The sequence below is a fragment of the Burkholderia sp. S-53 genome, from assembly GCF_025560745.1.
In the GTDB taxonomy this organism is placed as follows: Bacteria; Pseudomonadota; Gammaproteobacteria; order Burkholderiales; family Burkholderiaceae; genus Burkholderia; species Burkholderia pyrrocinia.
The window spans coordinates 2,964,449-3,021,904 of sequence record NZ_CP090484.1 but is presented as its reverse complement, the minus strand read 5'-3'; the positions used below and the strand labels follow the sequence as shown (position 1 = coordinate 3,021,904).

The 57,456-nt window shown below is 65.2% G+C and carries 54 protein-coding genes and 1 pseudogene (2 of these 55 only partly in view); 11 read left to right on the top strand and 44 right to left on the bottom strand.

Translation table 11 applies throughout. The annotated features are described in order from the left end of the window. The 6 genes from LXM88_RS35630 to LXM88_RS35605 form a co-directional block, all read right to left on the bottom strand. Positions 1-371, bottom strand: the start of a protein-coding gene (locus LXM88_RS35630) for a DNA-methyltransferase (protein ID WP_262544164.1). It extends 481 nt beyond the left edge of the window; 371 of the gene's 852 nt are visible here — the first part of the coding sequence; it begins with the start codon at positions 369-371; its stop codon lies off the left edge, out of view. A gap of 9 nt (positions 372-380) precedes the next feature. Beyond that, positions 381-1,574, bottom strand: coding sequence for a tryptophan synthase subunit beta (gene trpB, locus LXM88_RS35625; RefSeq protein ID WP_047901337.1), 1,194 nt, complete (start codon positions 1,572-1,574; stop codon positions 381-383). A gap of 55 nt (positions 1,575-1,629) precedes the next feature. Next, a complete protein-coding gene (locus tag LXM88_RS35620) occupies positions 1,630-2,331 on the bottom strand; it encodes a phosphoribosylanthranilate isomerase (protein WP_262547087.1) in 702 nt (233 codons plus the stop codon). After that, positions 2,328-3,140 carry a tRNA pseudouridine(38-40) synthase TruA gene (truA, locus tag LXM88_RS35615; protein WP_262544163.1) on the bottom strand — a complete coding sequence of 271 codons (813 nt, stop codon included), beginning with the start codon at positions 3,138-3,140 and terminating at the stop codon, positions 2,328-2,330. Before truA ends, LXM88_RS35620 begins: the two co-directional genes overlap by 4 nt. Next, entirely contained in the window at positions 3,140-5,302 is a 2,163-nt protein-coding gene (locus LXM88_RS35610; RefSeq protein WP_262544162.1) for a FimV/HubP family polar landmark protein, read from the bottom strand. Before LXM88_RS35610 ends, truA begins: the two co-directional genes overlap by 1 nt. 139 nt (positions 5,303-5,441) lie before the next feature. Then, positions 5,442-5,738, bottom strand: coding sequence for a hypothetical protein (locus tag LXM88_RS35605; RefSeq protein ID WP_262544161.1), 297 nt, complete (start codon positions 5,736-5,738; stop codon positions 5,442-5,444). A gap of 485 nt (positions 5,739-6,223) precedes the next feature. Between LXM88_RS35605 and flgE the strand changes: the two genes are divergently transcribed. Then, a complete protein-coding gene (gene flgE, locus LXM88_RS35600; protein ID WP_262544160.1) occupies positions 6,224-7,468 on the top strand; it encodes a flagellar hook protein FlgE in 1,245 nt (414 codons plus the stop codon). 102 nt (positions 7,469-7,570) lie between these two features. On the opposite strand, the gene asd is transcribed toward flgE, so the two are convergent. The 8 genes from asd to LXM88_RS35560 all read right to left on the bottom strand — a co-directional run bounded on the left by asd (position 7,571) and on the right by LXM88_RS35560 (position 14,258). Next, entirely contained in the window at positions 7,571-8,692 is a 1,122-nt protein-coding gene (asd, locus tag LXM88_RS35595; protein ID WP_262544159.1) for an aspartate-semialdehyde dehydrogenase, read from the bottom strand. A gap of 81 nt (positions 8,693-8,773) precedes the next feature. Next, positions 8,774-8,893 carry a hypothetical protein gene (locus tag LXM88_RS35590; RefSeq protein WP_047901343.1) on the bottom strand — a complete coding sequence of 40 codons (120 nt, stop codon included), beginning with the start codon at positions 8,891-8,893 and terminating at the stop codon, positions 8,774-8,776. A gap of 96 nt (positions 8,894-8,989) precedes the next feature. Then, positions 8,990-10,057, bottom strand: coding sequence for a 3-isopropylmalate dehydrogenase (gene leuB / locus LXM88_RS35585; RefSeq protein WP_262544158.1), 1,068 nt, complete (start codon positions 10,055-10,057; stop codon positions 8,990-8,992). A gap of 76 nt (positions 10,058-10,133) precedes the next feature. Continuing rightward, the gene (gene leuD, locus LXM88_RS35580) at positions 10,134-10,784 is read right to left on the bottom strand and encodes a 3-isopropylmalate dehydratase small subunit (RefSeq protein ID WP_034179996.1); all 651 of its coding nucleotides are present in this window, start codon (positions 10,782-10,784) and stop codon (positions 10,134-10,136) included. Between the two features lie 68 nt (positions 10,785-10,852). After that, positions 10,853-10,999, bottom strand: coding sequence for an entericidin A/B family lipoprotein (locus LXM88_RS35575; RefSeq protein ID WP_021158717.1), 147 nt, complete (start codon positions 10,997-10,999; stop codon positions 10,853-10,855). 3 nt (positions 11,000-11,002) lie between these two features. After that, positions 11,003-12,412: a 3-isopropylmalate dehydratase large subunit gene (gene leuC, locus LXM88_RS35570; protein ID WP_262544155.1), complete on the bottom strand. Its 1,410-nt coding sequence runs from the start codon at positions 12,410-12,412 to the stop codon at positions 11,003-11,005. A 233-nt stretch (positions 12,413-12,645) separates the two neighbouring features. After that, positions 12,646-13,404 carry a Tat pathway signal protein gene (locus tag LXM88_RS35565; protein WP_262547085.1) on the bottom strand — a complete coding sequence of 253 codons (759 nt, stop codon included), beginning with the start codon at positions 13,402-13,404 and terminating at the stop codon, positions 12,646-12,648. A gap of 32 nt (positions 13,405-13,436) precedes the next feature. Continuing rightward, positions 13,437-14,258 (bottom strand): hypothetical protein, encoded by an 822-nt coding sequence (locus tag LXM88_RS35560; protein WP_262544154.1) that lies wholly within the window; start codon positions 14,256-14,258, stop codon positions 13,437-13,439. A gap of 396 nt (positions 14,259-14,654) precedes the next feature. On the opposite strand from LXM88_RS35560, the gene LXM88_RS35555 reads away from it, so the two are divergent. Beyond that, on the top strand, positions 14,655-14,978 hold the full coding sequence (locus LXM88_RS35555) for a cupin domain-containing protein (protein ID WP_262544153.1): 324 nt from the start codon (positions 14,655-14,657) through the stop codon (positions 14,976-14,978). Between the two features lie 122 nt (positions 14,979-15,100). Beyond that, positions 15,101-15,826, top strand: coding sequence for a glutathione S-transferase (locus tag LXM88_RS35550; RefSeq protein ID WP_262544152.1), 726 nt, complete (start codon positions 15,101-15,103; stop codon positions 15,824-15,826). A 48-nt stretch (positions 15,827-15,874) separates the two neighbouring features. Here LXM88_RS35550 and LXM88_RS35545 read toward each other — a convergent pair. The 6 genes and pseudogenes from LXM88_RS35545 to LXM88_RS35520 form a co-directional block, all read right to left on the bottom strand. After that, a pseudogene (locus LXM88_RS35545) lies at positions 15,875-16,108 on the bottom strand (DUF4440 domain-containing protein); the annotation flags it as partial. Positions 16,109-16,117: 9 nt separating this feature from the next. Next, on the bottom strand, positions 16,118-17,671 hold the full coding sequence (locus LXM88_RS35540) for an amino acid permease (protein WP_262544151.1): 1,554 nt from the start codon (positions 17,669-17,671) through the stop codon (positions 16,118-16,120). A gap of 99 nt (positions 17,672-17,770) precedes the next feature. Continuing rightward, on the bottom strand, positions 17,771-18,235 hold the full coding sequence (locus LXM88_RS35535; RefSeq protein ID WP_006487769.1) for an Lrp/AsnC family transcriptional regulator: 465 nt from the start codon (positions 18,233-18,235) through the stop codon (positions 17,771-17,773). Between the two features lie 98 nt (positions 18,236-18,333). Continuing rightward, complete coding sequence (locus LXM88_RS35530; protein ID WP_262544149.1) at positions 18,334-19,092, bottom strand: dimethylarginine dimethylaminohydrolase family protein; 759 nt, start codon at positions 19,090-19,092, stop codon at positions 18,334-18,336. A 209-nt stretch (positions 19,093-19,301) separates the two neighbouring features. Then, the gene (locus LXM88_RS35525) at positions 19,302-20,552 is read right to left on the bottom strand and encodes a DUF1479 domain-containing protein (protein ID WP_262544148.1); all 1,251 of its coding nucleotides are present in this window, start codon (positions 20,550-20,552) and stop codon (positions 19,302-19,304) included. A 110-nt stretch (positions 20,553-20,662) separates the two neighbouring features. Then, on the bottom strand, positions 20,663-21,052 hold the full coding sequence (locus LXM88_RS35520) for a VOC family protein (protein ID WP_262544147.1): 390 nt from the start codon (positions 21,050-21,052) through the stop codon (positions 20,663-20,665). 71 nt (positions 21,053-21,123) lie between these two features. Between LXM88_RS35520 and LXM88_RS35515 the strand changes: the two genes are divergently transcribed. Continuing rightward, a complete protein-coding gene (locus LXM88_RS35515) occupies positions 21,124-22,089 on the top strand; it encodes an AraC family transcriptional regulator (protein WP_262544146.1) in 966 nt (321 codons plus the stop codon). A 90-nt stretch (positions 22,090-22,179) separates the two neighbouring features. On the opposite strand, the gene gltA is transcribed toward LXM88_RS35515, so the two are convergent. From gltA to LXM88_RS35480, 7 genes are all read right to left on the bottom strand, one after another. After that, positions 22,180-23,481 carry a citrate synthase gene (gltA, locus tag LXM88_RS35510; protein ID WP_034185794.1) on the bottom strand — a complete coding sequence of 434 codons (1,302 nt, stop codon included), beginning with the start codon at positions 23,479-23,481 and terminating at the stop codon, positions 22,180-22,182. 53 nt (positions 23,482-23,534) lie between these two features. Beyond that, a complete protein-coding gene (locus LXM88_RS35505; protein WP_011355742.1) occupies positions 23,535-23,807 on the bottom strand; it encodes an FAD assembly factor SdhE in 273 nt (90 codons plus the stop codon). Between the two features lie 7 nt (positions 23,808-23,814). Continuing rightward, positions 23,815-24,516, bottom strand: coding sequence for a succinate dehydrogenase iron-sulfur subunit (locus LXM88_RS35500; RefSeq protein WP_059237255.1), 702 nt, complete (start codon positions 24,514-24,516; stop codon positions 23,815-23,817). A gap of 21 nt (positions 24,517-24,537) precedes the next feature. After that, positions 24,538-26,313 (bottom strand): succinate dehydrogenase flavoprotein subunit, encoded by a 1,776-nt coding sequence (sdhA, locus tag LXM88_RS35495; RefSeq protein WP_262544145.1) that lies wholly within the window; start codon positions 26,311-26,313, stop codon positions 24,538-24,540. Between the two features lie 3 nt (positions 26,314-26,316). Next, positions 26,317-26,685 carry a succinate dehydrogenase, hydrophobic membrane anchor protein gene (gene sdhD / locus LXM88_RS35490; RefSeq protein WP_034180015.1) on the bottom strand — a complete coding sequence of 123 codons (369 nt, stop codon included), beginning with the start codon at positions 26,683-26,685 and terminating at the stop codon, positions 26,317-26,319. A 4-nt stretch (positions 26,686-26,689) separates the two neighbouring features. Continuing rightward, complete coding sequence (gene sdhC, locus LXM88_RS35485; RefSeq protein WP_047901353.1) at positions 26,690-27,106, bottom strand: succinate dehydrogenase, cytochrome b556 subunit; 417 nt, start codon at positions 27,104-27,106, stop codon at positions 26,690-26,692. A gap of 170 nt (positions 27,107-27,276) precedes the next feature. Next, positions 27,277-28,101: a GntR family transcriptional regulator gene (locus tag LXM88_RS35480; RefSeq protein ID WP_047901354.1), complete on the bottom strand. Its 825-nt coding sequence runs from the start codon at positions 28,099-28,101 to the stop codon at positions 27,277-27,279. 288 nt (positions 28,102-28,389) lie between these two features. On the opposite strand from LXM88_RS35480, the gene LXM88_RS35475 reads away from it, so the two are divergent. The 5 genes from LXM88_RS35475 to acnA all read left to right on the top strand — a co-directional run bounded on the left by LXM88_RS35475 (position 28,390) and on the right by acnA (position 35,553). Then, positions 28,390-29,376: a malate dehydrogenase gene (locus tag LXM88_RS35475; RefSeq protein ID WP_034180017.1), complete on the top strand. Its 987-nt coding sequence runs from the start codon at positions 28,390-28,392 to the stop codon at positions 29,374-29,376. Between the two features lie 179 nt (positions 29,377-29,555). After that, a complete protein-coding gene (locus LXM88_RS35470; protein ID WP_262544144.1) occupies positions 29,556-30,563 on the top strand; it encodes an HpcH/HpaI aldolase/citrate lyase family protein in 1,008 nt (335 codons plus the stop codon). 230 nt (positions 30,564-30,793) lie between these two features. Beyond that, complete coding sequence (locus LXM88_RS35465; RefSeq protein WP_262544143.1) at positions 30,794-31,309, top strand: hypothetical protein; 516 nt, start codon at positions 30,794-30,796, stop codon at positions 31,307-31,309. A 22-nt stretch (positions 31,310-31,331) separates the two neighbouring features. Next, positions 31,332-32,783, top strand: a complete 1,452-nt coding sequence (locus LXM88_RS35460) for a bifunctional 2-methylcitrate dehydratase/aconitate hydratase (protein ID WP_262544142.1) — start codon at positions 31,332-31,334, stop codon at positions 32,781-32,783. A gap of 52 nt (positions 32,784-32,835) precedes the next feature. After that, on the top strand, positions 32,836-35,553 hold the full coding sequence (acnA, locus tag LXM88_RS35455) for an aconitate hydratase AcnA (RefSeq protein WP_262544141.1): 2,718 nt from the start codon (positions 32,836-32,838) through the stop codon (positions 35,551-35,553). A 121-nt stretch (positions 35,554-35,674) separates the two neighbouring features. Here acnA and LXM88_RS35450 read toward each other — a convergent pair whose 3' ends face one another. From LXM88_RS35450 to LXM88_RS35405, 10 genes are all read right to left on the bottom strand, one after another. Beyond that, complete coding sequence (locus LXM88_RS35450; RefSeq protein ID WP_262544140.1) at positions 35,675-36,106, bottom strand: DUF1801 domain-containing protein; 432 nt, start codon at positions 36,104-36,106, stop codon at positions 35,675-35,677. After that, positions 36,103-36,534, bottom strand: coding sequence for an SRPBCC family protein (locus LXM88_RS35445; RefSeq protein ID WP_262544139.1), 432 nt, complete (start codon positions 36,532-36,534; stop codon positions 36,103-36,105). Before LXM88_RS35445 ends, LXM88_RS35450 begins: the two co-directional genes overlap by 4 nt. Then, positions 36,531-36,854, bottom strand: a complete 324-nt coding sequence (locus LXM88_RS35440; RefSeq protein ID WP_034180131.1) for an ArsR/SmtB family transcription factor — start codon at positions 36,852-36,854, stop codon at positions 36,531-36,533. The genes LXM88_RS35445 and LXM88_RS35440 overlap by 4 nt, the downstream gene beginning before the upstream one ends. Before the next feature lie 203 nt (positions 36,855-37,057). Next, positions 37,058-37,996, bottom strand: a complete 939-nt coding sequence (locus LXM88_RS35435) for a hypothetical protein (RefSeq protein WP_262544138.1) — start codon at positions 37,994-37,996, stop codon at positions 37,058-37,060. A gap of 525 nt (positions 37,997-38,521) precedes the next feature. After that, a complete protein-coding gene (locus LXM88_RS35430; protein WP_262544137.1) occupies positions 38,522-38,779 on the bottom strand; it encodes a PAAR domain-containing protein in 258 nt (85 codons plus the stop codon). Between the two features lie 38 nt (positions 38,780-38,817). After that, the gene (locus LXM88_RS35425; protein ID WP_262544136.1) at positions 38,818-39,552 is read right to left on the bottom strand and encodes a T6SS immunity protein Tli3 family protein; all 735 of its coding nucleotides are present in this window, start codon (positions 39,550-39,552) and stop codon (positions 38,818-38,820) included. A gap of 8 nt (positions 39,553-39,560) precedes the next feature. Further along, positions 39,561-40,313: a T6SS immunity protein Tli3 family protein gene (locus tag LXM88_RS35420; protein WP_262544135.1), complete on the bottom strand. Its 753-nt coding sequence runs from the start codon at positions 40,311-40,313 to the stop codon at positions 39,561-39,563. 8 nt (positions 40,314-40,321) lie between these two features. Further along, on the bottom strand, positions 40,322-40,957 hold the full coding sequence (locus LXM88_RS35415; RefSeq protein ID WP_262544134.1) for a T6SS immunity protein Tli3 family protein: 636 nt from the start codon (positions 40,955-40,957) through the stop codon (positions 40,322-40,324). Positions 40,958-41,034: 77 nt separating this feature from the next. After that, on the bottom strand, positions 41,035-42,960 hold the full coding sequence (locus LXM88_RS35410; protein WP_262544133.1) for a T6SS effector phospholipase Tle3 domain-containing protein: 1,926 nt from the start codon (positions 42,958-42,960) through the stop codon (positions 41,035-41,037). 3 nt (positions 42,961-42,963) lie between these two features. Next, positions 42,964-45,477, bottom strand: a complete 2,514-nt coding sequence (locus LXM88_RS35405; RefSeq protein ID WP_262544132.1) for a type VI secretion system Vgr family protein — start codon at positions 45,475-45,477, stop codon at positions 42,964-42,966. Between the two features lie 1,040 nt (positions 45,478-46,517). On the opposite strand from LXM88_RS35405, the gene LXM88_RS35400 reads away from it, so the two are divergent. Continuing rightward, positions 46,518-48,251: a S53 family peptidase gene (locus LXM88_RS35400; RefSeq protein WP_262544131.1), complete on the top strand. Its 1,734-nt coding sequence runs from the start codon at positions 46,518-46,520 to the stop codon at positions 48,249-48,251. 85 nt (positions 48,252-48,336) lie between these two features. Here the strand turns inward: LXM88_RS35400 and LXM88_RS35395 are convergent, their stop codons facing one another. From LXM88_RS35395 to LXM88_RS35375, 5 genes are all read right to left on the bottom strand, one after another. Further along, positions 48,337-49,755, bottom strand: a complete 1,419-nt coding sequence (locus LXM88_RS35395) for an MFS transporter (protein WP_262544130.1) — start codon at positions 49,753-49,755, stop codon at positions 48,337-48,339. A 375-nt stretch (positions 49,756-50,130) separates the two neighbouring features. Continuing rightward, positions 50,131-50,967 (bottom strand): ABC transporter permease, encoded by an 837-nt coding sequence (locus LXM88_RS35390; protein WP_262544129.1) that lies wholly within the window; start codon positions 50,965-50,967, stop codon positions 50,131-50,133. Between the two features lie 37 nt (positions 50,968-51,004). Beyond that, positions 51,005-52,261, bottom strand: a complete 1,257-nt coding sequence (locus LXM88_RS35385; RefSeq protein ID WP_262547084.1) for an ABC transporter permease — start codon at positions 52,259-52,261, stop codon at positions 51,005-51,007. A gap of 99 nt (positions 52,262-52,360) precedes the next feature. Continuing rightward, the gene (locus LXM88_RS35380; RefSeq protein ID WP_034180027.1) at positions 52,361-53,407 is read right to left on the bottom strand and encodes an ABC transporter substrate-binding protein; all 1,047 of its coding nucleotides are present in this window, start codon (positions 53,405-53,407) and stop codon (positions 52,361-52,363) included. Positions 53,408-53,483: 76 nt separating this feature from the next. Continuing rightward, on the bottom strand, positions 53,484-54,590 hold the full coding sequence (locus LXM88_RS35375) for an ABC transporter ATP-binding protein (RefSeq protein ID WP_111020483.1): 1,107 nt from the start codon (positions 54,588-54,590) through the stop codon (positions 53,484-53,486). A gap of 188 nt (positions 54,591-54,778) precedes the next feature. On the opposite strand from LXM88_RS35375, the gene pdxR reads away from it, so the two are divergent. Further along, on the top strand, positions 54,779-56,302 hold the full coding sequence (gene pdxR / locus LXM88_RS35370) for a MocR-like pyridoxine biosynthesis transcription factor PdxR (RefSeq protein WP_262544128.1): 1,524 nt from the start codon (positions 54,779-54,781) through the stop codon (positions 56,300-56,302). A gap of 27 nt (positions 56,303-56,329) precedes the next feature. On the opposite strand, the gene LXM88_RS35365 is transcribed toward pdxR, so the two are convergent. Together LXM88_RS35365 and LXM88_RS35360 are read right to left on the bottom strand one after the other, a co-directional pair. Further along, the gene (locus LXM88_RS35365; RefSeq protein ID WP_262544127.1) at positions 56,330-57,361 is read right to left on the bottom strand and encodes a lipase secretion chaperone; all 1,032 of its coding nucleotides are present in this window, start codon (positions 57,359-57,361) and stop codon (positions 56,330-56,332) included. 3 nt (positions 57,362-57,364) lie between these two features. Continuing rightward, positions 57,365-57,456, bottom strand: the 3' portion of a protein-coding gene (locus LXM88_RS35360; protein ID WP_262544126.1) for an esterase/lipase family protein. The gene runs 1,003 nt beyond the window's last position; 92 of the gene's 1,095 nt are visible here — the last part of the coding sequence; the start codon falls outside the window, past its right edge — the gene reads right to left on this strand; its stop codon occupies positions 57,365-57,367.

The window sequence follows — 57,456 nt, the reverse complement described above, 5'->3', positions numbered from 1 at the left end:
TTGACCATCGTGAGCTGCGTCTTCAGGAAACTGAAGATTTCCGGCGCGTACTGCCATGTGCAGAAGATGTACATCGACCCGCTCGGCTTGAGCTTCGGAATCGCGAGCTCGAGCCACTCGCGCGTCCACGCGAGAAAGTCGTCGCCCGAACGCTTGTCCGAGTCGTTGCCGTAGTCCTTGCCGAGCCCGTACGGCGGATCGGCGACGATCAGGTCGATCGACGCATCCGGCAGGTGCGCGGCATCGGTCAGGAAATCGCGGTTATGCAGTTCGATACCGGACGGCAGCGCGCGCGGCAGGACGGCGGCAGGCTGAACCGCCTCCGCCTCGCTCGCGGCACCGCCGCCCGGCTCTTCGATCAGGTCACGCATCGGTCGGGGTCAGAGCTCGATGCCCGATCGCTCGGCGACCGTGTGCATGTCCTTGTCGCCGCGGCCCGACAGGTTGACGAGCAGGATCTTGTCCTTCGGCAACGTCGGCGCGAGCTTCACGCCATACGCGATCGCGTGGCTCGACTCGAGCGCGGGAATGATCCCCTCGATCCGGCAGCAGTCGTGGAACGCCTTCAGCGCTTCCTCGTCGGTGATCGGGACATACTGCGCGCGGCCGCTGTCCTTCAGCCATGCGTGCTCGGGGCCGACGCCCGGATAGTCGAGGCCCGCCGACACCGAATGCGTCTCGATGATCTGGCCGTTGTCGTCCTGCAGCAGGTACGTGCGGTTGCCGTGCAGCACGCCCGGGCTGCCGGCGATCAGCGACGCCGCGTGATGGCCCGTGTCGAGGCCGTCGCCGGCCGCTTCGACGCCGATCAGCTGCACGGATTGGTCATCGATGTACGGATAGAAGATGCCCATCGCGTTCGAGCCGCCGCCGACGCAGGCGATCACTGCATCGGGCTGCCGGCCTGCGAGCTCGGGCATCTGCACCTTGCACTCGTCGCCGATCACGCGCTGGAAGTCGCGCACCATCATCGGGTACGGGTGCGGGCCCGCGACCGTGCCGATGATGTAGAACGTGCTTTCGATGTTGGTGACCCAGTCGCGCATCGCTTCGTTCAGCGCATCCTTCAGCGTGCGCGAGCCCGACTCGACCGGCACGACCGTCGCACCGAGCAGCTTCATCCGGTAGACGTTGGCGGCCTGACGGCGCACGTCCTCGGAACCCATGTAGACGACGCACTCCATTCCGAAGCGCGCGCAGATCGTCGCGGTCGCGACGCCGTGCTGGCCGGCGCCCGTCTCGGCGATCACGCGCTTCTTGCCCATGCGCTTCGCGAGCAGCGCCTGGCCGATCACGTTGTTGATCTTGTGCGCACCCGTGTGGTTCAGGTCCTCGCGCTTCAGGTAGATCTGCGCGCCGCCGAGCGTCTCGCTCCAGCGCTGCGCGTGATAAATCGGCGACGGACGGCCGACGAAATGCTTCAGCTCGCGCTCGAATTCGGCGACGAAGTCGGGATCGTTCTGGAATTTTTCATACGCCGCGCGCAGTTCGTCCAGCGCGTGAATCAGCGTCTCGGCGACGAACACGCCGCCGTACGGGCCGAAGTGGCCGCGAGCATCAGGAAGGTTGTACATGGTGTCTCTCTCGATCGGTCGATGCGCCCCGCTTTCGGGGCCGCACCGGCTTGCATCACCCGGCGTCCGCTTCGCGCACCGCGCGTACGAACGCCGCCATCCGGGCGTGATCCTTCACGCCCTTCGCGCCCTCCACTTCGATGCCACTCGAGACATCGACAGCAAACGGGCGCAACTGGCGGATCGCATCACCGACGTTTTGCGCGCTCAAGCCACCACTCAAAACGGCCCGATGCGCGAGCTCTGCGGGAATAAGAGACCAATCGAAGACCTTGCCGCTACCGCCGTAATCCGGCACCAGGGTGTCGAACAGGAGGCCGCGCGCTTTCGAATAATGAAGTGCCGATTCTACCAAATCGGACGGCTGCGTCGAGGGGCCGACGCGCACCGCGCGCAACCACGGCAGGCGTGCCGCGCGGCCGAGCGCGTCGCATTGCTCCGGCGTCTCGTCGCCATGAAGCTGCAGCAGCGTGAGCGGCACGTTGCGCATGACGGCTTCGAGCTCGGCTTCGGTCGGATTCACGAACAGCCCGACCACCGACACGAACGGCGGCGCCAGCCGCGCGAGCTCGGCCGCCTGCGCGATCGTCACCGCGCGCGGGCTCTTCGGGTAGAACACGAGGCCGATCGCATCGGCGCCGAGCGCCGCCGCGTGCAGCACGTCCTCGGGCTTCGACAGCCCGCACAGCTTGATGCGCGTGCGCGGCGGCAAGCCGGCCGCGGCGGAAGTCGAAGAAGACACGGCGTGATCCGTCATGTTTGTGGGTCCAGATCGGCCCAGACGCTGCTCCACGGCACGCTGCCGAGCTGCGCGGGCGGGACGGCGAATTCCGCCGGGTAGCCGACATGGGCGAGGTACAGCCCGTCGGCCATGAACGTGGGCGCCGCGAGATTGCGGTCGCGCCCGGCCAGCACGTCGGCGACCCAGTCGGCCGGATAGCGGCCACGCCCGACCGCGACGAGGCAGCCCATCAGGTTGCGCACCATGTGATGCAGGAACGCGTTGGCGCGGAAGCGGAAATGGATGAAATGTCCCGCGCGCCGCACGTCGATCTGGTACAGGTGTTTGACCGGCGTCTTCGACTGGCATTCCGACGACCGGAACGACGAGAAGTCGTGCTCGCCGATCAGGTGTGCGGCGGCGGCGCGCATCGCGTCGTCGTCGAGCGGCGTATGGATCCAGCCCGTGCGCGCGGCCAGCATCGGCGAGCGCACGGGGTGTACGTACAGCGCGTAGTAATAGGTGCGCTCGAACGCCGAGAAACGCGCGTGGAACGTCTCCGGCATCTGCTTCGCCCATTGCACCGACACGGTCGACGGCAGGAACGCGTTGGTGCCGCGCACCCACGAGAACTCCTCGCGATCGAGGTCCGTATCGAAGTGCACGACCTGCCCGAGCCCGTGCACGCCGGTGTCGGTCCGACCGGCCACCGTCGTGTGCAACGGCACCCGCGCGAACTCGGCCAGCGCATGCTCGAGGGCGTTCTGCACGGTCTTGCCGTGCGGCTGCGCCTGCCAGCCGCAGAACGCCGCACCGTCGTACTGAACGCCCAGCGCGATCCGCATCACGCCTCGTCCGCCAGTTTCGCGAGCAACGCGCGCGCATCGTCGCGCGTCGCGGTGTCGTTCGCGTCGACGACTTCCTGCAGCAGCGTCCGTGCGCCGGACAGGTCGCCCAGTTCGACATACTCGGCCGCAAGGTCGAGCTTGTTGCGTGCGATGCGCGCGAGCTCGTCCGGTGTCAGCGCAGGCAGCGCGGCGCCCGGCGTGGACGGCAGGTCGAGATCGAAATCGAGCTTCAGCGCGCCGAACTGCGCGCCGCCGAGCGGCGGCAGCGACGAGAGCGCAGTCGGGCTGCCTGCCTGGCCGGCCGGCGGCGGCGCATCCGGATCCCAGTCGAACTCGTCGCCCTGGTCGGCAGGATGTTCCGGGGCCGGATCGGTCGAGCCAATCGGCTGGTGCGGCGCGGATTGACCGTTAGTTGCGATTTTATCGGCGTCGGACTGCCCTGCCCGTGCAGCCGGCTCATCCGCCGCCAGAGACGGCTCATCCTGCGTACGCGGCGGCAGCGGCATGTCGAGGCTGCTGAGCGCGCTGATCGCGTTCTGCATCAGCGCCGCGTGCTGCGATTCGGTCGCCGAAGGCGCGGCGGGCGGCTCGGCCGGCTGGTCGGCGGCGGCCTGTTCTACCGGTTCCGCATCGTGCGGAGTCGAAGTCGACATCAACGTCGAAGCCGAACTCGGAGTCGCGTCGCTCGCCGGCGGTACTGCGGCGTGGGCAGGCGGCACGTCAGGCTGGTCGTCATGCGACTTCATCGCTTCGGGCACCGGCGATGCATCCGCTTCGTCATGCAGCTTCGTCGCTTCGGGCACCGGCGATGCATCCGCTTCGTGCGGCTCGACCGTCTCCGCCGCTGCGGCAGTCGCCGCAGCCAGGCTCATGTCGGCGGCGGCGTCGCGGGCGACCGGCATCTCGGGCCGGATCGGCAGTTCGCGTTCGACGGACGGCGCTGCTTCTGCAACGGCCGCAGTCGCACTGCCCGTCGCAGCGGCTGCAGCCGCTGTACCCGCATCGTCCGTTTGCCGGCCCTTCCGGCGCCTGCGCCACGCAAACCCTGCCGCGAGGACGATCACGGCCGCGCCCGCCGCTGCGGCCGGGCGCCAGTCCATCTGATTCGCGGGGCGCGCAGGCGCCATCACGGGTGCGACCGGCTGTGCTGGCGCCGATGCCGGTTGCGCAGCGCTGGCGGCCACGCCGGACGCCGCTTCGGCGGTCGGCGACGCGGCAGACGGCGCACCCGCATCGTTCGCGGCCGGACGCGGTGCGGCAGGCGCCGGAGCCGGCGCAGGCGCGACGTCGTTCGCCGTAGCCGGCTTGCCGATGCCGTGCTTCTGCAACTCCATCAGCACGCGGTTCTTCAATGCCAGCAGTTGCTGCAGGCTCGACGGCCGCGGCTGCGATGCACCCATGGCGGGTGCCGCACCGGCCGGCTCGTTCGCGCCCGAGACCTGACTGCCCGGCGCCGGCTGGACGGCGGCCTCGCTCGCGGACGACGGCACCGACTGGATCGCACCGCTCCACACATGCGGGCCGCTGGCGCCGGCAGCAGGCGCCGCCGGCTGCATGTTTTCGACAGCCGACGCGCCGTGCGCGGCCGAAGCGCCTGCCGACGCCGACGCCGTCACCGCCGCAGTCGGGACGCTCGCACCGCTCACCGGCGCCGCATGCACGGCCGGCGCCACCGGTGCGGATTGCACGGCCGACCCCGAATGCGGCGCGGACGCACCGGCCTGCGCGCCAGCAGTTCCACCCGATGCAGCGGCGGGCGCAGAGGCGGCCGTCGCGCCGGATGCGCCAGACGCACCGGCCGGCGCGAGCGCCGCGCCCGTTGCGTCGAGCGCGGGCACGGTCAGCGTCGCGCCGACTTTCAGGCGGCTCGCATCGCGCTTCATGAACGCCTGCGGATTGGCGTCGAACAGCGCGCGGCCGGCGCGCGCGAGCACGCCGGGATCGTGCGATTGCGTGGCCGCTTTCGCGATGTCGTTCAGCGACTGGCCCGGCTGGACCGTCACGGTAAGCGGTGCCGCGGCGCCGGCAGCGGATGCCGGCAGTTCGCCGGTGCCGGTCGCCCAGGCCGACGCGGCTGCGCCGAGCGCCAGGATCGCCAGCGCGCCACGCACGGCGCGCGACAGACGGGACTGACGCGGAAACAAGGAAATTCGGGACATCGTTGGCTCTATCGCCGCGCGCGGGCGCGGCTCGGATTCGCAGTTGGAGGCGTCAATAAAGTTGCCGCAGAAATGCAAAAGCGTCGCGCGGAACGCGACGCTTTCGGCGGGTCTGTGCGTCGTAACCGCGTAGTTTACTTCACGTGATCGCATTCGGGCCGAATTCGTCGCCGGGCCGGTGCAACCGGCTGCGCTCGCGCGGCGGCACGCGCGGCGATCGCGTCGAGCTGCACACGGGGCCGCACACTTCGGCCGGCGTGCCGGATGGATCGAAAGGACAAGCGTCAATGGATGAAAATCGTTGCGACAACATCGCATCCGGAACGAATGACAACGCTTGACGCTGCGTCGCTTCCTCTCCTCGCACCCAGGAATTGCAGGATCGGCCGCGCCAGTGGTTCGAAGCTTGCGCATGTCCGCCCGGCGGTTCGCCCATCCAGAGGTCCGGCGCCGAACCACGACCGGGGAATCGGGTGCATCCGCTCAACAATTCGCGGCACCTGCCGTTAATGGATTAACAGCCGCCATTACAAATAAATCCCGCCGGCCTGCCGATCCTATTTAAATCAATTTCAATTGCGCGATAAGAAGGCAATTCCCATCTCTTATCGTCGAATTGAACACCAACCCCACCAAATCCCCGCCCCATAAGGCTTCAGAGCCTGACATCACGATCCATTGCTCATACAAAAACAGTCATTTCGATCACAATTCAATTACATTACACAAAATTACACAGATCTAATAATTGCGGTCGCTACGATCGTCTTCAAACAAGGAATCGGCGCAATTCGACCATCGCGTTCACACATGCCGGAAAGGCAGGAGCGCGGTCGGCCGGGCTGACGCCGTGAAGTGCCAGAGGGTCAACGCGCAGTTGCAGGACTGCAATCACTCACCAGCTCGTTACGGGGATCGAACATGGGCTATCAGCAGGGTTTGAGCGGGTTGGCCGGCGCGTCGAGCAATCTCGACGTGATCGGCAACAACATCGCGAACGCAAACACGACCGGCTTCAAGCAGGGCCGCGCGAACTTCGCGGACATGTATGCGAATTCGGTCGCGACGTCGGTCAACACGCAGATCGGCATCGGCACGCGGCTCGCGTCGGTGCAGCAGAATTTCGGCCAGGGGACGATCAATACGACGAACTCGTCGCTGGACGTCGCGATCAACGGCAACGGCTTCTTCCAGATGTCGAACAACGGCGTGACGACCTACTCGCGCGACGGCACGTTCCACCGCGACAAGAACGGCGCCATCGTCGACTCGCAAGGCCGCAACCTGATGGGCTATGCGGCAGACGCGGGCGGCGTGATCAACACCGCGCAGACCGTGCCGCTGCAGGCGCCGACCAACAACATCGCGCCGCGGGCAACGACCAAGATCACCGGCCAGTTCAACCTGAACTCGCAGGACAAGGTGCCGGTCAAGACGCCGTTCAACGCGGCCGACAACACGACGTACAACTACAATTCGTCGATCCAGGTCTACGACACGCTCGGCGGCTCGCAGCAGGTCACGATGTACTTCGCGAAGAGTGCTGCCGGCACCTGGCAGGCCTACGCGGGCGTGCAGGGCCAGACGCCGACGAATCTCGGCACCGTCACGTTCGATACGTCGGGCCGGATCAGCTCGACGACGTCCGCCGCCACCGGCCAGCCGACGGCGAGCCTCGGTCAGTTCGCGTTCTCGATCCCCAACACGACGGGCGGCGCCAACCCGCAGAACCTGACGCTCGACCTGAGCGGCACGACGCAATACGGCGGGAAGGACGGCGTGAACAACCTCGCACAGGACGGCTTCGCGAGCGGTACGCTGACGACGTTCTCGATCGGCACCGACGGCAAGCTGACCGGCAACTACTCGAACGGCCAGAGCGCACTGCTCGGCCTGATCGCGCTCGCGAACTTCAACAACCCGAACGGGCTCGTGAACCTCGGCGGCAACCAGTACGCGGAAACCTCTGCGTCGGGCGTGCCGCAGATCTCCGCGCCGGGCAGCACGAACCACGGCACGCTGCAGGGCAGCGCGCTGGAAAACTCGAACGTCAACCTGACGACCGAGCTCGTGAACCTGATCACCGCGCAGCGCAATTACCAGGCCAACGCGCAGACGATCAAGACCCAGCAGGCGGTCGACCAGACGCTGCTGAACCTGCGCTGATCCGCGCATGAAAAACGCGCCGCGCCAGCCGTGACATCGTCAAGGCCGACGCGGCGCGTCATCGTGTGCAGCCCGGCCCGCGAAGCGGACCGGCAAGCGGGCTTACTTGTCGAGCAGGATGCGCAGCATGCGGCGCAGCGGCTCGGCCGCGCCCCACAGCAGCTGGTCGCCGACCGTGAATGCCGACAGGTATTCGCCGCCCATCGCGAGCTTGCGCACGCGGCCGACCGGCACCGTCAGCGTGCCCGTGACGTTCGCCGGCGACAGGTCGCGCATCGACGCTTCACGCTCGTTCGGCACGACCTTCACCCAATCGTTCGCCGATGCGAGGATGCCGTTGATCTCGTCGAGCGGCACGTCCTTGTTCAGCTTGATCGTCAGTGCCTGCGAGTGGCAGCGCATCGCGCCGATCCGCACGCACAGGCCGTCGACCGGGATCGAACCCGGCTCGCCCATCGCCGGCTTGCCGAGGATCTTGTTGGTTTCCGCGCCGCCCTTCCACTCTTCCTTCGACATCCCGTTGCCGAGATCCTTGTCGATCCACGGAATCAGCGAACCGGCGAGCGGCACGCCGAAGTTGCTGGTCGGCATCGCGTCGCTGTTCATCGCGGCCAGCACGCGGCGGTCGATGTCGAGGATGGCCGACGCCGGATCGGCGAGCTGTTCCTTCACCGCGCCGTTCAGCGTGCCCATCTGCGACAGCAGTTCACGCATGTTCTGCGCGCCCGCGCCCGATGCGGCCTGATAGGTCATCGCCGTCATCCAGTCGACGAGTTTCTCGCGGAACAGGCCGCCGAGCGCCATCAGCATCAGGCTGACCGTGCAGTTGCCGCCGATGAAGTTCTTCGTGCCCTTGACGAGCGCGTCCTTGATCACGTCGAGGTTGACCGGATCGAGGATGATGACCGCGTCGTCCTTCATCCGCAGCGACGACGCCGCGTCGATCCAGTAGCCGTTCCAGCCGGCCGCGCGCAGCTTCGGGAACACGTCGTTCGTGTAGTCGCCGCCCTGGCACGTGATGATCACGTCGCACTTCTTCAGCTCGTCGACGTTGGTCGCGTCCTTGAGCGTAGTCTCGTTTTTCGCGAACGACGGCGCTTTGCCGCCCGTGTTGCTGGTGCTGAAAAACACCGGTTCGATCAGGTCGAAATCACCCTCTTCCTGCATGCGCTGCATCAGGACGCTGCCGACCATGCCGCGCCAACCTACGAGACCTACGTTCATGACTAACCCTTTGATGGAGCTTCCCCGCCATTTCCGTCCCCGCTGTGACCGCGCGGGGAAAAAGGCGGGCACGACGGACGATCAGCGTTTAATGATCGTTTTCGTGGTAATGGTTTTCGTGATGACGATGGCGCGCGCACCCGCACGGGCAATGTTGCCGTGGAGTTTCAAGACCGGGGAGATCAGGGAAATCAGCGCCATCGTTCGAGTCTACACAAACCTATTCGGCCGCACAACGGCCAACCCGGCGCGAACGCGCCGTTTTTACCGGCCGCGTTCGCACCCCTTACTTCCTGCTTACAGCGCTGCGACCACCGCGTCGCCCATCGCCGCCGTGCCGACCTGCTGGCAGCCCGGCGTCGCGATGTCGCCCGTGCGGTAACCCTGTTCGAGCACAGTTTTCACCGCGCGCTCGATGCGATCGGCCTGCTCCGCGCGATTCAGCGAGTAGCGCAGCAGCATCGCGGCCGACAGGATCGTCGCGAGCGGATTCGCGATGCCCTTGCCCGCGATGTCCGGCGCCGAACCGTGCGACGGTTCGTACAGGCCCTTGTTGTTCTTGTCGAGCGACGCCGACGGCAGCATGCCGATCGAGCCCGTCAGCATCGACGCTTCATCCGACAGGATGTCGCCGAACATGTTGCCCGTGACGATCACGTCGAACTGCTTCGGCGCCTTCGCGAGCTGCATCGCCGCGTTATCGACGTACATGTGCGACAGCTCGACATCCGCGTATTCCTTCGACACGTCGATCATGATGTCGCGCCAGAACTGCGACGTTTCGAGCACGTTCGACTTGTCGACCGACAGCAGCTTCTTCGCGCGCTTGCGTGCCGCCTGGAACGCGACGTGCGCGATGCGGCGCACTTCCGGTTCCGAGTAGCGCATCGTGTCGAAGCCTTCGCGCTCGCCGGCGAACGGGCCGTCCGGCGCCGCACGCACGCCGCGCGGCTGGCCGAAGTAGATGTCGCCGTTCAGTTCGCGCACGATCAGGATGTCGAGGCCCGCGACGAGCTCGGGCTTCAGCGGCGACGCATCGACGAGCTGCGGATAGCAGATCGCCGGGCGGAAGTTCGCGAACAGCTCCAGATGCTTGCGCAGCCCGAGGATCGCCTGCTCGGGGCGCAGCGCGCGCTCGAGCGAGTCGTATTTCCAGTCGCCGACCGCGCCGAACAGGATCGCGTCGGCTTCCTTCGCGAGCTTCAGCGTCGCGTCGGGCAGCGGATGGCCGCTTGCCTCGTAGCCCGCGCCGCCGACCGGCGCCTGTTCGAGTTCGAACGTCTCGTCGAGTGCGTTCAGCACCTTCACCGCTTCGGTGACGATTTCCGGACCGATGCCGTCGCCGGGCAACACTGCAATCTTCATGCGTTATTCCTGACTGGATAGGTAATGGAGGCAGGCCGGCGAGCGCGCGACAAGCGCGCCCGCCCGAAAGGCGATATCAGCCGACCAGCTTGGTGTTGAGCCACGGCTGCTTCACGAGCCGCTCGGCTTCGAACTGGCGGATCTTGTCCGCGTGGCGCAGCGTGAGGCCGATGTCGTCGAAGCCGTTCAGCAGGCAGTACTTGCGGAACGCGGCGATCTCGAACGGATACTCGCGGCCGTCGCCCGTGCGCACGACCTGCGCGTCGAGGTCGATCGTCAGCTGGTAGCCGTTGAACGCGTACGTGTCGTTGAACACGTGATCGACCTGCTGCTCGGTCAGCACGATCGGCAGCAAGCCATTCTTGTAGCAGTTGTTGAAGAAGATGTCCGCGAAGCTCGGCGCGATGATCGCGCGGAAGCCGTACTGCTGCAGCGCCCACGGCGCGTGCTCGCGCGAGCTGCCGCAGCCGAAGTTCTTGCGCGCGACCAGCACCGACGCGCCCTGGTAGCGCGGCTGGTTCAGCACGAAGTCCGGATTCAGCGGACGCTTCGAGTTGTCCTGACCCGGCTCGCCGTGGTCGAGGTAACGCCACTCGTCGAACGCGTTCGGGCCGAAACCCGTGCGCTTGATCGACTTCAGGAACTGCTTCGGGATGATCGCGTCGGTGTCGACGTTCTCGCGATCGAGCGGCGCCACGACGCCGGTATGTACTGTGAATTTTTCCATGATCCGTCTATCCGGTTGGAGGGCCGGCGTTCAGCCGGCGCACATCGACAAATGCTCGGCGGGAATCGTCACTCCGCGGCGCGCTTCAGCGCGTTGCCGGCGGCGTTGACGTCCTGCCCGAAGCCCTGGACGGTATTGCAGCCCGCGAGGCCGAAGCCCAGCCCCGCGAGCGCCAGCGCGGCAACCAGCCGCGCGATGACCTTCGATGCCGTCACGCGTTACCCCAGCTTGCGAATGTCGACGAAATGGCCTTCGATCGCCGCAGCCGCCGCCATCGCGGGGCTCACGAGGTGCGTACGACCGCCCGCGCCCTGCCGGCCTTCGAAGTTGCGGTTCGACGTCGATGCGCAGCGCTCGCCCGGATCGAGCCGGTCGGCGTTCATCGCGAGGCACATCGAGCAGCCCGGCTCGCGCCATTCGAAGCCCGCATCCGTGAACACCTTGTCGAGCCCTTCGCGTTCCGCCTGCGCCTTCACGAGACCCGAGCCCGGCACGACCATCGCGAGCCGCACGTTCGACGCGATGCGACGGTTCAGCTTCTTCACGACATACGCGGCTGCGCGGATGTCCTCGATCCGCGCGTTCGTGCACGAGCCGATGAAGATCTTGTCGACCTTGATCGATTCGATCGGCGTGTTCGGCTCGAGCGCCATGTAGGCCAGCGCGCGCTCCATCGCGTCGCGCTTGACCGGATCCTTCTCGCGCTCGGGATCGGGCACGCGACCGTCGATCGACGTGACCATTTCCGGCGACGTGCCCCACGTGACCTGCGGGACGATCTCGGCTGCGTTCAGTTCGACGACGCGGTCGAACTGCGCGCCTTCGTCGGACGTGAACTGGCGCCAGTATTCGACGGCCTGGTCCCATTCCGCGCCGGTCGGCACGAACGGACGGCCCTTCAGGTAATCGATCGTCGTGTCGTCCACCGCGACCATGCCCGCGCGCGCGCCGGCCTCGATCGCCATGTTGCAGACCGTCATGCGGCCTTCCATCGTCAGCGCGCGGATCGTCGAGCCGCCGAATTCGATCGCGTAGCCCGTGCCGCCTGCCGTGCCGATCTTGCCGATGATCGCGAGCACGATGTCCTTCGCGGTACAGCCGCGCGGCAGTGCGCCCTCGACCTTCACGAGCATGTTCTTGCTCTTTTTCTGCAGCAGCGTTTGCGTCGCGAGCACGTGCTCGACTTCCGACGTGCCGATGCCGTGCGCGAGCGCGCCGAACGCGCCGTGCGTCGACGTATGCGAATCGCCGCACACGATCGTCATGCCCGGCAGCGTCGCGCCCTGCTCCGGCCCGATGATGTGGACGATGCCCTGGCGCACGTCGTTCATCTTGAACTGCGTGATGCCGAACGCGTCGCAGTTCGCGTCGAGCGTGTCGACCTGCAGCTTCGAGACGGGATCGGCGATGCCGTGGCTGCGGTCCGTCGTCGGCACGTTGTGGTCCGACACGGCCAGGTTCGCGCTGATGCGCCAAACCGGACGGTGCGCGATCTTCAGCCCTTCGAACGCCTGCGGGCTCGTGACTTCATGCAGCAGTTGACGGTCGATGTACAGCAAGGTCGTGCCGTCATCCTCGGTGTGGACGACGTGGGTATTCCACAGTTTGTCGTAGAGAGTCTGTGCCATGGGTATGCGGGGTCGTTGTGACTACAAGCCTTGCGGATGCGGTCGATTATGCCACGCAGAACACGTCACGGCGCAGGCCGGACGCGAAAAAACCCATTAAAAACAGTGGTTTGGCTGGTAGTCCCAATACCTGTATCGGCATTACCCGGCAAATCGGGCGCGCCGGGTCCGGATGACCGCGATCGCGGATCGCGTCGCCCGGACCGCGCGCGGCGGGCCGGAACCCGGCGGCGTCAGCCGTTCGGATATTCGCGGTTGATCAGGTCGAGCCGCAGCATCGCAAGCTGCATGCCGGCGTTGCTCATCAGGTAGAGATCGCGGCGGCGCATCGCCGGCGGCTGCGCGGACGTGTCGTAGGCGACCGGCAGCGCCAGTCCGGCCGGCACCGCGGCCTGCATCCCCGCCGCATTCGACACGCGCACGGCGATCGACGCCTGATCCGCGTGCGTGACGATCGCGACCTTGCCGAGCGCCGCGGCCGAGCCGGCCTGCTTGACGATCGCAGCGACGACGCCGTCAGGCGCCGGTATCGGGCTGCCGGCGTTCATCGCCGGCGTCGCGATCGACGTCACGCCGGTCGTCAGCCCGTATTTCGACGCGAGCACGCTCGCGACTTCCTGCTGCGCGTAGACCGGCACGGCGACCTTCTGTCGGAGCGCGAACACGGCGTCGGCAATTGCCTCGTTCACCGGGCCCGGCACCGGCGCGGCACCGGGCGCCGCGGCGCGACTGCCAAAGCTGAACGCGGCGATCGCATTGATGCCGGCCGCGTCGACGGTAGGCGGTGTCCACGAGAAAAACGTGTCGAACAGGTAACCCGTCTCGTCGGCGGCGGTCGCGCGATCGTTCAGTTCGTTCGTCAGCTTGCCGAGCATCTGGCGCTGCAGTTCGGCATCGGAGGCCGGCGCATCGCTTGCGAACACGGGGGTGACGGCCGCACACGATGCGGCCAGTACGGAGGTGGAAGCCAGGAAATGGCGGCGGGTCTTCATGGTCATGAGGATCGAGTTGAAAGCGGAAGGCGTCAGCCCTTCGGGAACGCCTGCATCGTCGCGGTCACCGCGTGCGAAAGCATCTGCGCATACATGTCGTGCACGAGGTAGAGGCTGCGGTTGCGCGTCCACGGCTGGCCCGATTGCGGGTCGTACACGGTCGGGAGCGGCACTTCGGCAACCGCGGCCGCCTTCATGCCCGCCTGCTGCGAGGTCTGGATGCAGCGCTTCGCGTGATCGCGATGGCCGACCACCGCGACGGTGCCCATCGCGGCCGCGCCGCCCGCGCGCGACACGGCCACGGCCGCGACGCCGGCCGTGCTCAGGTACACGATCGAGCCGTTGCTCGCGATCACCGGTTCGATCGACGACAGCACGTCGGCACCCATTCCGTATTTCGACACGAGAAAGCGCGCGATTTCCCACTGCGCGTAGACCTTGACGGGCTTCAACTGACGGACGCGGTAGACCGCGTCCGCGAGCGCTTCGTTGACCGGCCCCGGATCGGGCAGCGCGGACTGGTTGCCGCCCGTGCTCGACGTGTTGCCGCTCGCCGCGTTCGGGCGGTTGCCGAAGCTGTATGCGACGATCGCGCCGATCTGCGCGGCGGGGACCGTCGGCAGATCCCACGTGAAGCCGACATCGGTCAGCGCCGGCACGATCGCATTGACCGTCGCCGCATCGCCGAGCTGCGCGTTCAGCTTCGCGGACATCTGCGCGGCAAGTGCGCTGTCGGCGATGGGCGCCGACGTGACGTCGTCGCCACCGCATGCGCTCAGCAGCGGCGCCGCCGCAACGGCGGGTGCGGCGGCAAGAAATTTTCTGCGTGAAGAAGCCGACGGGGTCTGATTCATAAGAATTGCGAAACAATGCGAATAACGCCGGCGGCAGGTCGAGGCGTTGCAAATCGCGGGGTCATGGGGAATGGCAATCGGGCGAGTCGCGCGGTTCAGCGACGGTTCGCAGAGTCGACGCGTGGATCGGATCGCTGCATTGTGTGGATCGACGATGCAGGATCGTAGTGGGCGTTTATTAAATTGCGGTGAACCTGTCGATCGAATGCAGGCGATCGTCATGCCGTTTCACCGATGGGCGAATGCGTTTCATCCGTGGCGAGCGAACGCTACGTCGTTTCACCGGTGGCGAGCATGCGATTCGCGTGCATCGTCGCGCGCTGCACGGCCACCTCCGGATTTCGCGTTACGATGGCGCAACGCACGTCCCCATGATCTGATCCGGAGCACACCACGATGAAGCTCGGTCTGAACGAATCGCTTGCTCGCCTCGACGAAGAAGGCACGCTGTTCACGACGCTGTTTCGCCACGGCACGCTCGACGTCGAGCTGTATCGGCCGCGCATCGAGGACAAGCAGAAGCCGCATACGCGCGACGAGGTTTACGTGATCGCCACCGGCACGTCGCGCTTCATCGTCGACGAGCGCGAATGCGACGTCGCGGCCGGCGACGCGCTGTTCGTCCCTGCGCACGCGGTGCATCGCTTCGTCGATTTCTCCGTCGACTTCTCGACATGGGTGTTCTTCTACGGCCCTGAAGGCGGCGAACGCGGCGCGTGACGCGCGATGCGCACGGCACTTTTCTTGCGACTGCCTGGACTGCCTGTTTGCGACCGACGGCGCACGGCCGCTCGGTCATCACGACAGCTCGAGCATCCGGTTCAACTGAACAGGAGAACAGCATGCGATACGAACTCTATTACTGGCCCGAGATCCAGGGCCGCGGCGAATACGTGCGGCTCGCACTCGAGGCGGCCGAGGCCGACTACGTCGACGTCGCGCGCGAATCGGGACGTGGAATGGGCGTGTCGGCAATGATGCGCATGATGGACAGTACGAAAGCGGAAAACGTGCCGTTCGCGCCGCCATTCCTGAAAGCCGGCGATGTCGTCGTCGGGCAGACCGCGAACATCCTGCTGTTTCTCGGCGCTCGGCTCGGGCTCGCGCCCGACGACGAAGCCGGCCGGCTGTGGGTGCACCAGATCCAGTTGACCGTCGCCGATTTCGTCACCGAGATCCACGACACGCATCATCCGATCGCAAGCGGCCTGTACTACGAGGACCAGAAAGCGGAAGCGGCCGAGCGCGCGGCCGATTTCCTCGAGAATCGGCTGCCGAAATTCCTCGGCTATTTCGACCGCGTGCTCGAACAGAATCCGCACAAGGGCGGCCATATTGCCGGCAGCGCGCTCAGCTACGCGGATCTGTCGATGTTCCAGCTGATCGAAGGGCTGCGCTATGCGTTCCCGAAGGCGATGAAGCGCGCGGAGCGGAAAGTCGCGGGGCTCGTCGGCCTGCACGACCGCGTCGCGCAGCATCCGCCCATCGCGCGCTATCTCGAGTCAGAACGCCGCATTCCATTCAACGACTTGGGGATCTTCCGGCACTATCCGGAACTCGACAAGTAACGGCTGCCGACACCCGAGCGTCGTCGTGCGCGGCGGCACCCGTCCCGCTCACGTAGCGACCGGTGTCTCGTGAAGGTGTCGCCACACGATCAGGCCATCCGCTTCGCGCCGGAACACGGCCGTCGAGCGCCGCACCTTGAGGCGCCCTTCTCCGTCGGCCTGCATCTCGCGACAGCCGATCGCCGCACCGTCCCGCCCCACGGCCAATCCGCGCAACTCGTCGATGCCGATCACCCGCCCCGGACGCGCGCCGTGACCGCGCGCGAACAGCGCGTCGATCCCGCGCGCTCACTACGCACCGCGCGATCGCTCGCGCGAGTCCGCCGCCGCATCGATGGCCTCGACCGAGCGCGTCAGCCACGGCCCGATATCCATCTCCTCATAGCGCACGAGCCGGCTCTTGCGCGCACGGCGATACGCCCACCAGATCGCGACGAACAGCGGAATCCACACATAGATCGACAGCACTTCCATCCAGTCGATTCGGGCCGCGAAGAATGCCTGGTAGTCCTGCCCGAGCGAGATCACGATGCAGATCGCGATCGCGAACAGCGGCCCGAACGGGAACCACTTCGCGCGATACGGCAGTTGATCGAGCCGGTAGCCCTGCTTCAGGAAACCCTTGCGGAACCGGTAATGGCAGACCGCGATGCCGAGCCACGCGATGAAGCCCGTGATGCCGACCGTATTCAACAGCCACAGATAGATGCTCTGGTTGTTGGTCAGCGACGTGAGGAAACACAGCCCGCCGACGGCCATCGTCGCGTACAGTGCGTTGCGCGGCACGCCACCCGGCGACAGTTTCGCGAACATCGTCGGCGCGCGCCCTTCCGACGCGAGGTTGTACAGCATCCGCGTCGCCGCGTAGGTGCCGGAATTGCCGGCCGACAGCACGGCCGTCAGGATCACGAGGTTCATCGCGCCGGCGGCGAGCGGGAAGCCCGCATGGCTGAACACCAGCGTGAACGGGCTGACGCCGATGTCGGTCACGTCGCTCTTCAGCAGGTTCGGATCCGTGTACGGCACAAGCAGGCCGATCACGGAGATCGCGAGCACATAGAACAGCATGATCCGCCAGAAGATCTGCTTCACCGCGCGCGGGATCGTCTTGCGCGGATTCTCCGATTCGCCGGCTGTGATCCCGACCAGTTCCGTGCCGAGAAACGAGAATCCCGCGATCAGCGCGACGCTCATCATCGCGTGCACGCCGCCGACGAACGGCGCGTCGCCGGTCGTGAAGTTGCGCCAGCCGACGGTATGCCCGCTGCCGGTATGCCCGCTGCCAAGCACGCCGGCCGCGATCAGCAGCCCGGCCGCGATGAACGCGATCACGGTGACGACCTTGATCAGCGAGAACCAGTATTCCGATTCGCCGAAACCGCGCACCGACAGCGTATTCAGCAGGAAGATCAGCACGAGGAAGCCCGCGCCCCACCACACGCCCGGCACGGCTGGAAACCAGTAGCGCATCACGATCTGCGCGGCGACCAGCTCGATCGCGATCGTCACGGCCCAGCTGTACCAGTAGGTCCAGCCGAGCGCGACGCCGAAGCCTTCGTCGACGTACTTCTCGCCGTAGATCGCGAACGAACCCGACACCGGCATCAGCGCGGCCATCTCGCCGAGCCCCGTGACGACGAAGTAGACCATGATCCCGATCGCGATATACGCGGCAATCGCACCGCCCGGCCCCGCCTGCGCGACCGACGCGCCCGACGCGACGAACAGCCCCGTGCCGATCGAGCCGCCGATCGCGATCATCGCGATGTGGCGGCCCTGCAGACGGCGCTTCAGCGTCGTCCCGGACGGCGCGGCCGTCTCCGCTGCCGCTTGCAAAGCATCCATAGTTTTCACCTTGATTGGATTTCGGTTCGATCGATTTGATTCGGAATACAAATCGATTGATTCGGTCATTCGCATGGAAGCCGGACCTTCCCGGCCGCGTCAAACGACGCTGCGCTTGATCGCCTGCAGTTCAGCCGTCGTCACGATCTTCTCGATCCGGAACCGCGGGCTTTCCAGCCAGACGTTCGCGATCCGCCGGTACTCGTCGAGATCCTCGCACGCGAGCCGCACGAGAAAATCGAACGTGCCGCTGACGAGCCAGCAATCGAGCACGGCCGGATTCGCCCGCATTTCCTCCTCGAACGGCGCCTGCGAACGCCCGTGATCGGCCAGCACGATCTGCGCGATCACGACGATCGGCTTGGTCGCGCGCGGCGCCTTGATCACCGCGCGGTAGCCTTCGATCACGCCGAGCGCCTCGAGCCGCTCCACGCGCGCCTGGCAGGGCCGCGGCGTGAGGTTCACGAGCTCGGACAGCTTCCGGTAGGAAATCCGCCCGTCGGTGCGCAGGATGTCGAGGATCCGGAGATCGATCTTGTCGAGCTGCATCTTCTTGTCGGTCATCCGCGTTCGCTCCGGTCGGGTCGTGGCTGGTGCGCGGAACGTCTCCTGTTCCGCGCGGGGGCCACATTATCCGGCCGAAGCGGCCGCGCGCCAATCGGCTAGAACCGCAGCGACAGGCAGGTCAGGCCGCCGTCCATCTTGCGGAACTCGCTCGTGTCGATCACGTGCAGCGGCAGCCCGAGCGACGCGATCGCATCGTGCACGCGCGGATAGCCGGCCGGCGTGATCAGCGTGCCGTTCACGCGCAGCGTGTTGCCCGCGTACTCGTCGGCGGCCGAGATCGCGATCCGGCGATAGTCGGCGAACGCCGGATGCGCGGCCAGCGCTTCGGTCACGAGCAGCGTGTCGTCGCCGAGCGCGTTGACGACCGACTTCAGGTGCAGGCCGGCGCCCACCGGCACCGCGACGACCGAATAACCGTAGCGCGCCACGAGCGCTTCGAACGCGGCGATGCCTTCGGCGTCGGTGCGGCCCGTCAGGCCGATGTAGAAGCGCTTGCCGACCAGCATCACGTCACCGCCGTCGAGACGGCCTTCCTTCATCGGCAGCAGGTCGCGATGCGCGGCGAGCGCCGCTTCGATATGCGCCGTCTCGCCGCGCCGAGCGGGCGCGCCGGGGCGCGTGATCACCGCGAACTCCGGCGTCACGACGGCGACATCCTCGACGAAATGCGAATCGGGGAACGCATCCAGCGGCGGCAGTTCGGTCAGCGCGACGCCGAGCGTGCGCAGCGCATCGCAATACGCGTGGAACTGCGTGAGCGTCTTGTCGTAGTCGGGCGCGCCGAGTTCGGCGGTGGTCAGGCCCGCGCCACAGGACTGCGCGGGACGGCGAACGATCGCTTGCGTGAATTGCATCGACTCCTCCTTGGTCAGCGCCACACCCATGCGGCGCACGGGGCAGCGGCGTTGTGTCCGGACCATTATCGGAAGCCAAATTGCGCAATTCGCGTCGATTTCGGTTGCGCCGACAGCCGATTGCGTCGAATTGCGCGCGGTACGCAGCGGATTCGGCAGACGGCCGTTCGCCGCATCGCGAACGGCCGCGTTCGTATGCGGCGCGCCCGTTACGCTCCGGGCCCGAACCCCATCTGCGAGCGGCCGAGCGCCGTGAGATCGCCCTCCCTGCCGCGTCCGTCGAATTCGACCTCGAAATGATCGGCCGGGAAATCGGGCGGGCTCTCGCCGCGCACGAACGCGGGCAACTGGCGCCGCAGGTACGCGTCGTTCTTCGCGCAGCCGGGCGCGGCCGCGATGTACATCACGTTGCTGTCGCCGCTGCCGCGATGCGCATCCTCGACCGCATGCACGACGTCGCCGTGCCAGAACACCGCGTCGCCCGGCTCCATGTGCGGGATCGGCACCAGCGCGTCGAGCAGCAGCGCGTGCCATTCGGGCCGGATCGACAGCGCACGGCCGGGACGCGCGCCGCACAGGTCGTCGTCGGCGACATCGTCCTGCAACGCGCGCAGCACGCCATAGGCCATCGCGTTCGCGACCGGGATCAGCTGCAGCGTGCCGTCGCCGGGCCCCTGCGGCGTCAGCGCGGTCCAGCCCTGGAACGTGCGGAACATCGAACACACGGCCGGCGACGGAATCTCCTCAAGATCGGGCCGGAACGCGGCATCGAACGGGTCGTAATCGCGCCAGCGGCCGGCCAGCACATGGCGATAGACCTGACGGAAGTTCGCGCCGAGCCAGCGTTCGACGGAACCGCCGTCGACATGCGGCGACAGCCCGAGCGACGTCGAGCCCGGCGGCCGGCGGCGAATCCGGTCCGCATACGCGGGTACCTGGTCGGGATCGAAATGCGTGCGCGCGCCGTCCGCATGCCGCCACAGGCGGTTCAGGAACACGCGCGCCTGCGTGAGTGCCGGCGACTGGCGCGCGGCCACCTGCGGCTTCGACCAGTAGACGCCGTAGATCTGCGGTTTGCCCGATGCGAGGTTGCCGAAATAACGATCCTCGGCGCGCGCATTCAGCCGGTCGGCGAAGCGGTTGGACTCCAGATACGCACCGATCTCGTCGTTCCAGTCGCTCGCCTGCCGCGCGTCGAACACGCCGCGGATCACGACCGCGCCATGCGTGCGAATCGCAGCGATCGCGTGCGGGTCAACGGTGCCGCCCGCGATATCCGCGAACGGCACCACCGGAATCACGTCATGGCCATGCGCATACGCGCGGCGGATCGCGTCGACCTGCCGCGCGATGTCGCCCTCCAGCTCGCGGAACGTCGCCGCATAACCGGGCAAGTCGGCGCGCAGCGCCTGTTTCGCCGCGCGGATCGCGGCGGGCAGATCGTCGATCGTCAGGTGCATCGTGGTCTCCTCGCTGAAGCGTGTCGTGACGTGCTGTCAGCGTACGGCCGGCACGCGACCGCCATCACCGCTATCCGGCCAATTATCGATACAATCCTGACAACCGTGCATTACTCGGGACGATGACAGACCACGCAAAGCTTGTTGCCGTCCGGGTCGCGGAAATAGGCGCCGTAGTAGTCGCGGTGGTAATCGGGCCGCAGGCCCGGCGGCCCTTCGCAGGTGCCGCCATGCCGCAGCGCAAGCGCGTGGCAGCGGTCGACGAGCGCGCGTGTGGGCGCGTTGAACGCAATCGTGTGGCCGTTGCCCGGTTCGGGTGCGCGGCCGTCGAGCGGCTGGCCGAAGAAGAACAGCGGCCGGTCGGCATCGGCCGGCATCCAGCCCGACCAGCCGTCCGGCTCGCGGAACTTCAGGCGCAACCCGAGTTCCGCGAACAGCGGCGCATAGAAATCGTAGGCGCGCGTCGTGTCGCTGACGCCCACGCAAACATGAGAAAACATGGCATCGCTCCATGGTGACGATCGCTCACGATCATGCCACGGCGCGCAGCCCGCCCCACCCGGAGGCCGCGATGAAACCGCAATACGAGCACGTGACGTTCGCTCCCGGCTGTTCGGTCCGCGTGTATCACCGCCAACTCGCGCGCATCCCGTTCGAATGGCATCGTCATCCCGAATACGAGCTGACACTCACGCTCAACAGCCGCGGCCAGCGCTTCATCGGCGATCACGTCGCCCGCTACGCGGACGACGACCTGGTGCTCGTGCCGCCCAACCTGCCGCACACCTGGTCGTCGAACGCCCGCATCGATCGCGATGCGCCCGAGGTCGCGCTCGTCGTCTGGTTCGACGGCGACTGGATGCGGCGGCTCGCCGACTGCTGCCCCGAATACGCACCGCTGCGCTCGCTGCTGCGCCGCGCGGCGCCGGGCCTGCGCTTCGACACCGACATGGCCCGTGCGATGCGTGCACGGCTGCCGCGCTTGCTCGACCCTGCTCCGCGCGTACGACTCGCGGCCGCACTCGATACGCTCGCCGATCTCGCGGAAGCCGGCGGCGAGCCGCTCGCCACCGCGCACGCGTACGGCCGGCCCGACGGAACGACACCGCACACCGACGCGGCCGCACCCGAAGCCGAGCGCCTCGATCGTGTGCTCGATGCGATCGACCGGCACTTCCACGAACCGCTGCGCATCGACGCACTTGCCGCTGCCGCGCACATGTCCGAACGCACGCTGCAGCGCCTGTTCGTCCGGCATCTCGGCGAAAGCGTCGGCCGCTACGTGCAGCGGCTGCGGCTCGCGCACGCGTGCCGCCATCTGGTCGGCACCGACTGGCCGATCGCGACGGTGGCCGCGCGCTGCGGCATTCCGAATGCCGCGAACTTCAACCGCCAGTTCCTCGCCGCGCGCGGAATGACGCCAGGTGCGTACCGGCAGTTCTTCCTGCGGCACGGCCACGCTCCCGACGAAGACGCGCCGGCGCTCGACACCCGGCCGCCGTCGCTGGAGCGCCGCACCGATCCAGCGCGCAAATGAAAACACCCCGACGGGATGACCCGTCGGGGTGTCTGGCGTTGCGATTGCCCGACGCGAGCGGCCTTGCCGGCCGATCGCGCCGCACACGACTTAACGTGCGTCGATCGGCTTCGCTTCGCGCGGCGTATCGCCGATGAAGAGCTGGCGCGGACGGCCGATCTTCTGCTCCGGATCGGCAATCATTTCGTTCCACTGTGCGATCCAGCCGACCGTACGTGCCATCGCGAAGATACACGTGAACATCGACGTCGGGATGCCCAGCGCGCGCTGGACGATGCCCGAGTAGAAGTCGACGTTCGGGTACAGCTTGCGCGACACGAAGTATTCGTCTTCCAGCGCGATCTTCTCGAGCTGCATCGCGAGCTTGAACAGCGGGTCGTCGTGCAGGCCCAGTTCGTTCAGCACTTCGTAGCACGTCTCGCGCATCAGCTTCGCACGCGGGTCGTAGTTCTTGTACACGCGGTGGCCGAAGCCCATCAGCTTCACGCCCGAATTCTTGTCCTTCACCTGCTTGATGAATTCGGGGATGTTGTCCGGCGAACCGATCTGCTCGAGCATGTTCAGCGCGGCTTCGTTCGCACCACCGTGCGCCGGGCCCCACAGACATGCGATACCGGCCGCGATACATGCGAACGGGTTCGCGCCCGACGAACCGGCCAGGCGGACCGTCGACGTCGATGCGTTCTGCTCGTGGTCGGCGTGCAGGATCAGGATGCGGTCGAGTGCGCGGACGAGCACGTCGTTGACCTTGTACTCTTCGCACGGGTTCGAGAACATCATGTGCATGAAGTTCGCGCTGTACGACAGCGAGTTCTTCGGATACACGAACGGCTGGCCGATGCTGTACTTGTACGCCATCGCGACGAGCGTCGGCAGCTTCGCGATCATGCGGATCGCCGACACTTCACGGTGACGCGGGTCGTTGATGTCGAGCGAGTCGTGGTAGAACGCGGACAGCGCGCCGACCGCGGCGACCAGGATCGCCATCGGGTGCGCGTCGCGGCGGAAGCCACGGAAGAAGAAGTGCATCTGCTCGTGCACCATCGTGTGCTTCGTGACGGTGTCGACGAATTCCTTCTTCTGCGCTGCGTTCGGCAGCTCGCCCTTCAGCAGCAGGTAGCAGCTTTCGAGGAAGTCTGCGTTTTGCGCGAGGTTGTCGATCGGGTAGCCGCGGTACAGCAGCTCGCCCTTGTCGCCGTCGATGTACGTGATCGCCGAATTACAAGCTGCCGTCGACATGAAGCCCGGGTCGTACGTGAACTTGCCGGTCTGGCCGTACAGCTTGCGGATGTCGATTACGTCCGGGCCCATCGTGCCCTTGTAGATCGGCAGTTCGACGCTCGGCGAGTTGTCGCTGAACGATAGCGTGGCTTTAACATCAGACGGAGTCATGGCACATCCTCAATCGAAATAAAGAAACGGGATTCGATAACGGGCGTAACGCGTTACACGTTGCGCAGCATCTCCAACAGCCGGTGAATGTCCGGGCTGTCTAGGTCGCCTTCTGGTTCCTTGCGCGCGAGGAGCAAGTCCATCAGGTCGTTGTCGCTCAGATCGAGCAGGCGCGACAACGCGCCTACGTCTGCATCGGTGAGGTCATGCTCGTATCTGCTGAAGAAACGCTCGAAGATGATGTCGTTTTCCAGCAGACCCCGCCGCGCGCGCCAGCGAAGGCGCGCGCGGCGGTGCGGGTCGGATTGATGCGAATCGTCGCTCATCTCAACCTTAAACCGCGCGGCGAACCATCAGTTCCTTGATCTTGCCGATCGCCTTCGTCGGGTTCAGGCCCTTCGGGCAGACATCGACGCAGTTCATGATCGTGTGGCAACGGAACAGACGGTACGGATCTTCCAGGTTGTCGAGACGCTCGCCGGTGGCCGTGTCGCGGCTGTCCGCGATGAAGCGGTAAGCCTGCAGCAGGCCGGCCGGGCCGACGAACTTGTCCGGGTTCCACCAGAAGCTCGGGCACGACGTCGAGCAGCTCGCGCACAGAATGCACTCGTACACGCCGTCGAGCTCGTCGCGCTCTTCCGGCGACTGGAGGCGTTCCTTCTCCGGCGGCGGCGCGTCGTTGATCAGGTACGGCTTGATCGAGTGATACTGGTTGAAGAAGTGCGTCATGTCGACGATCAGGTCGCGCACGACGGGCAGGCCCGGCAGCGGACGCAGCACGATCTTCTGCGGCAGGTCGTTCAGGTTCGTCAGGCACGCGAGACCGTTCTTGCCGTTGATGTTCATCGCGTCCGAACCGCACACGCCTTCGCGGCACGAACGGCGGAACGACAGCGTCTCGTCGAGTGCCTTCAGCTTGACCAGTGCGTCGAGCAGCATGCGCTCGTGCTGGATGTCGAGCTCATACGTCTGCATGCGCGGCGCTGCGTCCTTGTCCGGATCGTAGCGGTAGACTTCAAAAATGCGTTTTGCCATTTCGGATTCCTTTGACTCGGCTTAGAACGTGCGCGGCTTCGGCGGCACGGATTCGACCGTCAGCGGCTTCATTTGAACCGGCTTGTAGTCGAGGCGATCGCCTTCGCTGTACCACAGCGTGTGGCGCAGCCAGTTTTCGTCGTCGCGGTGTTCGTAGTCGCTGTGTGCGTGCGCGCCACGGCTTTCCTTGCGCGCTTCCGCCGACACCATCGTCGCGCGGGCGACTTCGATCAGGTTCTCCAGCTCGAGCGCTTCGACGCGCGCGGTGTTGAACACCTTCGACTTGTCCTTCATGTGGATGTTTTCCACGCGTGCCGCCAGGCCGGCCATCTGGTCGACGCCTTCCTTCAGCAGCGCCGACGTGCGGAATACGCCAGCATGCTTCTGCATCGTCGCGCGGATGTCGTTCGCGACGTCCTGCGTGTATTCGCCCGACGACGACTTGTCGAGCTTGTTCAGGCGCGCCAGCGAGAATTCGGCTGCATCGGCCGGCAGCGGCTTGTGTTCCTTCTGGCTCTTCACGTGCTCGACGATGTGGTTGCCGGCCGCACGGCCGAACACCACGAGGTCCAGCAGCGAGTTCGTGCCGAGGCGGTTCGCGCCGTGCACGGACACGCACGAGCACTCGCCCACTGCGTAGAAGCCGTTGACCGGATCCTTGTGGCCGCGCGACGTGCCGACGACCTGACCGTGGATGTTGGTCGGGATGCCGCCCATCTGGTAGTGGATCGTCGGGACGACCGGGATCGGTTCCTTGATCGCATCGACGTTCGCGAACTTCAGCGCGATTTCGCGGATCGACGGCAGACGCTTCATGATCGTCTCGGCGCCGATGTGCGACAGGTCGAGCAGCACGTGGTCCTTGTTCGGACCGACGCCGCGGCCTTCCTTGATTTCCTGGTCCATCGAACGCGACACGAAGTCACGCGGCGCCAGATCCTTCAGCGTCGGCGCATAACGCTCCATGAAGCGCTCGCCGTTCGCATTGCGCAGGATGCCGCCTTCGCCGCGCACGCCTTCGGTGATCAGCACGCCCGCGCCGGCCACGCCGGTCGGGTGGAACTGCCAGAACTCCATGTCCTGCAGCGCGATGCCCGAACGCGCAGCCATGCCGAGGCCGTCGCCGGTGTTGATGAACGCGTTGGTCGATGCCGCGAAGATCCGGCCTGCGCCGCCCGTCGCGAACAGCGTCGTCTTGCCTTCCATGATGTAGACGTCGCCCGTCTCCATCTCGAGGGCCGTCACGCCGAGCACGTCGCCTTCCGCGTCGCGGATCAGGTCGAGCGCCATCCATTCGACGAAGAACTGCGTCTTCGCCTCGACGTTCTGCTGGTACAGCGTGTGCAGCAGCGCGTGACCGGTACGGTCGGCGGCCGCGCAAGCGCGCTGGACCGGCTTCTCGCCGTAGTTCGCGGTGTGGCCGCCGAACGGGCGCTGGTAGATCGTGCCGTCCGCGTTGCGGTCGAACGGCATGCCGAAGTGCTCGAGCTCGTACACGACGTTCGGCGCTTCACGGCACATGAACTCGATCGCGTCCTGGTCGCCGAGCCAGTCGGAGCCCTTGATCGTGTCGTAGAAGTGGAAGTGCCAGTTGTCTTCGCTCATGTTGCCGAGCGACGCGCCGATACCGCCCTGCGCGGCCACCGTGTGCGAACGCGTCGGGAACACCTTCGACAGCACGCCGACCGACAGGCCCGCGCGCGACAGTTGCAGCGCTGCGCGCAAGCCGGAGCCGCCCGCGCCGACGATCACGACGTCGAACTTGCGACGCGGGAGGGAAGTTTTGATTGCAGCCATTCTTTACACTCTCCAGAGAATCTGCGCGGCGTAGCCCGCACATGCGAGCAGCCAGACGATGGTCAGCGATTGCAGCAGCAGGCGCACACCGACGGGCTTCACGTAGTCCATCCAGATGTCGCGCACGCCGACCCACGCGTGGTAGAAGAGGGAAAGCAGCATCACGAAGGTCGCGAGCTTCATCCATTGCGCGGAGAAGATCGACGCCCAGCCTTCGTACGAGAAGTCGTGCGCGCCGAAGAACAGGACGAGCAGGATGACCGTGTAGACCGCCATGATCGTGGCGGTGATACGCTGCGCGAGCCAGTCGCGCAGGCCGTAGTGCGCGCCGACGACGAGGCGCTTCGAGCCGATTCGGTTATTGGCTGCCATTTTCTTAGAATGCTCCGAACAGTTTGAGTGCCATGGCGATCGTCAGCGCGATCGAGACGACAAAGACGACGACTGCCGTCCGCTTGCCGCTTTCCTTCGTGACGGCGTCGTGGTTGACGTCCATCAGCAGGTGGCGAATGCCGGCGCAGAAATGGTGGAAGAAAGCCCAGGACAACGCGAGGACGATCAGCTTGACGACGATGTTGGAGAGGAAGGCCTTGAAGACTTCGAAGCTGAGCTCGGACGTCAGGCTCTGGTCGAAGAGGAACAGCAGGAACGGCAGGAACAAGAACAGCAGCGCGCCGCTGACTCGATGGAGGATCGACAAAGTCGCTGCCAGCGGCATGCGATATTTCATCGTGATATCGCTGAATCCGATGTTCCGGTATTCCGGCCTCGGTTTTCTTACTGCATCAGTCATGCTAGACCCCTACTATGTTGTCACACTAATCCGCGATTTTAGCGCCTTTTTATATCGCGCTGCAGCGAAAGTCTGCTCTGGATAGTTGCGCGAACAAGAACAAAGGCGGCCCGAAACGTGCTTCGCGAGCGTGGGGAACGCGAACGCACTCGGCCTGAACCGAACCGTCGTCAGCTCAAGTCATTCTGATAGTAGTACCCGGTTGTGACATACCAGCCGCGACGCACTTCCACCGGCCGGTCTCCGTATGTATAGGACACGCGCTCGACCGACAGCAATGGAAAACCCGCGGGCACATGCAGCAGGTCGGCCACCGCCGGCTCCGCCGCGACCGCGCGGATCTTCTCCGTCGCGCGGATCATCCGCGTGCCGAACTCCGTCTCGAACATCGCGTAGAGCGGCCCCTTGTACTCGCTCAGCCGCTCGAACGTGAGCCCGCGGAACATCGCGCCCGGCAGCCAGATCTCGTCGAGCACCGTCGCTTCGTTCTCGAACTCCAGCAGGCGGCGCACCTGCACGACGGGATCGGCCGGCTTCAGGTCGAGCTGCCGCGCGATCTCGGCCGGCGCGCGCAGGCGCCGGCATTCGAGCAGGCGGCTCACGTGCGGGTGCTCGGCGCCGTCGTCGGCGAGCAGGCGCAGGAAGCGGAACTGCGCGCGATCCTCGTTGTGCGTTGCAACAAACGTACCCTTGCCCTGCCGCCGGACCACGAGGTTTTCGGCGGCCAGTTCGTCGATCGCCTTGCGAACGGTGCCCTGGCTGACCTTGTAACGGGCCGCGAGCTCCACTTCGCTCGGGATGATCTCGCCCGGCTTCCATTCGCCGGTTTCGAGACTTTGCGTGATCAATGACTTAATCTGCTGGTATAACGGGCTGAACGTCGGCGACGGTGACGCCGCAGGCGAAGGTGCGGGATCGCTCGCGCCCGGCTGCCCTGGGCCGCCTGCGCCGGTCTGATTCGCGGTATTCGCCTGGTTCGATGTCATGGCGCGCATTTCATCACAAACCGCACTTTTTCGTCCACTCAATTTCCGCAAAACATCTGTCTTATATAAGACATATGATACCGTTTGACATTGCGCGTGACGGCTCCTACACTCCCGGTCGAGCAAGGGTTCGCGGGTGCAACAGCGCGTCCCCGGCTACGTGCCACGGCCGTCTCCAGGTTCACCGCGTCTGCCATCGCGAGTCCTCCGCCCTGCTTCAATGCAACGTTACGCACAACGCGCATAGAATGGCGTTTTCGCTAGCGTCCAACGCTTCACCCGTCCTGGAGATTTTCAATGGCTAAGCCCGCAAAGCGCGTTGCCGTCACCGGCGCCGCAGGTCAAATCGCTTACTCCCTGCTGTTCCGCATCGCGAACGGCGACCTGCTCGGCAAGGACCAGCCGGTCATCCTGCAACTGCTCGACCTCCCGCAAGCCCAAGCCGCCGTCAAAGGCGTCGTGATGGAACTCGACGATTGCGCGTTCCCGCTGCTCGCGGGCGTCGTGATCACCGACGATCCGAAGGTTGCATTCAAGGATGCAGACGTCGCGCTGCTGGTCGGTGCACGTCCGCGCTCGAAGGGCATGGAGCGCAAGGATCTGCTGTCGGCGAACGCCGAAATCTTCACGGTTCAGGGCGCTGCGCTGAACGAAGTCGCGAGCCGCGACGTGAAGGTGCTGGTCGTCGGCAACCCGGCGAACACGAACGCATACATCGCGATGAAGTCGGCACCGGACCTGCCGAAGAAGAACTTCACGGCCATGCTGCGCCTCGACCACAACCGCGCGCTGTCGCAGCTCGCCGCCAAGTCGGGCAAGCCGGTCGCATCGATCGAGAAGCTCGCCGTGTGGGGCAACCACTCGCCGACGATGTACCCCGACTTCCGCTTCGCGACCGCCGAAGGCGAATCGATGCTGAAGCTGATCAACGACGACGTGTGGAACCGCGACACGTTCATCCCGACCGTCGGCAAGCGCGGCGCGGCGATCATCGAAGCGCGCGGCCTGTCGTCGGCAGCGTCGGCAGCCAACGCGGCGATCGACCACGTCCGTGACTGGGTGCTCGGCACGAACGGCAAGTGGGTCACGATGGGCATCCCGTCGGACGGCTCGTACGGCATCCCCGAAGACATCATCTACGGCGTGCCGGTCGTTTGCGAAAACGGCGAGTACAAGCGCGTCGAAGGCCTGGAAATCGACGCGTTCTCGCGCGAGAAGATGGACGGCACGCTGGCCGAGCTGCTCGAAGAGCGCGATGGCGTCGCCCACCTGCTGAAGAACTAAATCCGGCACCGCGACGGGCAGCCTCCGGGCAGTCCGTCACCGCAGGGCCGGCACGCCGCCGGCCCTGCCGCCCGATCCGATCCGGGCACGTTTTGCCGCCTCGTGCGCACTGCGCACCGGCCCAGAACCTGCCCGAATCCGATTTTCGCCACGTTGACCCGCCCCCTGACGTAGAAGAGATGGCCGCGCTCACTCCTGCACAAGTGCTGTACGACGGGGCGTCCCCGCCCGCGATCCTGCCATGCTGCGATCACTACGCGGGCAGCGAGAAGCTGATGCGCAAGTCGCTCGCGCTGCAGGCCGAAACGGGCCCCGTGTTCGACATCACGTTCGACTGCGAGGACGGCGCGGCCGTCGGCCAGGAAGCCGCGCACGCGGAACTCGTCGCCGAGCTGCTCGGCAGCGCCGAGAACCGCTTCGGGCGCGTCGGCGTCCGGATCCACGACTTTTCCCACCCGCACTGGCGCGACGATGTCCGCATCGTGCTGCGCGCCGCGCGCGCCCCCGCCTACATCACGCTCCCGAAGATCGCGAACGCAGCCGACGCAGCCGAAATGGCCGCGTTCATCGAAGGCGCGCGCCGCGAGCTCGGCATCGCGCAGCCGATCCCGGTCGACGTGCTGGTCGAGACGCACGGCGCGCTCGCGCAGGCGGCCGCCCTCGCCGCGCTGCCGATGGTCGGCACGCTGAGCTTCGGGCTGATGGATTTCGTCTCCGCGCACCACGGCGCGATTCCCGATTCCGCGATGCGCTCTCCCGGCCAGTTCGAACACCCGCTCGTGCGCCGCGCGAAGCTGGAAATCGCCGCGGCCTGCCACGCGCACGGCAAGACACCGTCGCACAATGTAACGACCGAGGTGCGCGACATGAGCGTCGTCGCCGGCGATGCGCGCCGTGCGCGCGACGAATTCGCGTTCACGCGGATGTGGAGCATCCACCCCGCGCAGATCCGCCCGATCGTCGACGCCTTCGCGCCGCGCACCGACGAGGTCGCGCTGGCCGCCGAGATCCTGCTCGCCGCGCAGGCCGCCGACTGGGGCCCGACGCGCCACGGTGATACGCTGCACGATCGCGCGAGCTACCGCTATTACTGGTCGGTGCTGCGCCGTGCGCGGGCCACCGGCCAGCCCGTACCGGCCGAGGCTGCGCCGCTGTTCGGCCCGGCCGCCGCGGGCGACGCGCAGTGAGCGCGCGCCGCCGGCCGATACACGAGTTTCATGCATTCGCCGACGCGCGAACCGGACAGAAGTTTGCGAAACGACAAAAAACGTAACGGAGCCCGAAAACCTGATGTATGCGCGGCCAAATAGGCGAAAATAGCGGCCGCTGCGCGCTTTCGGGGCGCGTGCAGTTTCAAACCGGCCGGCAGCTTCGATTGCCGGCCCTTGTCAACTGATTATCGAAAGGTTCTGACTCCATGAAGAAACTCCTGATCGCTACCGCTATCGGCGCCTTGTCCGCCACGATGCTGGTGTCGGCTCCGAGCGCGTTTGCCCAGGGTACGGCCACCACGACCGCGAAGAAGGCTACGGCCAAGCGCCCGGCGCCGGCCAAGCGCATCATCCCGCGCAGCAAGAAGGCACAGGCGCGTGCCGCCGCCAAGGTCGATACGGTACCGGAAGGCGCGGTCAAGTGGGCCTGTAAGGAAGGCCTGTCGTTCGACCTCGCCGGCGACATGAAGCGCGACCAGGTCGTCACGGTTCACTGGGCGAAGAAGAACTACAAGCTGCCGCGTCAGGCCACGACGACGGGCGCCGACACGTTCTACGATCCGGCAGCAGGCTTCAAGCTGGTCGTGATTCCGAGCAAGGCAATGCTGTTCTCCGACGCGAACGGCGGCGAGCGCCTCGCAGACGAATGCGTGACGCCGGAAATGGCGCAAGGCACGCCGGCACCGACGCAGTCGAACGAGCTGAAGCCGGCAACGAACTAAGCACGTTCCCTCCGGCCCCTCGATGTCCGCCCCGGTCTCCAACGTCCGCCCTGCTCCGGATACGGTACTCGTCGATATCGTCGACTATGTACTGAACACCGGAATCGACAGCGCGCTCGCGCTGGAGACGGCGCGTCATTGCCTGATCGACACGCTCGGATGCGGACTCGAGGCGCTGTCCTACCCTGCCTGCACCAAGCTGCTCGGCCCCGTCGTGCCCGGCACGATCGTGCCGAACGGCGCGAAGGTGCCCGGCACGTCCTTCCAGCTCGATCCCGTCCAGGCCGCGTTCGGCATCGGCGCGATGATCCGCTGGCTGGACTTCAACGACACCTGGCTCGCCGCCGAATGGGGCCATCCGTCCGACAATCTCGGCGGAATCCTGGCGACGGCCGACTGGCTCTCCCGCACGGCCGTCGCGGCCGGCCGGAAGCCGCTCCTGATGCGCGACGTGCTGGTCGCGATGATCCAGGCCCACGAGATCCAGGGCTGCCTCGCACTCGAGAATTCGTTCAACGCGGTCGGGCTCGACCACGTACTGCTCGTGAAGGTCGCGTCGACGGCCGTCGTCGGCCGGCTGCTCGGGCTCACGCGCGACGAGCTGATCAACGCGGTGTCCAACGCGTTCGTCGACGGCCACGCGCTGCGCACCTACCGCCACGCGCCGAACACCGGCTCGCGCAAGTCGTGGGCGGCCGGCGATGCCACGTCCCGTGCGGTGCGCCTCGCGCTGATCGCGAAAACCGGCGAAATGGGCTACCCGTCGGCGCTCACCGCGAAAACCTGGGGCTTCTACGACGTACTCTTCAACGGGCAGCCGTTCCGCTTCCAGCGCCCGTACGGCACGTACGTGATGGAGAACGTGCTGTTCAAGATCGCGTTCCCCGCCGAATTCCACGCGCAGACGGCCGCCGAGGCCGCGCTGCAGCTGCACGCGCAGCTCGCCGCGGCGGGCCGCACGACCGACGAGATCGGCCGGATCACGATCCGCACGCATGCAGCCGCGATCCGCATCATCGACAAGCAGGGCCCGCTCGCCAATCCGGCCGACCGCGACCACTGCATCCAGTACATGGTCGCCATGCCGCTGCTGTTCGGCCGGCTGACCGCGGCCGACTACGAGGATTCGGCCGCAGCGGACCCGCGCATCGACGCGCTGCGCGCAAAGACCGTGTGCGTCGAGGATCCGCAGTTCACGAAGGATTACCACGATCCGGACAAGCGATCGATCGCGAATGCGCTGACGATCGAATTCTCGGACGGATCGAAGCTTGCCGAAGTGGTGGTCGAGTACCCGATAGGCCATCAGCGACGCCGCGCGGACGGCATCCCGCTGCTGGTCGAGAAATTCCGGACCAACCTCGCCCGCCGCTTCCCGGCAAAGCAGCAACAAGCGATTCTCGACGTGTCGCTGGACCAGGCAAAGCTCGAAGCAATGCCGGTCGATGAGTACGTCGACTTGTATGTGATATAGCCGTCATCTACAGGACTCTTTGTTTCCTAGCCTTAAACCCAGGAAAATCACCATGGCCCACAATCTCCACAAGACCCTCAAGGAATTCGACAGCGGTTCCGGCAAAGGCAAGTTCTACTCGCTGCCGCAACTCGGCAAGGAGCTGAAGACGAAGATCGAACGCCTGCCGGTGTCGATCCGTATCGTGCTCGAGTCCGTGCTGCGCAACTACGACGGCAAGAAAATCACCGAAGAGCACATCGAGCAGCTCGCGAACTGGAAGCCGACCGCGAAGCGCGTCGACGAGATTCCGTTCGTGGTGTCGCGCGTCGTGCTGCAGGACTTCACGGGCGTGCCGCTGCTCGCCGACATCGCGGCCATGCGCGGCGTCGCCGAGCGCACGGGCAAGAACCCGAAGAAGATCGAGCCGCTGGTCCCGGTCGATCTCGTCGTCGACCACTCGGTCCAGATCGACTATTTCCGCCAGAAGGATGCGCTCGACCTGAACATGAAACTGGAATTCCAGCGCAACAACGAGCGCTACCAGTTCATGAAGTGGGGCATGCAGGCGTTCGACACGTTCAAGGTCGTGCCGCCGGGCGTCGGCATCGTCCACCAGGTGAACCTCGAATACCTCGCGCGCGGCGTCCACAAGAAGGCGGAAGGCGGCGACACCGTGTACTACCCGGACACCCTCGTCGGCACGGACAGCCACACGACGATGATCAACGGCATCGGCGTGGTCGGCTGGGGCGTCGGCGGCATCGAAGCCGAAGCCGGCATGCTCGGCCAGCCGGTGTACTTCCTGACGCCGGACGTCGTCGGCGTCGAGCTGAAGGGCAAGCTGCGCGAAGGCGTGACGGCCACCGACCTGGTGCTGACGATCACCGAAATGCTGCGCAAGGAGAAGGTCGTCGGCAAGTTCGTCGAGTTCTTCGGCGAAGGCACGAAGTCGCTGTCGCTGCCGGATCGCGCAACGATCGGCAACATGGCGCCGGAATACGGCGCGACGATGGGCTTCTTCCCGGTCGACGAAAAGACGATCGACTACTTCGAAGGCACGGGCCGCACGAAGGCGGAAATCGCCGCGTTCGAAAACTACTTCAAGGCGCAGAAGCTGTTCGGCATTCCGAAGGCCGGCGACATCGACTACACGAAGACGGTGACGCTGGACCTCGCGACGGTCGCACCGTCGCTGGCCGGCCCGAAGCGCCCGCAGGACCGCATCGAGATCGGCAACGTCAAGTCGACGTTCACCGACCTGTTCTCGAAGCCGGTTGCGGAGAACGGCTTCGCGAAGAAGGCGGACGACCTGAACACGCAATACACGACGAGCAACGGCGTCGACGTGAAGAACGGCGACGTGCTGATCGCCGCGATCACGTCGTGCACGAACACGTCGAACCCGAGCGTGCTGCTCGCTGCCGGCCTGCTCGCGAAGAAGGCCGTCGAGGCCGGCCTCACGGTCGATCCGAAGATCAAGACCTCGCTCGCGCCGGGATCGCGCATCGTCACCGAATACCTGACGAAGACGGGCCTGCTGCCCTACCTCTCCAAGCTCGGCTTCGAAGTCGCGGCGTACGGCTGCACGACCTGTATCGGCAACGCGGGCGACCTGACGCCGGAACTGAACGAAGCGATCACGAAGAACGACATCGTCGCGGCCGCCGTGCTGTCGGGCAACCGCAACTTCGAAGCGCGTATCCACCCGAACATCCGCGCGAACTTCCTCGCGTCGCCGCCGCTCGTCGTTGCATACGCGATCGCCGGCAACATCACGCGCGACCTGATGACCGAGCCGGTCGGCAAGGGCAAGGGCGGCCGCGACATCTACCTCGGCGACATCTGGCCGACGAGCGATGAAATCCACGCGCTGCTCAAGTTCGCGCTCGATCCGAAGAAGTTCGAGGACAACTACGCGAAGCTGACCAAGAAGGGCGACCTCTGGAGCAAGATCGAGGGCGAATCGGGCCAGGTCTACGACTGGCCGAAGTCGACCTACATCGCCGAGCCGCCGTTCTTCGGCACCGACTTCTCGATGGAACCGGCCGCGTCGATCCCGACGGTCAAGGGCGCGCGCGCACTGGGCATCTTCGGTGACTCGGTCACGACCGACCACATCAGCCCGGCAGGCTCGATCAAGGAAGACTCGCCCGCAGGCAAGTGGCTGAAGGAAAACGGCGTGCAGAAGGCCGACTTCAACAGCTACGGCTCGCGCCGCGGCAACCACGACGTGATGATGCGCGGCACGTTCGCGAACGTCCGGATCAAGAACCTGATGATCCCGGCGAAGGCAGACGGCTCGCGCGTCGAAGGCGGCCTGACGATCCACCAGCCGAGCGGCGAACAGCAGTCGATCTACGACGCGGCGATGCAGTACGTCGGCGCCGATACGCCGACCGTCGTGTTCGCGGGTGAAGAGTACGGCACGGGCTCGTCGCGCGACTGGGCCGCGAAGGGCACGCAACTGCTCGGCGTGAAGGCCGTGATCGCACGCAGCTTCGAGCGGATCCACCGTTCGAACCTGGTCGGCATGGGCGTGCTGCCGCTGCAGTTCAAGGGCTCGGACAGCATCCAGTCGCTCGGCATCACCGGCGACGAGACGTACGACATCGAAGGCCTCGGCGACGACTTCAAGCCGCAGCAGGACGTCACGCTCGTGATCAATCGCAAGAACGGCGAAACGCAGCGCGTGCAGGTGCTGCTGCGCATCGATACGCCGATCGAAGTCGACTACTACAAGCACGGCGGTATCCTGCCGTTCGTGCTGCGCTCGCTGCTCGCAGCGTAAGCGCCCTGCTTTTGCAGGTGCCGCAGCCGCCTCGCGGCGGTTGCGGCCGATTTGGTGCCCGACCTCGTGTCGGGCTTTTTTTCCTGCGCGCGTTACGCAATGTTGCCGATTGTCAGGCGCGTCACGCCGCCTTGTCGCCGCGCGCCTTCGCGCCCGCTCCCCGTGCGTTCTTCTTCAGGTGGGTGCGGTTGTATTCGATCGCCGCGCGCACGAGGGTCTTCAGCGCCCGCTTGTCGATCCGGTCGCCTTCGAAGAAATCGATCGCGCGCCGCGCATTGCCGTCGAGGCCGTCATTGAACAGCCCGCCGGGATCGGGCAGATGCGCGCCGTGCATGAAGGTCAGCTTCACCTTGCCCTTGTGCGCGTTCGCGACCGCGATCATCCCGTCGCACGACCACACGGGGCTGCCCATCCATTTCCAGTCCTCGACGATGCCGTCGTCGGCCGCAAGGATCGTCTGGCGGAGGTCGGCGAAGAGCGGGCCGCGCCAGTCGGCGATGCCGGCGATCAGCGCGTCGATGCGCTCCGACGGTTGCAGGTCCGTTGCACTCATGCGCGGGCCTCCGTGCCTTCGTCAGGGCGCGCCAGCACCTGTTCGAGCGATTCGAAGAACCGTACCCAGCCGTGTTGCGCGCCGCGGTATGCCTGCTCCTGATCCGCGCGGAAGCCGACCTGCTCCATGCGCAGGTGCGTGCCGGCAGCGGTCGGCGTGAGCGTCCACGTGACGACGCTTTCGAGACCGTAAGCGGCCCACGTGTAGGACAGCGCCCGCGGCGGCTCGATCGTCAGGACCGTGCAGTCGACCGAGCCCCAGTCCGCGCGGAAGCTGAAGGCGCGGCCCTCGACGGGCTCGAAGTCGCTCTTCATCAGCCACGCCTCGATCAGGTGCGGTTGCGTGAGCGCGCGCCAGATCTTCTCCGGCGCATGGGACAGCTCCCGTTCGACGACGACGGAGCGCGTTTCGGTCGTGGCTTGGTTCATTGATCCATCCTTTTGAGCAGATCTTCGAGGGCGTCGAACCGGTTCTGCCAGAAGCCTGCCATCTGGCTCGTCCAGTCGATCAGCGGGGCCAGCGCTTGCGGCTGTGCGCTGTAGTGCGTCTGCCGGCCTTCGTGACGGTCATTCACGAGCCCGGCCTGCTTCAGTACACCAAGGTGCTTCGACACGGCAGGCTGCGAGACGCCCGCATGGGCGGTCAGCGCGGCAACCGTCAGCTCGCCCTCCTCGCACAGCCGCTCGAAAAGCGCGCGGCGCGTCGGATCGGCAAGCGTCCTGAAAAGCATGTCGTGAGCGTTCTGCATGTCCAAATTCATAACCCGTTGGTTATGGATTGAAGGATATCTGCTGAACGGCGCAAGTCAAGGAGGAATTTCGCGGATGCCGACGATTGCGGCGACGCAATTGGGGGAAAAAGGGCCGACCGAGGCTTCGTACCGCGCATCCGGATTCGAGGTTTTGCTCTAACTCTCATTCGATCGTCACTCGCGTGATGCCGTGCCACACATCACGTGGCCTCATATCCGGCGTCGGTATCTCGCAGTTGCCGGTAAAAATCGTCTTCCAATAGCCGACGCCTCAAGACCGAACCACCAAGCTGGATCAGGAGCAGCAATACGAACCCGCTCATGCAGGCCCAGAACCATCCTCTGGATGCGTTGAGAGCATCAAGCGCGACCATGATCAGGATCAGGCAACAACTCCCGCCCACGCTGACCGACAAGCTAAGCCGACGCATATAGCCCGCCTCGACGCCAGGCACCGGTGCGCACTGCGCTCCGACCAAATTCAGCCGCACCTGTTGAGCGCTCGGCGAGGCAACCAGTTGTGCGCCCTGGCCATGTGCCACCATCTGCGCCGCGAGCGCCTGAAGCAACAAGCCACTCACCGGCCCAGGCTTGCCGATCGCGCGATCGACATCATGCGTCGGTAGCGCCAGTCCGGCATCCTTGACGGCGCCGAGCGCCGCGTGACGGCTCTGGGGCGGCAAATTACTCAACCACACATGACGGATGCGCCCGCGAGGCGTCTGCTCCGAAGCCAGCAGCGTTTCCAGCGCGTCTGCCACGGAATCGGACGGCATCGCGATCGGGCGGAATAACCGCGCCTGAGGCCTGAGCTTTCCCTTGACGCCCTCGACCGCGCGCGGTGAAGCAAGCAACATCGCCACGGCGGTCTCGGACCAGGCCGGCTCCGTGCCCTCCGTATGCAGTTGGCAGGCCAGCAATAACCGAAAATCGGCTTTTCCAGCCTCGTCGAACCACGTCTCGATATTCGACTGCTTCGCACCGAAAGGCACCCATCCAAACTGCACGAGGTCGGGCAGATTCAGCTTCTTCCAGACCGCCCGCAGTTCGGTCAGATCCTCCTTGTCGGCGGATTGCAGGATCACGTCGACGGCCCGGGTCGGTGCATAACGTGCGAGGCTGGCCGCAAACGGCGTCACCAGTTGCTCCAATACCCGCCCAAGCCGCGATACCCCTGCCGAACTTTCCGTCACCGGCAATGACAGGATCTTGCCGCGATACCCCTGCCGAACTTTCCGTCACCGGCAATGACAGGATCTTGCCGGGATTCATCGGCGTACTGCCCTCCAGGCCCAGCAGACGTTCGGCCAACTCGGGCTCAGGCGTCAACGCAATGCTATTGACGATCGCCATGTGAGCTTGCGCCCATTGCCGCCATGCAGCCCGCTCGCTGCGGCACAGGAAATTCCACCAATCAACTCGCTCGATCCACTCCTCGTAGCCGACATAGATCACCCCGCACACGGCCCCTGACACCAGCAGCGGCAACAGCACCGCGCGCTCGAAGAAGAGCTCGGACATCACCGGCTTGCCCTGCTCCCAGTTGAGTACCGCGATGAGCATGCCCGCGGTCTGGATGACGACGATGGCAAGCACGCTCCACCAGATCGACGGTGGCTTGCCGTACTGATACTCCCCGACGTTCGGGATCGTCCACGTTCGACTCATGCGATTTTCATCCCTGCGCTGCTGGCGATCACCTGGCTGCCACACCGCGTTCGGCACATATGCACCGCCCAGTTTCGGCCGCCTTCGCTGTAGCCCTCGGTGCACTCGATGATCGGGTTGTCGCCGTGCTCCGGGCACGAGACGACGTCATGCAGCAGCGCCACCTTGCGGCCGTCGAGATCGAATGTCGATGATGCGGTCTTGACGACACCGCCATGTGTCGTCGCATCGCCCAGGCATACTGGGTTTTTCATGATGGTGTGCTCCATGCAGGGTGGTGAAACCGAGTACCTCATTGGGGTACTAGCGGTGCATCCGGGTTAGTCGGCTTGATCGACGCGTCGCAGGTGATGCGGTCCTGGCCAGAGGGTGTGCGAAGCTTCGAAAAAACGCCTGGCCGCTTTGATGCCGCAAAGCTCCCGCGCTTGACACCAGGCGGATAGGGGCCGCTTAAGTCAATGCCTGGCATCATCGGATATTCGACAACGTAGGCGTCATTGTCCGCCGACCTATTTGCGACATAGAGTCGATCTTTGGTTACAAAAATCGAATAATCCTTCGAGTCCTCGGACGCATTAAAACTGTGATCCATGTACACCTTCATGGCGAAGGTTTTTCCGCCATTTGTCGAATACCAAAATGGCACTACACAACCTTTTTCGCCATTTCCGCAAACCAATCCATCCGGATAGGCCAGCGGCAAAACAATTGTCCTTCCGGTCGGATCGGCGTTAATGATGCGCCCCTGGAAATTTTCAAACAGGCCCCGCCCTAAAAACTTTCGAATCCCGACACGGGTGTCGTTGTAATACGATTCCCCGTGATAGCAGTCCCGGTAACGTTCCAGCGTGACAAAGCGGTGTTCGTCAATCCGATAGATGACTTGGGGCGACGAGTCATATGGCAACTCCTTGAGCGCCGAACTCATAAAGTTACTAAGACTGAAAACCGGATGCTTCGGCTCTGGTGCCGCGCACCCTTGCATCAGGGTGACGAGCGCGATTATGGCAACGGCGTATCTCACCATCCTGCGTCTCATTGGGGTACCAGCGGTGCGTCCGGGTTAGTCGGCTTGATCGACGTATCGCAAGTGATTCGATCCTGACCGGAGGGCGTGTGAAGCCCGTCCGGCATCAGCTTTTTTTTGGATGCCCAAGCACCGTCCGATTCAAAGATTGGTGCATGAGGCTTGCCAGGATCAACAGCCCGGACAAGAGGATATTGCCGCACGCTTAAATCGTATTCCGGGCGATCCATTCTGTATTGATATTTCTTTGCTACAAAAAGCTTGTCGCTTGTGACTGCCACTATATAGTCCTTCGAATCCTCGAAGGCATCAAAACTGTGCTCCATGTAGACCTTGGTAGCAAAGGTTTTCCCGCCGTCCATCGAATACCAAAATGGCACCACGCAACCTTTTTCACCGTTACCGCAAAATGCTCTCGGTGGATAAGCCAGAGGTAAAACGATATTCATTCCAGTCGGATCTGCATTAATGATACGCCCTTGGAAGTTTTCAAAATGCCCGCGTCCTAAATACTTTCTGATGCCGGCACGGGTATCGTTGTAGTACGATTCCCCGTGATAACAGTCTCGATAACGTTCCAGCGTCACAAAGCGGTGGTCATCAATCCGGTAGATGACTTGGGGCGGCGAGTCGTATGGCAACTCCTTGAGTGCCGAACTCCAAAAGTCGCCGAGTTTGAAGACAGGACGCTGAGGGGGCTGTGCCGTGCACCCTTGCATCAGGGTGACCAGCGCGATTATGGCAACGGCGTATCTCACCATCTTGCTTCTCATTGGGGTACCAGCGGTGCATCTGGGTTAGTCGGCTTGATCGACGCGTCGCAAGTGATTCGATCCTGGCCGGAGGGCGTGCGAAGCTTTGAAAAAACACCAGGTCGCTTTGATGCTGCGAAACTCCCGCCCCTGACACCAGGCGGATAGGGCCTGTTTAAGTCAATACCCGGCACCATCGGAGATACAACGACGTAGGTATCGTCGTCTCCCCACTTCTTCGCGACATAGAGTTTGTCTTCAGTTACGAACACCGAATAGTTCTTCGAGTCCTCGAACGGATCAAAACTGTTCTTCATATAAACCGTTGCAGCGAAGCTTCTTCCGCCGTCCGTCGAATACAACAATCCAACATCGACGCCGTGATCCGATGTTCCAAGATGCGGCGGCGCACCGGACGGAAAGGCTAAATTTCGCCCAGTCATATCAGCATTAATTAGTCGACCTTGGTAATCTTCGACACTCGCTCTACCCAAACCTGTTTTTATACCAGCGTGCGTATCGTTATAATAAGCTTGACCATAATTGCAGTCTCGATAGTTCTCGAGTGTCACAAAACGGTGGCCATCGATTCGGTAGATGATCTGGGGTGGTGAGTCATAGGGCAGCACGTTTGCACGCAGAAAATTACCCAATGAAAATATCCGCCTCTGCTGTGTCACGCATCCCTGTATCAGGGCGGCCAGTACAATGATAACAATCGAGTACCTCATCACGCTCCCCCTTTCCATTGTTGTTGCCGAAGTTGCTCGACTTCGGCCTTGCTTTGTTCCTCGGCAACCGTAGCCCAATCGATACAGGCAGGTTTGACAACGCTTTGGGGGGCGCCAAGCTCAAAGTAATCGTCATAACCTTGCGTCCAGTCGGCAAATTTCATCAGACGGGTCCAGAACGCCGGTCTCTCATATGCATCACAAAAGCCGACTGGGAGATCATAGGCAGCCACCCGACGCATAAATGCGTGATGCTGCGGCAACGTGCTGTGATTGGTCGGCTCAGCGAGATAGGTGTCGAGTCGCTGTAGCATTTCGTCCTGGGTCTCAGGACGAGTCGTGCGTCTGGAGTTGTAAATATCCTCGGTAGTAACGGTACGCTCCGGCTGATAAATCGAGCGCATATAACGGTAGTCGGAGTCAGCGTAGCTCCCCGTGTTGGGATCATTCGGATCGGGGACCCATTTGCCCATGGGAGGCGCATCGGCGCGGGAGTCCTCAAAGACGTCCATTTCTTCGGCCGTGACCGGCTGCGGCACCTCTTCAGCATTGATCGTCACGGTTTTGTCGGGATGGGGTACCGCCCACAGCGTCAAGAGGGGCGTAAAAATAGCCCGGTTACCGTTCCAGAAATCGGTCGACTTCGCTCCGGATACAAGCTTGTCTTCGGAAGTCGGCGGCAGCGTGCCGAACTTCTTCACGCCCGGCGCGTCGCCCACCGGCGTACTGCGCGCCAGCATGCGCTGCTTGACGGTATCGCCCAACTCGGCGAGCAATTTGTCATCCACTCCCTGCCAGCCGATGCTTTGCAGCGGCGTGGCGCCCATCACGCGATCATGCGGCGTGAAGTACACGTACAGTCGGCCATGATTGTCGCGCTCGTGAACGCTGGACTTGCGCCGGTTGTCGGGCCGCCAGAAATCCATGTCCTCGGACGCGCCGCACTGAAGCTGCTTCAATTCCGTCTCGGTGAAAACGTGCTTGTCCTGCTTGATCCGGTTCGCGATGTTCCTGAAAGTGTTAATACGCGCCTCCGGAGTGGGGCGTTCCGCACCACAGGTAAGAGCGTCCGTGACCTTGTCATCGAGGGCATACGGCGAGTTCATCACAAACACCGCATCGGGCGCGCGTGTCTTGCACAAGGCAGTCGCCGCGAGCGCAATCATCGTCCCTTGGCTATGCGACATCACAGTCACCGTATCGCGCGGACACTCGTCGCGAATCCAGTCAATCAGGTCGGCCAACCGTTGGGCCGCATGCGCGTAGTATGTGCGCGGCGGAGAGTCCTGCAGTTGGCGATCGGCCTCCGTGTTCAACGCCTCCATATCGAACCTGAGCACGTGCCGCTTGAATCCCTCGTGGCTCCACAATTGCGGCAGATTGTTGGTGCCGTTCTGGAAAGGGCCGCCGCCCCAATGCCAAGGACCTTTCTCGTTCGTGCACACGGGGGCCCATGCATCGAAGCCGCGCGGGTTGCGCATCGGGATGCGCCAATTGCGCTCGGTGCCGGGCATCGCGCTGTAACCCCAGTAGAAGCGGATCACAGGGGAGATGCCTTCATCTCCCTTCTTGATATACCTAGGTACGACACGTTCACCGTCTACCGTGCTGTAGGTATTCGCCTTCAAATCGCTCCGTTTCAGCCGTTCGTTGAGCCCTTGGCACAACGCCTGTTCCGCCTCGTCATACCACTCCCCCGTGGAATTAACGCCATGCACAAAGATGATGACGCCCGGCATGTGCGGCGGAATGCGGCACTCGGCGCGCACCTGAAAACTGCTCGGCGTGTGATAAGACTCCCAATACGGTTGCCCAAGATGATCGCGCTGCATCGGCACGATGCGCGTTGCAGTGTCATGCCGGTAAGGTTTGGGCGTACCGGTATCGTCGCCCGTGCCGTCTGGCTCGTTGGACTGGTCGATCACGAATCAGGCTTCCTTATTGTTCTGAAGAAGCAACTTGAGCCCCCGCGCAACATCCTGGCGGCTCAACGAGGTCTCTCCCTTTTCGCTGGTTATGCCCTCGATAATCTGTCCGCTGGCGAGCTGAATCTTGTATGGCCGGTTCGCGACCGGTCGGCCGGTGATGTCGTCGCTGAGAATGAACCGCTCGTCATTCGCGATATCGATCTGGTTGAACTTCGGTATCGGCAGCGACAGCGCACCCGGTCCTTCCTTCTGGATTTCGATGATTTTGAGGATCAGGCAGCCGGCCCCGCCAATCTCGACGTTATCGCCCTGCACCTTGATGTAGGCCGTGCCGCCACCGCCGAGCACAACCCCGTTGGCAGCATTGATCGTCGTGGTGCCATCGGCACTGGTGATCCGCATGTCCTTCTGCGCCACCAGTTCCATCGCGTCCGACTGCGCCTGAATTTGAACCTTGCCGCGCGCGGCGTAGAGCTTGATGCCGAACTTGTGTGCAAACAGCGACAGCACCTCGCCCGCAGCGATCGCGACGTTTCGGAGCGCATTCACGTTGAACCGCGACGACGTGCCGACACTCACGTCCTTGCCCGCCGACACCATCACTCGATCCGGCGTCGCCAGGCCAATGCCGTTCGGCGCGGACAGCGCGATCACTGCCGTCTTCAAGCTCGCCAGCTCGTCCTTCAGCCATGCGTTTTCTGCCCTCAGGTCCGCGATTTCCGCTTGCGCCACAGCTGCGGCATCGGTCAACCCCTGAGCTTGCGCCTGCGTCAGCGCAAACTGGTTCGTCACCGGCCTCATGTCGGTCATCTGCCCGACCGCCTTCTCCTGCCTGTCGGACGACACCAGCAGACCACCGCCCGCGCGCACGTGCCCCCGATCGTCCGTGCGCAACTCGAAACCCTCGCCTCGCCGCTGCTGGTCCCGGTCCACCGTATAGCCCAGATTCAACTGCGTCTTGCCGTGCTCGGTCGCGACCTTGATGTGTTCCTTGCCTTTCCGGTCGTCCAACTCGACGGTGTTGTTCGAGCGCGTGCGAATCGTATTGCGCGTGCCCCACGGTACGCCCGCGACGATCGGATCCGTGTGTTGGGCGGTATGCAGCACGTGGCTGATGAACGGCAAATCCACGCAGCCCCACAGGAAGCTCACGCCGACCACCGTGCCCTCGACGAGCCCGAAGTGAAAACCGGTCTGGTTCGGCCCCGCGAACGGCTTCGCCAGCCTCATCGGGCAACTTTGCAGCCCCGGTGCCCGCGTGTCGCGATCCAGATGGAGATCGACGATGTATTCGCCCTGACTATCCAGATACGGGTCTTTCCAGCCACCCGACGACGCGATCGTCCCGGTGATGACCCCGTCGATTCTCGGCCACGTTTCTTCCACCAACGGCATTCGATACTGGCGGTCGGACGGAATCGCGTCGAACTTCACGCGATACGCCTTCTTCCGGCTCGCGCCGCACGTCACCCGCACCACAACCAGGCCGTGCTTCGCATCGGGCAACGCCCGGCTCGACAGTTTCAGCACCGAGCCAGGCGTGAGGTCCAGCATGTCGCACTCGCCGCGATACGCGACCTGCCCGGCCAGCGCTGCCTCGCGACGCAGTTGCGCCTCCTCCTTCGCCTCGTCCTCGCTCCGATTCGGTGCTCCCCACGTATACGCTTCACCATACGTGGTGCGGTCGTCGCAGATCGGGCTGGCCGCCTCGATCGGATCCGAAATCGCCGTTTCCGTGCTGAACGTGCGTACCGTGTAGGCCGCCGGCAAGGTCTTCGCGTGCATTTCGAGCGCGCTGACCGACTCGATGCCTCCGGCTTCCAGCCCGCCGTGCGGCCGGTACGCAACCGTCAGGCGTTCTGGATCGCGGCGATAGTGCGCATAGTCGTCGCCGAAGCGCACCCGCTCGCAACGTTCGCCTTCTTCGCACACAAACCAAATGCCCGAGCGTCGGCACAAGCGCGTAATGAACGCCAGGTCATCCTCGCCCCATTGCATCACGAAGCCGCGCTTGCGATAGGTCCGATACAACTGGAATTCGAAACTCGCAAAGATCCGGTTGAATTCATGCTCCCGCAGAATCCGCTCGATGATTTCGGGAATGCTCATGTCCAGAAAGAACCGGCATTTCGGCGTATTGCGCAACAGCGCCAGACGCGATTCCAGCACGATCTCGTACAGCGACTCGTCGCGATTGGTGGCCTTCAGCGCAAAGCTCGTTACCACGCCTTGCACGCGCCGCGCGCCTTCCGGCTCGCTCCAGCGGTCACGCGGCGGCGGCTGGATCACAAATGCGCCCATCCGGTTCAGGAATTCGCTGCGCGACAAGTCATGACGGGGATGCGTGAACTGGATCGTGTACTTCGTCGGCTCGCCGATCCCGCGCGCCCCTTCGAACTCGTAGATGTCGGCGAGCGCAGCAGCAGGCGCACCCTTGAGATCCAGGCTGTAGAACTGGTGAATGTTGACGCCCGCGCGCGCGGGTGTGTCGGAAATGGCCGTGCTCGCGGTCAAAGAGCCCTCCGAAAACGTTTGCGGAATAACTCGCGAGACTTTAACGGCGCGAGGGACGAAGCCGCCATAGGACGAATATGAAATTTGCAAAAACCGGGATTCGAAGCCGAATCGATCAACGGGCTCTGGTCGAACCCAAACAGACTCCGTGCTTCCAAGATAGCGATTCGCTTGATTAGCACCACGCTGCTGGCGCATAGACCTTCACCGTGCAACATGCCCAGTGCGTTCAGGACAACGGGGCGTCTGTGCCGAAGTGCGACCGAACGTCACCCTCGGGACGCCGACGACTCGAAAGCATTTCGTGAAAATCGGGATGGCTGGCGGATAACCGAACATGCAATACAAAAAGCTCCCGCTCGGCACTTCGCGAAATGAGCGTTGAGACCTCCAATCCAATTTCGGCGATGGCGGAGATCAAACGTCAGCGATCGCTACCGCATATCATTGCGCACCGCACCAGGGAGAATCTCCCGCGCAACGGCGGCGTTGCTTCGCGAAGGCACCGCGGACAGTTCCGACTTCCCTCGCCCAAACTCGAGCATTTCCTCTAATTCACGGCGGCGCCCCCGCAATCGAAAGCCGTCCGCAAGACTGCGCGGCGCGCTGTTCCACAGTTCGGGAAACGTTTGCGATCGGCCAGCCCAGTTTTTGTGCATGCGCGCAGCGGCTCGGCCCGCATCGCATCGTTTGACCACATAGTGCGACTCGGACTGCGTCCACACCCGGTCGCGAAGCACGCATGCGCATGCCGGTCCGCGACGTCATTGCGCACGTTCCGGCGCTGCGACGACCGACTCGTGCGCGCGAACGTCGCGCATCGTCGTGCCGTCGTGTCGCGAACCGGTTCCCTCGTCGGCACCCGCCGCTCGCCACATGCATCGTGCGCTCCATGCGATTCCGCACGCCGATGTCAGAACTGACAGCTATGGAAACTGGCAGCTACCTGAACGGCACCGACGCCCTACGCTCGTCACCGCTCGCGGCCCCACAAGGGTCGGGGGCTCCAGCAACGTCGTCTCTCCTAAAAAGGACTCCCGATGAAAAGGAATGCCCGGTTTGCCCTGCCCCTTCCTTCGCCCCGCCACCTTGCGTGCGCATGGCCGCTCGTGCTCGCCGCCGGCGCAGCGCACGCGACGACGGACTGGGTCGATACCCACACGAAGGCCTTTCTGACCGGCCCGCAGTTGATGGCGCGCAGCGCGGCGCCGTCGCTCGAACTCGCGGCCGGCGAGACGACGGATGTCGTCGTCAGCCTGAAGCTGCGCAACGCCGCGCAGCTCAAGCAGCTGGCGCGCGACGTGAACCGGCCCGGCAGCGCGCATTACCGTCACTACCTGACGCACGAGCAGTTCCTCGCCAACTATGCGCCGACCGACGCGCAGGTGAAGTCGGTCGTCGACTATCTGCGCAAGAGCGGCTTCGTGAACATCGAGGTCGCGCCGAACCGGCTGCTGGTGTCCGCGCGCGGCACGGCCGGCACGGTGAAGACCGCGTTCAACACGTCGCTCGTGCACTTCGAGTACGCGGGTCGCTCGGGCTTCGCGAACGCGTCGACCGCACAGGTGCCGAGCGCGCTCGGCAACGTCGTCGGCTCGGTGCTCGGGCTGCAGAGCGTCGCGCGTGCACATCCGATGCTGCGCATCGGCAACGTGGCGAAGCCGCAGGCACTCGCGGCCGGCACGGCGACGGGCCACTATCCGAAGGAATTCCCGGGCCTCTACAACGCAACCGGCGTGCCGACCGCGGCCGGCGTGACCGTCGGCATCATCACGATCGGCGGCGTGTCGCAGACGCTGCAGGACCTGAAGCAGTTCACGTCGAGCAACGGTTACGGCACGGTCTCCACGCAGACCGTCAAGACCAACGGCACGAGCGGCAGCTACAGCGACGACCAGGAAGGCCAGGGCGAATGGGATCTCGACAGCCAGTCGATCGTCGGCTCGGCCGGCGGCCAGGTCGGCAAGCTCGTGTTCTACATGGCCGACCTCAACGCGTCCGGCAACTCGGGCCTCACGCAGGCATTCAACCGCGCGGTGTCGGACAACACCGCGAAGGTGATCAACGTGTCGCTCGGCTGGTGCGAAACCGACGCGAACGCGGACGGCACGATCGACGCCGAAGAGCAGATCTTCACGACGGCCGCCGCGCAAGGCCAGACGTTCTCGGTGTCGTCGGGCGACGAAGGCGTGTACGAGTGCAACAACCGCGGCTATCCGGACGGCTCGAACTACACGGTGTCGTGGCCGGCCTCGTCGCCGCACGTGCTCGCGATCGGCGGCACGACGCTCTACACGTCGTCGTCGGGCGCATTCTCGAACGAAACGGTGTGGAACGAAGGCCTCGACAGCAACGGCAAGCTGTGGGCGACGGGCGGCGGCGTCAGCACGATCCTGCCGGCGCCGTCGTGGCAGTCGGGCAGCAACCGCCAGTTGCCGGACGTGTCGTTCGACGCCGCGCAAAGCACGGGCGCGTACATCTACAACTACGGCCAGTTGCAGCAGATCGGCGGCACGAGTCTCGCCGCGCCGATCTTCACGGGCTTCTGGGCGCGCCTGCTCGCGGCGAACGGCACGGGCCTCGGTTTCCCGGCCAGCAACCTGTATGGCGCGATTCCGTCGAACCCGTCGCTCGTGCGCTATGACGTCGTGTCGGGGAACAACGGCTATCAGGGCTATGGCTACACCGCCGGCACCGGCTGGGATCTGACGACCGGCTTCGGCAGCCTGAACATCGCGAACCTCAACCAGCTGATCAAGTCGGGCGGGTTCTGAGCGATGCGTGAGGGCCGGCGCGAGGCGGTGGTTTGCCGCGCGCCGGCTTTGTCGCGTTCAGGTCGCGCAGTATTCACGCATCACCCTACTCCGTCGCCGGCTCCTTCACTCGCTCCGGCGCGGCCGGCACACCGCTCCGATGCGACGGCGCAAACAGCCGCAACCCGCTCGCGACGCTCGCGGCCCCTGCGAAACCCGCGCCGAGCATCAACGCAAGCGTCGGCCCGTGACGCCCCGCGATCCCGAACGACAGCGCGACGAGCGCCGCACCGGTCGCCTGCCCGATCAGCCGCGCGGTCGCGATGATTCCACTCGCGCCGCCGCTGCGCTCGGGCGGCGCGCTCGACATCAGCGCCTTCAGGTTCGGCGACTGGAAGAAGCCGAAGCCCGCGCCGCACAGCATCATCCGCCAGCCGATGTCGAATACGTTCGGCGCCGCCGGCAGCGCGGCGAGCGACACCATGCCCGCACTCAGCAGCGCGAGCCCGATCGCGCCGAGCAGGCCCGGCGGGTATCGATCCGACAGCCGGCCCGCGATCGGCGCGGCGAGCGCGACGATCGCCGACCACGGCGTCATCAGGAACCCCGTCTCGACCGCGTTGCGATGCAGGACGGTTTCGAAATAGAACGGCAGCGACACGAACGCGAGCCCCTGCGCAGCGAATGCACACACGGCGGTCAGTGCGGACAGCGTGAACACGGGCCGGCGAAACAGGTCGACCGGCAGCATCGGCGCCGGGTGCCCTGCCTGGCGGCGGATCAGCAGCCAGCCGAACACCAGCGCGACCGCCGCCGCCGCGAGCACGATACGCAGCGGCCCGCGCTGTGCGAATTCGCCGAGCGCGAAGATCAGCGACGCGAACGTGATCACGTTGAACAGCGCGGCGACCGGATCGAATGGATGCTTGCCGCGCGCCGTCTGCGGCAGCGACGGAATCGCCACTGCAAGCGCGAACACGCCGAGCGGCACGTTCACCGCGAACAGCCACGGCCATGCGGCGACCGACAGGATCAGCGACGCGATCGTCGGCCCCACCGCGAACGACACGCCGACGACGAGCGCGTTGAAGCCGACGCCGCGCCCGAGCCGGTGCGCGGGAAACAGGCCGCGGATCAGCGCGACGTTGACGCTCATGATCGCGCTCGCGCCGAAGCCCTGCACGATCCGTGCGGCCGTCAGCATCGGCAGCGTCGACGCGAGCGAACAGCCGAGCGATGCGAGCGTGAACACCGCGAGCCCGGCGATATACACGCGCTTGTGGCCGACGATGTCGCCGAGCGACGCGAACGGCAGCAGCGTCGCGACCATCGCGAGCTGGTACGCATTGATGATCCACACGGACGCGGCCGGCGACGCATGCAGGTCGGCGGCGATCGCGGGCAGCGCGGTGTTCGCGATCGCGGTGTCGAGCGTCGCGAGCGCGACGGCCAGCAGCACGGCGGACATCGCGCGCCAGTTGACGGCCGGCTCCCGGGCGCCGGCGGAAGATGCGAATTCGGACAAGATGAGGCTCGGCTGACGGGCGACGCGCGGCGTCGCGGATTGAGCGGCGCGGCGGCGTGCGCGCCGGACGGCAGGACCGGCGCGCGCGCTGACGCGATCCGTATTGTTGCAGAGCCGCATCGAACGTGCAGGCGGCCGCGTCGTCAGTCAGCGAAACGAAAGCTTCGTGCAATGCCGTGCGTTGCGCACGGCATCGTTGAGCGCACAACGATCGACGATCCGGCGAGTGCCCGGTCGCCTTCCGGGCTCGTGCCCGGCTTCGTCGTGTCGGCGCTGGCGGCAGACCCGGTCGCGTCTGCCGGTAGCACCGCGCATCGGCATTGCACCGATGCGCCGGCGCGCGGCTTGCGTGTGCCGCCGTCGCGCCCAGTTAGATCAGGTCACCGCGCGCCGCGCATTGCGTCCGCGCAGCCATTCGAGCGCGAGCAGCAGGCTCGTCGAGAAGATGATCAGGATCGTCGCGAGCGCGGCGATCGTCGGGCTGATGTTCTCGCGAATGCCCGTGAACATCTGGCGCGGCAGCGTCGTCTGGTTCGCGCCCGCGAGGAACAGCGTGACGACCACTTCGTCGAACGACGTCGCGAACGCGAACAGCGCGCCCGACATCACACCCGGCGCGATCACCGGCAGCGTCACGCGGAAAAAAGTCGACACGGGATTCGCGCCGAGCGACAGGCTCGCACGTACGAGGTTCTGGTTGAAACCCTGCAGCGTCGCGGCGACGGTCGTCACGACGAACGGCACGCCGAGTGCCGCGTGTGCGGCGATCAGCCCCGTGTAGGTGTTCGCGAGCCCGAGCGGCGCGAAGAACAGGTACATGCCGACGCCGACCACGACGACCGGCACGATCATCGGCGACAGCAGCACGGCCATCAGCAGCCCCTTGCCGCGGAAGTCGGCCTTCGTGAGACCGATCGCGGCGAGCGTGCCGAGCACGGTCGCGACGACGGTTGCCGACGGCGCGACGATGAAGCTGTTCTTCGCGGCCATCCGCCACTCGTCGGACGCGATCAGGTTCTCGTACCAGCGCATCGAGAAGCCCGGAATCGGATAGACGAGGAACGTGCTCGACGAAAACGACAGCGGCACGATCGCGAGCACCGGCAGGATCAGGTACAGCAGCGTCAGCACGACGAGCACGCGCAGCGCGACGTACCACGCGCGCTCGACGAACGACATGTGCGGCGCGAACAGCGGCCTGGCGAGTTTCATGGTCGGATTCCCTTTCCCGTTTCGTGGTGCGCGGCGCTCAACCGAGGCTCACGTTGGTGCGCGTGAAGCGCCCGTACACCGCGTACAGCACGAGCGTCGCCGCGAGCAGCAGCCCGCCGAGCGCGCATGCCATGCCCCAGTTGATCGTCACGTTCGTGAAGTACGCGACGTAGTAGCTGACCATCTGGTCGTTCGGCCCGCCGAGCAGCGCGGGCGTGATGTAGTAGCCGATCGCGAGGATGAACACGAGCAGCGCGCCCGCGCCGACGCCCGGATAGGTCTGCGGCACGTACACGCGCCAGAACGCGGCGAACGGATGGCTGCCGAGCGACACGGCTGCGCGCTGGTAGGTCGGCGGGATCGACTTCATCACGCTGTACAGCGGCAGGATCATGAACGGCAGCAGGATGTGCGTCATCGAGATGTACACGCCGATGCGATTGAACAGCAGCGTCAGTGGATGCGAGATCAGCCCGCTGCCGATCAGTGCCGTGTTGATGAGCCCTTCGCTCTGCAGCAGCACGATCCACGCGGCGACACGCACGAGCACCGACGTCCAGAACGGAATCAGCACGAGGATCATCACGAGGTTCGCGCGCCGCTCCGACAGCGTCGAGATCCAGTACGCGAGCGGGTAGCCGAGCAGCAGCGCGAACAGCGTGACCGCGATGCCGATCACGAACGTGCGGCCGAAGATCGCGAGATAGATCGACTGGTCGGGATTGGCCTGCACGATGTGGCCGAAACCGTCCTGTTTGTGGTCGAGCGCGGCGAGCAGGTAGAACGGCGACACCTGGCTGCCGTTCTTCGCGATCGACTGCCAGTACGCGACGTCGCCCCAGCGCGAGTCGAGCTCGATGAATTTCGCACGCGTCTGTGCGGGCGTGAGCACCGCGTCGGTGTCGCCCTTCAGCGGCATCGCGCGCGCCGTCTTCGCGACGAGCGAGCGATAACCGGGAATCTCGGTGTTCAGGCGCCGCGCGAGCGCGCCCATCGCCTCGCTGTCGGCCACCTTCGTCATGTCGGCGGCGAGCGCAACGTACGCGGCATCGGCCGGCGGCGTCTTGCGGTCCCAGCCTGACAGCGCGGCAATCGTGTTCGGCAACGCGGTCGCGATCTCGGGGTTCTGCACCGCGCGCGTGAGCAGCGTGCCGATCGGGACGACGAAGATCAGCAGCAGGAAAATCGCGAGCGGCGCGACCAGCAGCAGCGCCATCGTGCGCTTGCGGGCCTCGGCGGCCTTCAGCTCGCGCTTGAGCGCGGCTGTCGACGGCGAGGAAGGCGCGATCGTCATCGTATTCAACGGTTCTCTCCGGCCGGGCACGCTCCGGCGGAATGCCGCGCGACGCGAACGACGCGCCGCACGGCAGGTTGCATCAGGATGCCTGAACGGTTACTTCGTCGCCCACGCGGCGAAGCGCTGCTCGAGCTCGTCGCTGTGGTCGGTCCAGAAGCCGATGTCCTCCAGCACCGCGTTCTTGCCGTTGGCCGGCGAGTTCGGCAGGTTCGCGAGCGTCTTCGCATCGAGCGACTTGATCGCGGCGATGTTCGCGGGGCCGTACGCGATGTGCTGCGCATACGCCTGCTGCGGCTTCGGCGTGAGCGAATACGCGATGTACTGCTCGGCCAGCGCCTTGTTCGGCGAGCCCTTCGGAATCGCCCAGTAGTCGAGGTCGTAGATGCTGCCGTTCCACACGACCTTCAGGTTCTTGCCTTCCTTCTGCGCGGCGTCGATGCGGCCGTTGTACGCGGTCGACATCACGACGTCGCCGGCGACGAGGAACTGCGGCGGCTGCGCGCCCGCTTCCCACCACTGGATGTACGGCTTCAGCTCGTCGAGCTTCTTGAACGCGCGGTCCTGGCCGGCCTTCGTGCCGAGCACCTTGTACACGTCCTTCGTTGCGACGCCGTCGGCCATCAGCGCGAATTCGAGGTTATAGCGCGCGCCCTTGCGCATCCCGCGCTTGCCGGGGAATTTCTTCACGTTCCAGAAATCGGCCCAGCCGGTCGGTGCCGACTTCAGCTTGTCCGCGTTGTACGACAGCGCCGTCGACCACACGAAGAAACCGACGCCGCACGTTTGCGGCGATTCCGGAATCAGGTCGGACTTCTTCGCAATCTTCGACCAGTCGAGCTTCTCGTACAGCCCTTCGTCGCAACCGCGGTTCAGGTCGCCCGACTCGACTTCGACCACGTCCCAGTTGACGTGCTTCGCCTCGACCATCGCCTTCACTTTCGCCTGCTCGCCGTTGTATTCGACGGCGGTGACCTTGTTGCCGGTCGCCTTCTCGAACGGCTGGTTGAACGCGGCCTTCTGCGCGTCGCCATTCGCGCCGCCGAAGTTGACGACCGTGAGTTCGGCGGCCGTTGCCGATGCGCCGACGACAGCCAGCGCCAGTGCCAGCGCGGTGCGGCGCGCGGTAAAGCTTGCTCGTTTCATGATGGTTCCTCTCCTCTCGTGGTGGAAGTGGGCTTTGTTGTTGACGACGTGCTGCGGTAAATCGGGGCAACCCTGCTCACGCGAACACGCGCAGGTGCTCGGGCGCGAATGCGAGCGAGACCGGCGCGCCGGGCGAGAACGCATCGAGCGCGCCGGTGCCGAGCGGCACCTTCACGAAGCATTCGTCCTGGCCGGGCAGCGCGCAGCGCATGCGCACGTGATCGCCGAAATAGATGAGGCTGCGTGCCTCGCCGGTCAGCCGGTTCGCGGCTGCGCCGTTCGCATGCCCGTTCGCGCCGTGCGCGGCGAGGCTCATGCGTTCGGGGCGGATGCACGCGACGGCCGACGCGCCCTCGGCGGCTTCGCCGATATGGCGGCCGACGAGCTGCGTGCCGTCGTCGAGCCGGAATTCGCAGAATTCGCCGTCGACTCGCGCGATGGTGCCGCGCAGCCGGTTGCTGTCGCCGATGAAGTTCGCGACGAATTCGTTGCACGGCGATTCGTACAGGCGGTCGACGGTGTCGAGTTGCTGCACGATGCCCTTGTCGAACACGGCGACACGATCGGACATCGTCAGCGCTTCGCCCTGGTCGTGCGTCACGTAGACGAAGGTCACGCCGAGCTTTTCGTGCAGCGCCTTCAGTTCGTACTGCATGTGTTCGCGCAATTGCTTGTCGAGCGCGCCGAGCGGCTCGTCCATCAGCACGAGCTTCGGCTCGAACACGAGCGCACGCGCCAGCGCGATGCGCTGCTGCTGGCCGCCCGACAACTGCGCCGGATAGCGTTTCGCGAAGCGCTCCATCTGCACCATCTTCAGCGCATGCGCAACGCGCTCCGTGCGCTCTGCAGCCGGCAGCTTGCGCACGGTCAGCGGATACGCGACGTTCTGCTCGACCGTCAGGTGCGGGAACAGCGCGTAATTCTGGAACACCATGCCGATGTTGCGCTTGTGCGGCGGCACGTTGTTCAGGAGTTCGCCGTCGAGGCGGATCTCGCCGCCGGTCGGAAACTCGAAACCGGCGAGCATCATCAGGCAGGTCGTCTTGCCCGAACCCGACGGCCCGAGCAGCGTCAGGAATTCCCCGCGGTGGATATCGAGGTCGAGCGATTTGACGACCAGCGTTTCGCCGTCGTAGGTCTTCCGCACACCGCGAAAACTGACGATCACATCATCGGACTTCATCGTGGCTGTCCCCTTGCTGCGCGACAATTGTTTACGAATGCCCCCAAACCTGCCGCTTCGCGCCAGGCCCCCCGAGGGGGTCAAGAAAACTTGGGGCGGCCCGGCGTTTTCTTGAGAGATGCGATCCACTATACGGTGCGCACGGTTCTATACTAGGGAACCATTTCAATATTCCAAGTAGGACCACTTTGGATACCGTGATCCTTGCCGACTGGCTCTCCGCCCGCCTCGACCGCGGATCGTCCGAGCCGATGTACCGGCAGTTGCTGCAACAGATGCAGCAGGCCATCCTGACCGGGGAATTGGGGCCAGGGACGAAACTGCCCAGCTCCCGGACGCTTGCGGCAGACCTGTCGATCGCGCGCAATACCGTGCTGCACGTGTACGACCAGTTGACGGCCGAAGGCTACGTGCTGACGACGACCGGCAGCGGCACCTACGTGGCCGACACGCGGCCGGACGCCGCCGCGATTCGTGCGCCGGGCGCCGTGCCGCCGCCGTCCGACGCCGGTACGCTGCCGCAGCCGGACGCGCAGGGCAGCCTGTCGACGCGCGGCCGGCAGCTGATCGAGCACGCGGGCGTGTCGCGGCGCCAGTGGGGCGCGTTCATGCCGGGCGTGCCGGACGTGTCGGAGTTTCCGAGCCGCACGTGGAGCCGCCTGCAGGCGCGGCTATGGAAGGAGGCAAACCCCGAGCTGCTGACCTATGCGCCGGGCGGCGGCTACCGGCCGTTACGGCGCGCGCTCGCCGATTACCTGCGCGTCGCGCGCTCGGTCAAATGCTCGCCGGACCAGGTGATCATCACGACGGGCATTCATCAGTCGATCGATCTCGCGGTGCGGCTGTTGTCCGACATCGGCGATCGTGCGTGGGTCGAGGAACCGTGCTACTGGGGCGTGCGCAGCGTCTTGCAGGCGGCCGGCCTCACGCTCGCGCCGGTGCCGGTCGACCAGGAAGGGCTCGCGCCGCGTGCGAGCGACATGCAGCATCCGCCGCGGCTCGTGCTCGTCACGCCGTCGCATCAGTACCCGCTCGGGATGGTGATGAGCCTCGCGCGGCGCCGGATGCTGCTCGAATACGCGCGCCAGCATCGCTGCTGGATCATCGAGGACGACTACGACAGCGAATTCCGCTACGGCAGCCGCCCGCTCGCGTCGCTGCAGGGGCTCGACGACGGCGGCCGCGTGATCTACGTCGGCAGCCTCGGCAAGATGCTGTTCCCGGGGTTGCGGATGGGCTACATGGTCGTGCCCGAGCATCTGGTCGATACCTTCCGCACCGGGCTGTCGGAGCTGTACCGCGAAGGCCAGCTGATGCAGCAGGCCGTGCTCGCCGAATTCATCATGGACGGCCACCTGACGTCGCACGTCAGGCGGATGCGCACGCTGTACGGCGAGCGCCGGCAACTGATGATCGATGCGATCCGCGCGCGCTTCGGCGACGCGCTGCCCGTGATGGGCGACGAGGCCGGCCTGCACCTGGTGCTCGGCCTGCCCGACGCGTGCGACGATCGTGCGGTCACGCAAAGCGCGTTCGACGCAGGCGTGATCGTGCGCCCGCTCACCAGCTACTACAGCAACCTCGACACCGCGCAGCGCGGCCTGCTGCTCGGCTATGCGTGCGTCGCGCACGAAGGCATCCAGCCCGCGTTCGACACGCTCGCCGCGACCATCGAGCAGCATCTGCCGCAGCACATCACGCGCGCGGCATGAGGTCGGTCACACGCGGCGCCGCCCGCGTTACTGCGCGCTGCCCGCCCCGCGATCGAGCGACGCCGCGCGCACGGCTTCGCCGGGCTTCGTGAACACGCGCTGCCGCAATGCGGCGATCTGCGCGTCGCGGCCCTGCGGCGACAGGCCGGCCGACTCGATCTGCGCGCGCTGCGCCGCATAGTCCGCGTAGCGGCTCTGCCACGCTGCGTCGTCCTGCTGCATCTGCGCGACGCGCGCGGCGGCCTCGGGCCCGAGCGTCTGCGTCAGTTGCGCGCGCATCGCATCGGGCGTCGCCCCGCTCTTCTGCAACTGCGCGATCTGGTCGATCGCGGCCCGCTGCCGGTCGACCCGCTGCTGCGCCGCGCGTTCGTCGGCCGGCATCTGCTGCTCGAGCGCCGCGAGCCGCTCGGCCTTCTGCGCATCCGTCAGCGTGCGATCCTGCGCGATCTTCAGCCGCGCGAGATCGTAGCGCTGCCGCCACTGTTCCGCGCCGAAGAACGGCTGGCTCCAGTCGCCGAGCGTGCGATACGCGATCGATGCGCGCTGGTCGAGCGCAAGCTGCAGCGCGCCCAGGTCGGACTTGTCGACCGCGCCGGCATCGCGCAGTTTCGCGAGCGCGTCGAGATACGCGCGATAGCGGTGCCACACGTCGAGCGCCTCGGCCTGCGCGGCCGTGCCGTCGAGCTGCGCCGCAATCTCGCGCACGACGAGCGCATCGAGCGCGGCCGCGCTGAGGTCGCCCTGCGCGGTCAGGCAGTAGTCGAAGAAATCGCGCACCGCGCGCACCTTCGCGAGATGGCCGCCCGCATCGAGCGGCAGCCGCGGCGCGCTGGAACCGGCCAGCGATGACGGCAGGCCCCCGCTCGCCGGCACGGCGGCCTGCAGCGGCGCCGCAGCCACGCCGCCCACCGCCGCCGCATCGGGCTGCTCGCCGCTACCCGCAGCGCGATGCCATCCCGCCCCGCTCCACATCGCGACGCCGGCAATCGCCGCCAGCCCCACGACACCGTAGACCACAGCGCGCCGCGCCAGCGGCGCGCGCCCTTCACGTGCCGCCATCGATTACACGCCCGCCAGCTTCAGCCGGTTCGCATGCGTGCGGATCACCGCGACCGGATCTTCCGCATTCGCGCCGCGCACGCCGAGCAACTGGT

Coding starts and splice junctions, on each gene's coding strand:
- trpB (WP_047901337.1), bottom strand. CDS start 1,574: ATGTACAACCTTCCTGATGCTCGCGGCCACTTCGGCCCGTACGGCGGC.
- LXM88_RS35620 (WP_262547087.1), bottom strand. CDS start 2,331: ATGACGGATCACGCCGTGTCTTCTTCGACTTCCGCCGCGGCCGGCTTG.
- truA (WP_262544163.1), bottom strand. CDS start 3,140: ATGCGGATCGCGCTGGGCGTTCAGTACGACGGTGCGGCGTTCTGCGGC.
- LXM88_RS35610 (WP_262544162.1), bottom strand. CDS start 5,302: ATGTCCCGAATTTCCTTGTTTCCGCGTCAGTCCCGTCTGTCGCGCGCC.
- LXM88_RS35605 (WP_262544161.1), bottom strand. CDS start 5,738: ATGGGCGAACCGCCGGGCGGACATGCGCAAGCTTCGAACCACTGGCGC.
- flgE (WP_262544160.1), top strand. CDS start 6,224: ATGGGCTATCAGCAGGGTTTGAGCGGGTTGGCCGGCGCGTCGAGCAAT.
- asd (WP_262544159.1), bottom strand. CDS start 8,692: ATGAACGTAGGTCTCGTAGGTTGGCGCGGCATGGTCGGCAGCGTCCTG.
- LXM88_RS35590 (WP_047901343.1), bottom strand. CDS start 8,893: ATGGCGCTGATTTCCCTGATCTCCCCGGTCTTGAAACTCCACGGCAAC.
- leuB (WP_262544158.1), bottom strand. CDS start 10,057: ATGAAGATTGCAGTGTTGCCCGGCGACGGCATCGGTCCGGAAATCGTC.
- leuD (WP_034179996.1), bottom strand. CDS start 10,784: ATGGAAAAATTCACAGTACATACCGGCGTCGTGGCGCCGCTCGATCGC.
- leuC (WP_262544155.1), bottom strand. CDS start 12,412: ATGGCACAGACTCTCTACGACAAACTGTGGAATACCCACGTCGTCCAC.
- LXM88_RS35565 (WP_262547085.1), bottom strand. CDS start 13,404: ATGAAGACCCGCCGCCATTTCCTGGCTTCCACCTCCGTACTGGCCGCA.
- LXM88_RS35560 (WP_262544154.1), bottom strand. CDS start 14,258: ATGAATCAGACCCCGTCGGCTTCTTCACGCAGAAAATTTCTTGCCGCC.
- LXM88_RS35555 (WP_262544153.1), top strand. CDS start 14,655: ATGAAGCTCGGTCTGAACGAATCGCTTGCTCGCCTCGACGAAGAAGGC.
- LXM88_RS35550 (WP_262544152.1), top strand. CDS start 15,101: ATGCGATACGAACTCTATTACTGGCCCGAGATCCAGGGCCGCGGCGAA.
- LXM88_RS35540 (WP_262544151.1), bottom strand. CDS start 17,671: ATGGATGCTTTGCAAGCGGCAGCGGAGACGGCCGCGCCGTCCGGGACG.
- LXM88_RS35535 (WP_006487769.1), bottom strand. CDS start 18,235: ATGACCGACAAGAAGATGCAGCTCGACAAGATCGATCTCCGGATCCTC.
- LXM88_RS35530 (WP_262544149.1), bottom strand. CDS start 19,092: ATGCAATTCACGCAAGCGATCGTTCGCCGTCCCGCGCAGTCCTGTGGC.
- LXM88_RS35525 (WP_262544148.1), bottom strand. CDS start 20,552: ATGCACCTGACGATCGACGATCTGCCCGCCGCGATCCGCGCGGCGAAA.
- LXM88_RS35520 (WP_262544147.1), bottom strand. CDS start 21,052: ATGTTTTCTCATGTTTGCGTGGGCGTCAGCGACACGACGCGCGCCTAC.
- LXM88_RS35515 (WP_262544146.1), top strand. CDS start 21,124: ATGAAACCGCAATACGAGCACGTGACGTTCGCTCCCGGCTGTTCGGTC.
- gltA (WP_034185794.1), bottom strand. CDS start 23,481: ATGACTCCGTCTGATGTTAAAGCCACGCTATCGTTCAGCGACAACTCG.
- LXM88_RS35505 (WP_011355742.1), bottom strand. CDS start 23,807: ATGAGCGACGATTCGCATCAATCCGACCCGCACCGCCGCGCGCGCCTT.
- LXM88_RS35500 (WP_059237255.1), bottom strand. CDS start 24,516: ATGGCAAAACGCATTTTTGAAGTCTACCGCTACGATCCGGACAAGGAC.
- sdhA (WP_262544145.1), bottom strand. CDS start 26,313: ATGGCTGCAATCAAAACTTCCCTCCCGCGTCGCAAGTTCGACGTCGTG.
- sdhD (WP_034180015.1), bottom strand. CDS start 26,685: ATGGCAGCCAATAACCGAATCGGCTCGAAGCGCCTCGTCGTCGGCGCG.
- sdhC (WP_047901353.1), bottom strand. CDS start 27,106: ATGACTGATGCAGTAAGAAAACCGAGGCCGGAATACCGGAACATCGGA.
- LXM88_RS35480 (WP_047901354.1), bottom strand. CDS start 28,101: ATGCGCGCCATGACATCGAACCAGGCGAATACCGCGAATCAGACCGGC.
- LXM88_RS35475 (WP_034180017.1), top strand. CDS start 28,390: ATGGCTAAGCCCGCAAAGCGCGTTGCCGTCACCGGCGCCGCAGGTCAA.
- LXM88_RS35470 (WP_262544144.1), top strand. CDS start 29,556: ATGGCCGCGCTCACTCCTGCACAAGTGCTGTACGACGGGGCGTCCCCG.
- LXM88_RS35465 (WP_262544143.1), top strand. CDS start 30,794: ATGAAGAAACTCCTGATCGCTACCGCTATCGGCGCCTTGTCCGCCACG.
- LXM88_RS35460 (WP_262544142.1), top strand. CDS start 31,332: ATGTCCGCCCCGGTCTCCAACGTCCGCCCTGCTCCGGATACGGTACTC.
- acnA (WP_262544141.1), top strand. CDS start 32,836: ATGGCCCACAATCTCCACAAGACCCTCAAGGAATTCGACAGCGGTTCC.
- LXM88_RS35450 (WP_262544140.1), bottom strand. CDS start 36,106: ATGAGTGCAACGGACCTGCAACCGTCGGAGCGCATCGACGCGCTGATC.
- LXM88_RS35445 (WP_262544139.1), bottom strand. CDS start 36,534: ATGAACCAAGCCACGACCGAAACGCGCTCCGTCGTCGTCGAACGGGAG.
- LXM88_RS35440 (WP_034180131.1), bottom strand. CDS start 36,854: ATGCAGAACGCTCACGACATGCTTTTCAGGACGCTTGCCGATCCGACG.
- LXM88_RS35430 (WP_262544137.1), bottom strand. CDS start 38,779: ATGAAAAACCCAGTATGCCTGGGCGATGCGACGACACATGGCGGTGTC.
- LXM88_RS35425 (WP_262544136.1), bottom strand. CDS start 39,552: ATGGTGAGATACGCCGTTGCCATAATCGCGCTCGTCACCCTGATGCAA.
- LXM88_RS35420 (WP_262544135.1), bottom strand. CDS start 40,313: ATGGTGAGATACGCCGTTGCCATAATCGCGCTGGTCACCCTGATGCAA.
- LXM88_RS35400 (WP_262544131.1), top strand. CDS start 46,518: ATGAAAAGGAATGCCCGGTTTGCCCTGCCCCTTCCTTCGCCCCGCCAC.
- LXM88_RS35390 (WP_262544129.1), bottom strand. CDS start 50,967: ATGAAACTCGCCAGGCCGCTGTTCGCGCCGCACATGTCGTTCGTCGAG.
- LXM88_RS35385 (WP_262547084.1), bottom strand. CDS start 52,261: ATGACGATCGCGCCTTCCTCGCCGTCGACAGCCGCGCTCAAGCGCGAG.
- LXM88_RS35380 (WP_034180027.1), bottom strand. CDS start 53,407: ATGAAACGAGCAAGCTTTACCGCGCGCCGCACCGCGCTGGCACTGGCG.
- LXM88_RS35375 (WP_111020483.1), bottom strand. CDS start 54,590: ATGAAGTCCGATGATGTGATCGTCAGTTTTCGCGGTGTGCGGAAGACC.
- LXM88_RS35365 (WP_262544127.1), bottom strand. CDS start 57,361: ATGGCGGCACGTGAAGGGCGCGCGCCGCTGGCGCGGCGCGCTGTGGTC.